Annotated in this window: 56 protein-coding genes (2 of these 56 running past the window's edge); 48 read left to right on the forward strand and 8 right to left on the reverse strand. The window is 35.2% G+C overall.

The window, feature by feature from the left end; all coding sequences use genetic code 11:
* The 21 genes from BR43_RS03280 to BR43_RS03380 all read left to right on the forward strand — a co-directional run.
* On the forward strand, positions 1-908 hold the 3' portion of the coding sequence (locus tag BR43_RS03280; RefSeq protein ID WP_034559455.1) for a V-type ATP synthase subunit B. The gene continues 469 nt to the left of window position 1, outside the view; only the last 908 of its 1,377 coding nucleotides appear in the window; the start codon falls outside the window, past its left edge; the stop codon is at positions 906-908.
* Positions 909-915: 7 nt separating this feature from the next.
* Positions 916-1,557 (forward strand): V-type ATP synthase subunit D, encoded by a 642-nt coding sequence (locus BR43_RS03285; RefSeq protein WP_034559456.1) that lies wholly within the window; start codon positions 916-918, stop codon positions 1,555-1,557.
* 174 nt (positions 1,558-1,731) lie between these two features.
* Positions 1,732-3,093 (forward strand): TrkH family potassium uptake protein, encoded by a 1,362-nt coding sequence (locus BR43_RS03290; RefSeq protein ID WP_245617813.1) that lies wholly within the window; start codon positions 1,732-1,734, stop codon positions 3,091-3,093.
* Positions 3,094-3,186: 93 nt separating this feature from the next.
* Positions 3,187-4,533 (forward strand): patatin-like phospholipase family protein, encoded by a 1,347-nt coding sequence (locus BR43_RS03295; RefSeq protein ID WP_034559458.1) that lies wholly within the window; start codon positions 3,187-3,189, stop codon positions 4,531-4,533.
* A 116-nt stretch (positions 4,534-4,649) separates the two neighbouring features.
* Positions 4,650-4,874: a YdbC family protein gene (locus tag BR43_RS03300; RefSeq protein ID WP_034559459.1), complete on the forward strand. Its 225-nt coding sequence runs from the start codon at positions 4,650-4,652 to the stop codon at positions 4,872-4,874.
* A 15-nt stretch (positions 4,875-4,889) separates the two neighbouring features.
* Positions 4,890-5,774 (forward strand): YicC/YloC family endoribonuclease, encoded by an 885-nt coding sequence (locus tag BR43_RS03305; protein WP_034559460.1) that lies wholly within the window; start codon positions 4,890-4,892, stop codon positions 5,772-5,774.
* 27 nt (positions 5,775-5,801) lie between these two features.
* Complete coding sequence (gmk, locus tag BR43_RS03310; protein ID WP_034559461.1) at positions 5,802-6,416, forward strand: guanylate kinase; 615 nt, start codon at positions 5,802-5,804, stop codon at positions 6,414-6,416.
* Between the two features lie 5 nt (positions 6,417-6,421).
* Positions 6,422-6,637, forward strand: coding sequence for a DNA-directed RNA polymerase subunit omega (gene rpoZ, locus BR43_RS03315; protein WP_034559463.1), 216 nt, complete (start codon positions 6,422-6,424; stop codon positions 6,635-6,637).
* 209 nt (positions 6,638-6,846) lie between these two features.
* Positions 6,847-7,284 (forward strand): NUDIX hydrolase, encoded by a 438-nt coding sequence (locus tag BR43_RS03320; protein ID WP_245617814.1) that lies wholly within the window; start codon positions 6,847-6,849, stop codon positions 7,282-7,284.
* A gap of 367 nt (positions 7,285-7,651) precedes the next feature.
* Entirely contained in the window at positions 7,652-8,863 is a 1,212-nt protein-coding gene (gene coaBC, locus BR43_RS03325; RefSeq protein ID WP_034559467.1) for a bifunctional phosphopantothenoylcysteine decarboxylase/phosphopantothenate--cysteine ligase CoaBC, read from the forward strand.
* Between the two features lie 24 nt (positions 8,864-8,887).
* The gene (gene priA / locus BR43_RS03330) at positions 8,888-11,302 is read left to right on the forward strand and encodes a primosomal protein N' (RefSeq protein ID WP_034559469.1); all 2,415 of its coding nucleotides are present in this window, start codon (positions 8,888-8,890) and stop codon (positions 11,300-11,302) included.
* 50 nt (positions 11,303-11,352) lie between these two features.
* Positions 11,353-11,847 carry a peptide deformylase gene (gene def / locus BR43_RS03335; RefSeq protein WP_034559471.1) on the forward strand — a complete coding sequence of 165 codons (495 nt, stop codon included), beginning with the start codon at positions 11,353-11,355 and terminating at the stop codon, positions 11,845-11,847.
* Complete coding sequence (gene fmt, locus BR43_RS03340) at positions 11,844-12,800, forward strand: methionyl-tRNA formyltransferase (protein ID WP_034559473.1); 957 nt, start codon at positions 11,844-11,846, stop codon at positions 12,798-12,800. Before def ends, fmt begins: the two co-directional genes overlap by 4 nt.
* The gene (rsmB, locus tag BR43_RS03345; protein WP_051933797.1) at positions 12,793-14,181 is read left to right on the forward strand and encodes a 16S rRNA (cytosine(967)-C(5))-methyltransferase RsmB; all 1,389 of its coding nucleotides are present in this window, start codon (positions 12,793-12,795) and stop codon (positions 14,179-14,181) included. Before fmt ends, rsmB begins: the two co-directional genes overlap by 8 nt.
* 30 nt (positions 14,182-14,211) lie before the next feature.
* Positions 14,212-14,955 carry a Stp1/IreP family PP2C-type Ser/Thr phosphatase gene (locus tag BR43_RS03350; RefSeq protein ID WP_034559475.1) on the forward strand — a complete coding sequence of 248 codons (744 nt, stop codon included), beginning with the start codon at positions 14,212-14,214 and terminating at the stop codon, positions 14,953-14,955.
* A 5-nt stretch (positions 14,956-14,960) separates the two neighbouring features.
* Positions 14,961-16,982 carry a Stk1 family PASTA domain-containing Ser/Thr kinase gene (gene pknB, locus BR43_RS03355; protein ID WP_034559477.1) on the forward strand — a complete coding sequence of 674 codons (2,022 nt, stop codon included), beginning with the start codon at positions 14,961-14,963 and terminating at the stop codon, positions 16,980-16,982.
* A gap of 135 nt (positions 16,983-17,117) precedes the next feature.
* Positions 17,118-17,534, forward strand: coding sequence for a hypothetical protein (locus tag BR43_RS03360; RefSeq protein ID WP_034559479.1), 417 nt, complete (start codon positions 17,118-17,120; stop codon positions 17,532-17,534).
* Positions 17,535-17,549: 15 nt separating this feature from the next.
* A complete protein-coding gene (locus tag BR43_RS03365) occupies positions 17,550-22,589 on the forward strand; it encodes a DUF4132 domain-containing protein (RefSeq protein ID WP_051933798.1) in 5,040 nt (1,679 codons plus the stop codon).
* Positions 22,590-22,833: 244 nt separating this feature from the next.
* Positions 22,834-23,730 (forward strand): ribosome small subunit-dependent GTPase A, encoded by an 897-nt coding sequence (rsgA, locus tag BR43_RS03370; RefSeq protein WP_034559481.1) that lies wholly within the window; start codon positions 22,834-22,836, stop codon positions 23,728-23,730.
* A gap of 31 nt (positions 23,731-23,761) precedes the next feature.
* Positions 23,762-24,412: a ribulose-phosphate 3-epimerase gene (rpe, locus tag BR43_RS03375; RefSeq protein WP_034559483.1), complete on the forward strand. Its 651-nt coding sequence runs from the start codon at positions 23,762-23,764 to the stop codon at positions 24,410-24,412.
* Positions 24,413-25,063 carry a thiamine diphosphokinase gene (locus BR43_RS03380; protein ID WP_034559485.1) on the forward strand — a complete coding sequence of 217 codons (651 nt, stop codon included), beginning with the start codon at positions 24,413-24,415 and terminating at the stop codon, positions 25,061-25,063. It abuts the gene before it with no gap.
* Positions 25,064-25,184: 121 nt separating this feature from the next.
* On the opposite strand, the gene rpmB is transcribed toward BR43_RS03380, so the two are convergent.
* Positions 25,185-25,373, reverse strand: a complete 189-nt coding sequence (gene rpmB / locus BR43_RS03385; RefSeq protein ID WP_034559488.1) for a 50S ribosomal protein L28 — start codon at positions 25,371-25,373, stop codon at positions 25,185-25,187.
* A 339-nt stretch (positions 25,374-25,712) separates the two neighbouring features.
* Between rpmB and BR43_RS03390 the strand changes: the two genes are divergently transcribed.
* The 23 genes from BR43_RS03390 (at position 25,713) to BR43_RS03500 (ending at position 48,292) form a co-directional block, all read left to right on the forward strand.
* Entirely contained in the window at positions 25,713-26,075 is a 363-nt protein-coding gene (locus BR43_RS03390) for an Asp23/Gls24 family envelope stress response protein (RefSeq protein ID WP_034559490.1), read from the forward strand.
* Between the two features lie 61 nt (positions 26,076-26,136).
* Positions 26,137-27,807, forward strand: coding sequence for a DAK2 domain-containing protein (locus BR43_RS03395; protein ID WP_034559491.1), 1,671 nt, complete (start codon positions 26,137-26,139; stop codon positions 27,805-27,807).
* Positions 27,808-27,842: 35 nt separating this feature from the next.
* Positions 27,843-28,508: an L-serine ammonia-lyase, iron-sulfur-dependent subunit beta gene (gene sdaAB, locus BR43_RS03400; protein WP_034559494.1), complete on the forward strand. Its 666-nt coding sequence runs from the start codon at positions 27,843-27,845 to the stop codon at positions 28,506-28,508.
* Between the two features lie 145 nt (positions 28,509-28,653).
* Complete coding sequence (gene sdaAA / locus BR43_RS03405) at positions 28,654-29,526, forward strand: L-serine ammonia-lyase, iron-sulfur-dependent, subunit alpha (protein ID WP_034559497.1); 873 nt, start codon at positions 28,654-28,656, stop codon at positions 29,524-29,526.
* 4 nt (positions 29,527-29,530) lie between these two features.
* Positions 29,531-31,585, forward strand: a complete 2,055-nt coding sequence (recG, locus tag BR43_RS03410; RefSeq protein WP_034559499.1) for an ATP-dependent DNA helicase RecG — start codon at positions 29,531-29,533, stop codon at positions 31,583-31,585.
* Between the two features lie 128 nt (positions 31,586-31,713).
* Positions 31,714-32,754, forward strand: a complete 1,041-nt coding sequence (gene plsX / locus BR43_RS03415) for a phosphate acyltransferase PlsX (RefSeq protein WP_034559502.1) — start codon at positions 31,714-31,716, stop codon at positions 32,752-32,754.
* A 135-nt stretch (positions 32,755-32,889) separates the two neighbouring features.
* The gene (locus BR43_RS03420; protein ID WP_034559505.1) at positions 32,890-33,132 is read left to right on the forward strand and encodes an acyl carrier protein; all 243 of its coding nucleotides are present in this window, start codon (positions 32,890-32,892) and stop codon (positions 33,130-33,132) included.
* A gap of 264 nt (positions 33,133-33,396) precedes the next feature.
* Positions 33,397-34,095, forward strand: coding sequence for a ribonuclease III (gene rnc, locus BR43_RS03425; RefSeq protein WP_034559510.1), 699 nt, complete (start codon positions 33,397-33,399; stop codon positions 34,093-34,095).
* A 20-nt stretch (positions 34,096-34,115) separates the two neighbouring features.
* Positions 34,116-37,688 (forward strand): chromosome segregation protein SMC, encoded by a 3,573-nt coding sequence (gene smc / locus BR43_RS03430; protein WP_034559513.1) that lies wholly within the window; start codon positions 34,116-34,118, stop codon positions 37,686-37,688.
* A gap of 215 nt (positions 37,689-37,903) precedes the next feature.
* Positions 37,904-38,725, forward strand: coding sequence for a sugar-phosphatase (yidA, locus tag BR43_RS03435; protein WP_034559516.1), 822 nt, complete (start codon positions 37,904-37,906; stop codon positions 38,723-38,725).
* 56 nt (positions 38,726-38,781) lie between these two features.
* Positions 38,782-39,780 carry a signal recognition particle-docking protein FtsY gene (ftsY, locus tag BR43_RS03440; protein WP_034559518.1) on the forward strand — a complete coding sequence of 333 codons (999 nt, stop codon included), beginning with the start codon at positions 38,782-38,784 and terminating at the stop codon, positions 39,778-39,780.
* Between the two features lie 174 nt (positions 39,781-39,954).
* The gene (locus BR43_RS03445; protein WP_034559520.1) at positions 39,955-40,299 is read left to right on the forward strand and encodes a putative DNA-binding protein; all 345 of its coding nucleotides are present in this window, start codon (positions 39,955-39,957) and stop codon (positions 40,297-40,299) included.
* A 16-nt stretch (positions 40,300-40,315) separates the two neighbouring features.
* Positions 40,316-41,740: a signal recognition particle protein gene (ffh, locus tag BR43_RS03450; protein WP_034559522.1), complete on the forward strand. Its 1,425-nt coding sequence runs from the start codon at positions 40,316-40,318 to the stop codon at positions 41,738-41,740.
* A gap of 183 nt (positions 41,741-41,923) precedes the next feature.
* Positions 41,924-42,196: a 30S ribosomal protein S16 gene (gene rpsP / locus BR43_RS03455; RefSeq protein ID WP_034559523.1), complete on the forward strand. Its 273-nt coding sequence runs from the start codon at positions 41,924-41,926 to the stop codon at positions 42,194-42,196.
* Between the two features lie 14 nt (positions 42,197-42,210).
* The gene (locus BR43_RS03460) at positions 42,211-42,453 is read left to right on the forward strand and encodes a KH domain-containing protein (protein WP_034559525.1); all 243 of its coding nucleotides are present in this window, start codon (positions 42,211-42,213) and stop codon (positions 42,451-42,453) included.
* A gap of 166 nt (positions 42,454-42,619) precedes the next feature.
* Positions 42,620-43,132: a ribosome maturation factor RimM gene (gene rimM / locus BR43_RS03465; protein WP_034559527.1), complete on the forward strand. Its 513-nt coding sequence runs from the start codon at positions 42,620-42,622 to the stop codon at positions 43,130-43,132.
* Positions 43,132-43,884, forward strand: coding sequence for a tRNA (guanosine(37)-N1)-methyltransferase TrmD (trmD, locus tag BR43_RS03470; protein ID WP_034559529.1), 753 nt, complete (start codon positions 43,132-43,134; stop codon positions 43,882-43,884). Before rimM ends, trmD begins: the two co-directional genes overlap by 1 nt.
* A 155-nt stretch (positions 43,885-44,039) precedes the next feature.
* Positions 44,040-44,387, forward strand: coding sequence for a 50S ribosomal protein L19 (gene rplS / locus BR43_RS03475; protein ID WP_034559531.1), 348 nt, complete (start codon positions 44,040-44,042; stop codon positions 44,385-44,387).
* Positions 44,388-44,624: 237 nt separating this feature from the next.
* On the forward strand, positions 44,625-45,413 hold the full coding sequence (locus tag BR43_RS03480; protein WP_034559533.1) for a DeoR/GlpR family DNA-binding transcription regulator: 789 nt from the start codon (positions 44,625-44,627) through the stop codon (positions 45,411-45,413).
* The gene (locus BR43_RS03485) at positions 45,403-46,791 is read left to right on the forward strand and encodes a M24 family metallopeptidase (protein ID WP_211252900.1); all 1,389 of its coding nucleotides are present in this window, start codon (positions 45,403-45,405) and stop codon (positions 46,789-46,791) included. Before BR43_RS03480 ends, BR43_RS03485 begins: the two co-directional genes overlap by 11 nt.
* Before the next feature lie 159 nt (positions 46,792-46,950).
* Positions 46,951-47,295 (forward strand): hypothetical protein, encoded by a 345-nt coding sequence (locus BR43_RS03490; protein WP_034559538.1) that lies wholly within the window; start codon positions 46,951-46,953, stop codon positions 47,293-47,295.
* 134 nt (positions 47,296-47,429) lie between these two features.
* The gene (locus BR43_RS03495; protein ID WP_034559541.1) at positions 47,430-47,852 is read left to right on the forward strand and encodes a hypothetical protein; all 423 of its coding nucleotides are present in this window, start codon (positions 47,430-47,432) and stop codon (positions 47,850-47,852) included.
* A gap of 32 nt (positions 47,853-47,884) precedes the next feature.
* Positions 47,885-48,292, forward strand: coding sequence for an OsmC family protein (locus tag BR43_RS03500; protein ID WP_034559545.1), 408 nt, complete (start codon positions 47,885-47,887; stop codon positions 48,290-48,292).
* Between the two features lie 55 nt (positions 48,293-48,347).
* On the opposite strand, the gene BR43_RS03505 is transcribed toward BR43_RS03500, so the two are convergent.
* Entirely contained in the window at positions 48,348-48,839 is a 492-nt protein-coding gene (locus BR43_RS03505; protein ID WP_034559548.1) for a YajQ family cyclic di-GMP-binding protein, read from the reverse strand.
* 172 nt (positions 48,840-49,011) lie between these two features.
* On the opposite strand from BR43_RS03505, the gene BR43_RS03510 reads away from it, so the two are divergent.
* On the forward strand, positions 49,012-49,917 hold the full coding sequence (locus tag BR43_RS03510; protein ID WP_245617815.1) for a YitT family protein: 906 nt from the start codon (positions 49,012-49,014) through the stop codon (positions 49,915-49,917).
* A 44-nt stretch (positions 49,918-49,961) separates the two neighbouring features.
* On the opposite strand, the gene BR43_RS03515 is transcribed toward BR43_RS03510, so the two are convergent.
* Positions 49,962-50,774, reverse strand: coding sequence for a Cof-type HAD-IIB family hydrolase (locus BR43_RS03515; RefSeq protein ID WP_034559549.1), 813 nt, complete (start codon positions 50,772-50,774; stop codon positions 49,962-49,964).
* A gap of 223 nt (positions 50,775-50,997) precedes the next feature.
* Here BR43_RS03515 and BR43_RS03520 point away from each other — a divergent pair, with 223 nt between their 5' ends.
* The 3 genes from BR43_RS03520 (at position 50,998) to BR43_RS03530 (ending at position 54,925) form a co-directional block, all read left to right on the forward strand.
* Positions 50,998-52,779 (forward strand): choline/carnitine O-acyltransferase, encoded by a 1,782-nt coding sequence (locus BR43_RS03520; protein ID WP_034559550.1) that lies wholly within the window; start codon positions 50,998-51,000, stop codon positions 52,777-52,779.
* A 92-nt stretch (positions 52,780-52,871) separates the two neighbouring features.
* Positions 52,872-53,213, forward strand: coding sequence for a metal-sulfur cluster assembly factor (locus BR43_RS03525; RefSeq protein ID WP_034559551.1), 342 nt, complete (start codon positions 52,872-52,874; stop codon positions 53,211-53,213).
* A 101-nt stretch (positions 53,214-53,314) separates the two neighbouring features.
* Positions 53,315-54,925: a HEAT repeat domain-containing protein gene (locus tag BR43_RS03530; protein WP_034559553.1), complete on the forward strand. Its 1,611-nt coding sequence runs from the start codon at positions 53,315-53,317 to the stop codon at positions 54,923-54,925.
* A gap of 33 nt (positions 54,926-54,958) precedes the next feature.
* On the opposite strand, the gene BR43_RS03535 is transcribed toward BR43_RS03530, so the two are convergent.
* The 5 genes from BR43_RS03535 to BR43_RS03550 all read right to left on the reverse strand — a co-directional run.
* Positions 54,959-55,840 (reverse strand): SPL family radical SAM protein, encoded by an 882-nt coding sequence (locus BR43_RS03535; protein ID WP_034559556.1) that lies wholly within the window; start codon positions 55,838-55,840, stop codon positions 54,959-54,961.
* Positions 55,841-56,108: 268 nt separating this feature from the next.
* On the reverse strand, positions 56,109-56,630 hold the full coding sequence (locus BR43_RS03540) for a hypothetical protein (protein WP_034559561.1): 522 nt from the start codon (positions 56,628-56,630) through the stop codon (positions 56,109-56,111).
* A gap of 21 nt (positions 56,631-56,651) precedes the next feature.
* On the reverse strand, positions 56,652-56,777 hold the full coding sequence (locus BR43_RS20565) for a hypothetical protein (RefSeq protein WP_281173949.1): 126 nt from the start codon (positions 56,775-56,777) through the stop codon (positions 56,652-56,654).
* 237 nt (positions 56,778-57,014) lie between these two features.
* Positions 57,015-57,515, reverse strand: coding sequence for a hypothetical protein (locus tag BR43_RS03545; RefSeq protein WP_034559563.1), 501 nt, complete (start codon positions 57,513-57,515; stop codon positions 57,015-57,017).
* Positions 57,516-57,671: the final stretch of a pre-toxin TG domain-containing protein gene (locus tag BR43_RS03550; protein ID WP_034559565.1), read on the reverse strand. The gene runs 798 nt beyond the window's last position; only the last 156 of its 954 coding nucleotides appear in the window; the start codon falls outside the window, past its right edge; the stop codon is at positions 57,516-57,518.

Here is a 57,671-nt window from a genome sequence, read left to right on the forward strand (position 1 = left end):
ATAAAGAATTAGCGGCACAGATTGCTCGTCAAGCAACGGTTTTAAATAGTGAAGATTCCTTTGCGGTTGTTTTTGCAGCTATCGGAATTACCTTTGAAGAAGCTGAATTTTTCATGGAAGATTTTCGGAAAACAGGAGCGATTGATCGTTCGGTTATGTTTGTGAATCTAGCTAATGATCCAGCGATTGAACGAATTGCGACCCCTAAAATGGCTTTAACAGCTGCGGAATATTTGGCTTATGAAAAAGGCATGCAAGTCTTAGTGATTATGACGGATATGACTAATTACTGTGAAGCGTTGCGTGAAATTTCAGCAGCTCGTCGTGAAGTTCCAGGTCGTCGTGGCTATCCAGGATATTTATATACAAATCTAGCGACTCTATATGAGCGCGCTGGACGCTTAAAAGGGAAGAAAGGTTCTGTTACACAAATTCCTATTTTAACGATGCCAGAGGACGATAAAACACACCCAATTCCTGATTTAACTGGATATATTACGGAAGGTCAGATTATTCTGTCTCGTGATTTGTATAAGAGTGGTATTCAGCCACCGATAGATGTATTGCCGTCACTTTCCCGTCTAAAAGACAAAGGAACGGGTGAAGGGAAAACACGTTACGATCATGCCGCAACAATGAATCAGCTTTTTGCTGCATATGCCGAGGGGAAACAAGCCAAGGAATTAGCCGTTGTATTAGGAGAATCTGCCCTTTCTAAAGTAGATAAACTCTATGCAATCTTTGCAGACCGGTTTGAAAAAGAGTACATTAACCAAGGTTTTACTACCAATCGGACAATTGAAGAAACGCTAGATTTAGGTTGGGAGCTGTTAAGCATCCTGCCAAGGACCGAATTAAAACGAATTAAAGACGATCTTTTGGATACATTTTTGCCAGAGGGAGAGTGAGTCATAAATGGTACGTTTAAATGTGAATCCTACCCGCATGGAGCTTTCTAAATTAAAGAAACGCTTAACAACTGCAACAAGGGGACATAAATTATTAAAAGATAAACAAGATGAATTGATGCGTCGTTTTATTTTGTTAATTCGTAAAAATAATGTGCTACGTTCTGAAGTAGAGGAACGTTTAACAGCAGGTATGCAATCTTTTGTCATGGCCAAAGCGCTTTTAAATGAAGCTTTTATTGAAGAATTAGTTGTGGTTCCACCAAAGAATGTCACGTTAGATATTTATGAAAAAAATATTATGAGTGTTGTTGTGCCAGTTATGAATTTTTCATATGAAGAAACGAAAATAGATGAAGAAGAGGAAAATCAGCTGCGTTATGGGTACTTAAATTCTAATAGCGAGCTGGATCAGTCTATTTCTGAAATGTCACAAGTAATGCCCAACTTATTAGAATTGTCAGAAATTGAAAAAACATGTCAGTTAATGGCAAATGAAATTGAAAAAACCAGAAGACGTGTAAATGCTTTAGAATATATGACTATTCCTCAATTAGAGGAAACGATCCGTTATATTCAAATGAAATTAGAAGAAAATGAACGAGCGAGCATTACTCGTTTAATGAAAGTTAAAGATATGGGTAAGTAATAGAAATGATGGATCCAATAATAAGGCTGCAATTCTCTCCTTATTGTTGGATTTATTTGTTTATAAAATAACTAGGAAAAACTAAGTGAAGAAGGTATAATCAAAGTTAAGATAAAACATATTAATAGATAAATAACTAAAATTTATTTAATATTGCCATAGGAGTGAGAAAAGGTGACGAGAAAAAGGCGCTTGAAGCAACGGTATTGGAAAGCTTCGCCAGTTCAAGTTTTAGCATTAGGTTTTTTAGGAACAATTTTATTAGGTGGGATTTTGTTATCTTTACCCTTTGCTTCACAGGCCAATGAAGCGACTAATTTTTTAGATGCATTATTTACGGCAACTTCAGCCGTCTGCGTAACAGGCTTGGTTACTTTGAATACTGCTGCTCATTGGAGTATTGCTGGGAAATTAATAATTATGCTTTTAATTGAAATCGGTGGTTTAGGCTTTATGTCCTTCACAATATTGATTTTTTTAATTTCAAGAAAAAAAGTCAATTTACGAATGCGGATTTTAATGAAAGAAGCATTGAATTTAGATCAATTATCTGGTGGGATTAAGCTAATTATTTATATTATTAAATTTGCAATTGGTGTGCAACTCATTGGTGCGATGATTTTAAGTATTGATTTTATTCCACGTTATGGTGTTTTAAAAGGATTGTTTTTTAGTGTGTTTCATTCAATTTCAGCGTTTTGTAATGCTGGTTTTGATTTATTCGGTAATAGTTTGGAATCGTTTCAAAGTAATCCATTGGTCATTGGTGTATTAAGCTTTTTAATTATTGCAGGTGGACTTGGATTTATTGTTTGGCGTGATTTGTTAACGTATCAAAAAAATAAACGTCTTTCTTTTCATACAAAGTTAACTTTGCGAGTGACGGGAGTGTTATTATTAGGTGGTTTTATTTTATTCCTAGTAACAGAAGCTAATTTAGGACAGATGGATAAATTATCATTTGGCAATCGTTTATTGAATACATTTTTCTTAACGGTGACGCCAAGAACAGCTGGCTTTAACAGTATTCCATATCATGATTTGTCACTTGCAGGTATTCTAATTACTTGTTTTCTAATGTATATTGGGGGCTCGTCAGGTTCAACAGCGGGAGGGTTAAAAACGTCAACTTTTGGAATTCTAGTGATGCATGCTTACTCCATTTTTAAAGGTCGTGAAACCACTCAATTCTTAGATCGTTCGATTAATATTAAAGTAATAAACCGTGCTTTTGTATTACTATTTATTACAATGACTACTATTACAACGGCGATTATTCTGCTTAGTATGACAGAAAAAATTCCGACTGGATTTGGGATTGAATATATTGTTTTTGAAGTTTTTTCGGCTTTTGGAACGGTAGGAGTTACATTGGGATTAACGCCAGATTTAACTAGTATTGGAAAAGTAGTTATTATGTCATTGATGTTCATGGGACGAGTTGGAATTTTCACTATTTTACTGGCATTGGTTAAACGTGACCATGAAACAAATGTGAAATTTAAATACCCGGAAGAAAATGCGATTATTGGCTAAACATTCATAGAAATAAGGGGTTAAACTAGCTTTTATGTAGTCGATTCGCTACTATTAATACTATAAACTGAAGAGGATAAAGTAGGTGACGAGATGACAGTAGAGGTTGAAAAGAAAAAGAAAACAGCATTGGTTTTAGGTGGTGGTGGTGCCAGAGGAGCCTATCAAATTGGTGTTTGGCAAGCTTTGATTGAACTAGGCATTAAGTTTGAGATTGTAACAGGAACATCTGTCGGGGCATTAAATGGTGGTTTAATCGTTCAAGGAGATTACGAAGCAGCATTAGAAATGTGGCAGCAGATTGAAACCAATCATGTTTTAGAATTTGAAACCCCTGTAAATGCGACTAGTTTTAGAGGCTATCAACAAACTGTTGGAGCATTTATTTTCAATGCTTTTCGTAAGAAAGGAATCAGTGCATCGCCTTTAAAAGAGACCATTATTGAAGGCTTATTAGATGAAGAACGAATGCGCAGTAAAAAAATTGATTTTGGAATTGCTTTGACTGAATTTCCATCGATGCGTCAAAAATTTATCTTTTTAGATGAAATTCCAAAAGGATTGGTTAGTTCGTATTTATTAGGAAGTGCTTCATTTTTCCCTGCAATGCAACCTACACGAATTGGTGAAAAATTATATGTAGATGGTGGATACCATGATAATATTCCGATTGATTTAGCGTTATCTAAAGGTGCGACTAATTTAATTGTGGTAGATGTTAAAGGTCCAGGCATTACCAAATCAATTTCTGTGCCAGCGGATTGCCAAGTGCAAGAAATCGTGAGTAAATGGCCATTAGGAGCCGTGTTGCTTTTTGATGGTGCTCGTTCTAAGGTGAATATCAATTTAGGCTATTTAGAGACCTTAAAAAGCTACCAACGTTTATCGGGTAGCTGGTATAGTTTTAAAAATGCAGATGTACAACAACATCAAAAGCATTTTTATCAAGCATTTCGGGAACTGTTAAATCAACAGCCGACAGACTTCGTTAGTCAGTTCGTGGGAAATGAAAAAAATCAAGAATATTTACTAAAACGATTAAGAAGCGCTTGGCGTGGTCGAATTGGAAAGCTTGAGCTAAGCTATGCCCTTCATGAGTTAACAGCTAAAATGTTACACATTGAACCAACTAAAATTTATCGTTTTCCTGAATTTAATCAGTTGATTTTGACAAAAATTCAACAACTTCAAGAAAAAAATAGTGTGACTGAGAATGAACTAGAGATGATCTATAGTGGTGAGGAATGGTTAGATCGCTATTCTCAAGAAATTCCGTTTATTTCAGATCAAAAAATGGTGCTTTATTTTGTCACCTTGTTGGAAAATAATCAAGAGCAGTTAAGCCAGTCACGCAATCTACAATGGCTGATTTATCGGAAACCAGTGGCATTTATGATGGCAGCTTATTTATATTATTTACGTGGGAAGTTAGATGAATAAATTTTCTCAGTAAAAAGTCTATAATCGAAGCGGATTTTATGGTACACTAACAAATGAATTTTTAAATGTTGAGTTTGCAAAATAAAAGGTGATTTTAGTCGATTGGATGGTGAAAAATGGCAAAAGAATTTTCATTTGAAATTATGGAAGAAATTGCAGTTCTTTCTGAGAATGCCAAAGGTTGGAAAAAAGAACTAAACTTAGTAAGCTGGAATGGCAATCCGCCCAAGTTTGATTTGCGTGATTGGGATTCTGAACATGAAAAAATGGGTAAAGGTTTGACGCTATCGAATGAAGAAGTCAAAGGGTTAAAACAAGCATTAGCCGCTATTGATATTTAAGGGAGATGGAAGCTTATGAAGAGTATGACTGGTTTTGGTCGAGCTTCTATTAGTCGTTTAGATTATCAAATTGATATTGAAATTAAGTCAATCAATCATCGCTTTTTAGAAATTGTTGCTCGGATGCCTAAAGAATTAAATTTTATGGAGCTACCGATCAAAAAACAATTAGGCAGTCAATTAAAACGTGGTCGAGTTGAAGTATATGTCAATTTTAAAAAGAGCGTTAGTGGTCAAAAAGAGTTAGTTGTAAATTGGTCATTGGTTGATGAAGCGGTTCATTTTGTAACGGAAGCAAAAGAACGTTATGCTGCTCAACCAGACATTGATTTTTCAGCTAGTTTGCCACAATTATTTGCTTCAGATGATTTTCTAATGATTCAAGAGCAAGATTTAGATGAAGCGACTATTGAGCCGTTAATTAGTGAAGCGGCTGAAGCGGCTTTAGCTGAATTGGTTTTAAATCGTGAAGCGGAAGGTTTGCGTTTAAAAGAACATTTGCTCAACCATGTTGCTGCTTTTAAAGAAGCAATTGGTCAGATTGTTGTGATGACGGATTTATTTGAAGCTCACTATCGAACGCGATTAGAAAATCGTTTAAATGAAGTCTTAGGGAATTTGGTGGATGAACCTCGTTTATTGACTGAACTAGCTGTCTTGTTAGAAAAAGCAGACATTCATGAAGAGTTAGAACGCTTAGATAGCCATGTGATTCATCTTACTAAACTGCTAGAAAAGCAAGAACCAGTGGGGCGTGAGTTGGATTTTCTTATTCAAGAAATGAATCGGGAAGTCAATACAATTGGGTCAAAAGCCAATCAGTTAAAATTATCAGATACAGTGATTCTAATGAAAACTGAGTTGGAAAAAATTAGAGAACAAGTTCAAAATATTGAATAAAGTACAGCATAGAGAGGGATTTAACTAATGGCAGAACGTGGGCTTTTAATAGTTCTTTCTGGACCGTCTGGTGTCGGTAAAGGAACTGTAAGACAAGCAATTTTTGAAAATGAAGACACGGATTTTGAATATTCAATTTCTATGACAACACGTAAACAACGAGTAGGAGAAACCGATAAAGTCGATTATTTCTTTAGTAACAAAAAAGAATTTGAAACTTTGATTGATAATGGTGGCCTATTAGAGTATGCTGAGTATGTAGGAAATTACTATGGCACACCGTTGGCTTATGTTGAGGAGACTTTACAGCGTGGCAAGGATGTCTTTTTAGAAATAGAAGTTCAAGGAGCTCTACAGGTTCGTGAAAAAATGCCTGAAGGAGTTTTTATTTTCCTAACGCCACCGGATTTGGTAGAATTAAAATCACGGATTGTTGGTCGTGGCACAGATGAGATGGCAGTTATTGAACAACGGATGGAAAAAGCTGTTGAAGAGATTGAGATGATGCGCCTCTATGATTATGCTGTGGTTAATGATGAAGTTGAGAATGCTGTTAGAAAGATTAAACAGATTATTGAAAGTGAACACTTACGCGTATCACGAGTGATTCACCGTTATAAAAAAATGATTGAGGAGCTGTAAATAATATGATGCTAGAACCGTCTATTGATAACTTGTTAGAAAAAATTGATTCAAAATATTCGTTGGTGATTATTGCTAGTAAACGCGCGCACCAATTACATGCTAAAGATATGCCTTTATTGGAAAAATATGATTCTCATAAAAATGTTGGAAAAGCGTTAGAAGAAGTTAACGCTGGCGATTTAGTGATTGATCCAACAACTGTTGGACCAGAAGAGTAGACTGATCGTTGTACGACTCCTAAAGTTAGCGCTGAAAAGCCTAACTTTTTTTTGTCTAGTTTCTTTTGAATAAAACCGACTTATATAAACTTATGAAACAGGCAAAGAACTAGATTTCTCATTCCAATTAGGTTTGAGAGTTTTTTTATTTTTAGCTCTCATAAAATTTGAATCAAAATAGGCAGCTCGCTAATGATAGAGTTGAAAGGATGTCGATAGAAATGGGAGAATACAGTACGCACTTTGGTATTTATGGAGTCAGTTTTAAAGAAGAAAAACTATTATGTATTCAGAAAGCAACTGGACCTTATCAAAATCGTTTTGATTTGCCAGGAGGAAGTCAAAAGCCCTTTGAAAGTCTTGTCGATACACTAAAAAGAGAAGTGAGGGAAGAAACGAGCTATTTTGTTGTTAACTATGAAAATGTTCGTTGTTACGATACTTTTGTTCAACAATCAGGAAATCAGAACCTTGTGCATCATGTTTTTGTTCTATATGATATTGAAGTGAAAGAACAAGAGCATCGGTTCGAGGTGGTAGAAGAAAATGATTCCTTAGGTAGTTTATGGATAGAGCTAGATAGTCTAACAATCGCCAATTCATCACCAGTTATTTTAAAATTAATTGAAGAATTTAAAAGCAAGTAAACATGTTCATTGGTTAGTAAAAGAATAGGCAAATCATAGGAATTTTGTAGAATGTAGTAGAAAGTTAGCTAAGCTAACAGATATTCTAAAGTTTGGAATTCTTATTGGAAAGATCTAGTGAAGATTAGTTGTTAGTTTTAAGACAAGTTAGTGTAAGGAAGTTTCCTAAAAATAGAATAATTGCTTAAAACAAATACTAAATTAGCTGTTTTTCAAGACAAATGTGGTATTTTCTAGTAGAATAGACAAGATAGTTAAAATAGTGAATAAAAAAGTATGAGAATCAAAGAGAGTGCTTATTTTTCATAGACAACTAAAAAATAAAATTTAAACGAAAAATTTCCGTATGTGAAGGGAGAATTTGACCATGTTAGCAGGTAAGAAAGTCGCTTTATATGTAACTGGTGGAATTGCCGTTTATAAAGTTTGTGATTTAACCCGAAAATTAATTAAAGCTGGTGCTGAAGTGAAAGTTGCAATGACTGAATCAGCAACGCAATTTGTAGCGCCATTAACCTTTCAAGTATTAAGTAAAAATGATGTTTATTTAGATACCTTTGATGAAAAAATTAGTAGTGAAGTTGCACATATTCATTTGGCTGATTGGTCTGATTTAGCGATTATTGCTCCGGCAACGGCTAATAGTATCGCCAAACTTGCGAATGGAATTGCAGATGATTTTGTCTCGACAGCGCTATTAGCCACAACAGCCCCAATATATATTGTTCCAGCAATGAATCAGCATATGTTAGAAAATCCAGCAACGGTTCGTAATTTAAAAACAATTGCATTAGATGGAAGACGTGTGATTGAACCGGCAACTGGTTTTTTAGCAGAAGGTTATGAAGGGCGTGGACGTTTGCCTGAACCAGCAGATATTATAACTGAAATTGAATTAGATTTAACCCAAAGACAAGCTGATTTGCCTTTGAAAGGAAGAAAAATGATTGTCACAGCTGGTGGTACAAAAGAACGAATTGATCCTGTTCGCTTCATTACCAATGATTCTTCTGGAAAAATGGGCTATAGTTTAGCAATTGCGGCACGTGATTTAGGAGCAGAGGTTTATTTGATTTCTGCAAGTCAGCTATTGCCAAATCCAGTAGGAATAACTGTAATTCCTGTTGAAACTTCTAGTGAAATGGAGACAGCTATTTTAACGGAGTTTGATACAACAGATATTGTCATTATGGCAGCTGCAGTTTCAGATTATAAACCAGCAAATGAAGTCAAAGAAAAAATTAAAAAATCAGATGCTAAAATGACCATAGAATTATTAAAAACAACTGATATTTTGGCTGAACTAGGTCAGAAGAAAAAGCAACAGTTTTTAGTTGGATTTGCAGCTGAAACAACCAATATTGCAACATATGCAATGGGAAAATTAGAAAAGAAAAAGGCAGATATGATTGTTGCAAATGATGTATCACAACCTCATGCAGGCTTTAATAAAGATACGAATGAAGTGACTATTTATAGCAAATTAGCAGAGCCGATTGCATTATCAGTTAGAAGTAAAGCTGAGATTGCTAAAGGTATTTTAGCAGTTGTTTTAGAACAGCTCAATCGTAAAAATTAGCAGATGAAGAGGGTGTGAATGTAAATGGTGTCAATTGCAAAGGTTATTGTAGATGTCCCAACAATGCAAACCAATCAGCCCTATGATTATGGTGTTCCAAGTGAATTTGAGAAGCAACTGACTAGAGGAATGCGTGTTGAAGTTCCTTTTGGTAAAGGTGGTCGACGTGTTCAAGGTTTTGTGGTTGCGATTGTTCACTCAACAGATTACACAGGTGAATTAAAATATATTGCAAATCTAATGGATTTGAATCCAGTTTTAAATGATGAAATGTTAGCACTAGGACAAGAAATGGCGCGGACTACATTTGCCTTCCAAATTACTTGTCTGCAAACGATGTTGCCTAGTGTTATGCGTGCCAAATATGAAAAGAAAATTCGGTTGATTGATGAAATTCCAGAGGAACTTTTTTTTAGTTTGTTTAAAGGACAAGCTGAAATTAGTTGGATAGAAGCTGAAGAACGTGAGATATTGCCTCAATTAATGGAATTGAAAAAAACGGATATGGTTGAAGTGATTTATGAAGTCCGAAATCAAGCTAGAGCAAAAAAACAACGGATGGTTAAAAGTTTACTTTCTTTTCAACAGGTAGAAGAAGAGCTAAATGCGTTAGGCAAGCGAGGCCCTAAACAGCAAGTCTTATTAAGTTATCTTCAATCATTGGGAGAAGAAGTGAAAAGTGTTGCAGAAATAAAAGCCACAACTTCCTTGACTGCTGCTAATTTAAAAGAGGCGGAAGTAAAAGGGTGGTTAGCTTTTTATGAAGAAGAAATTTACCGAGATCCTTTTAAAGAACGTGAATTTAAGCAAACAGAAGCCTTTATCTTAAATGCTAGTCAGCAAGCGGCTATTACGCCAATATTAGCTGCTATGTCAGAAAATCGTGCTGAAACCTTTCTATTAAAAGGCGTTACAGGAAGCGGAAAAACAGAAGTCTACCTACAAACTATTGCTGAAACATTGCAACAAGGAAAAAGCGCCTTGATGTTAGTGCCAGAAATTGCTTTAACTCCTCAAATGGTGAATCATTTTAAAGGGCGTTTTGGTGATGAAGTTGCTGTGCTTCATAGTGGATTATCAGTAGGTGAAAAATACGATGAGTGGCGCAAAATTGAGCGTGGTGAGGCAAAAGTTGTTGTCGGGGCTCGTTCGTCAATTTTTGCACCTGTAACGAATATTGGAGTTATTATTATTGATGAAGAACATGAGGGTTCTTATAAACAAGACGAAAGCCCTCGTTATCATGCCCGTGATATTGCTTTGTGGCGGAGTCAATTCCATCATTGTCCAGTCATATTAGGTAGTGCTACGCCTTCATTGGAATCTCGTGCTAGGGCACAGAAAAATGTGTATACGTTATTAGAATTAACTGAAAGAGCCAACAAGAAGGCTCTGCCTGAAGTTGAGATTATTGATATGCGAGATGAATTAAAATTACAGAATCGTAGTAGTTTTTCATTGGTATTACAAGAAAAAATTCGTGATCGCATTGCCAAAAGAGAGCAAATCGTGTTATTGTTGAACAGGCGTGGCTATTCTTCATTTGTTATGTGCCGCGATTGTGGGTTTGTTTTACCTTGCCCAAACTGTGATATCTCATTAACGTTACACATGGATACAAAAACAATGAAATGTCACTATTGTGGACATGAAGAGGGAATCCCTCATACGTGTCCAAGCTGTAAAGGTCATAAAATTCGCTACTATGGAACTGGGACACAAAAAATTGAAGAAGAGTTACAAAGCTTAATTCCAGAAGCTTCGATTATTCGGATGGATGTAGATACAACTCGGAAAAAAGGCGCTCATGAAAAGTTATTAACAGCTTTTGGAAATGGAGAAGCCGATATTTTATTAGGGACACAAATGATTGCCAAAGGCTTGGATTTTCCCAATATTACACTGGTTGGAGTTCTAAATGCTGATACAGCATTAGGGTTGCCTGATTTTCGTGCAAGTGAACGCACTTTTCAATTACTGACTCAAGTCAGTGGCCGTGCAGGACGTGCGGAATTAACTGGTGAAGTCATTGTGCAGACCTACAATCCAGAGCATTATGCGATTGTTTTAGCTCAAAAACATGATTACGATCATTTTTATCAGCATGAGATGATGTTACGGCATCGTGGTAGTTATCCACCTTATTATTACACAATTTTAATTACAACGAGCCATGAAGAAGAAGTTGTGGCGGCTAAAAAAATGCAAGAAATTGTTCAGTTTATTCGTCCAGAGATGCAGCCAGAAACGATTATTTTAGGACCAACTCCTAAAGCTGTAGCACGAGTCAATAATCGCTACTATTATCAAACTATTATCAAATACAAACAGGAACCACAACTGTTTCCAAAATTACATGAGCTTTTAAACAACTCACAGAGAGAAATGGCCCGTGGTTTGCATGTATCAATCGATTCGGAACCAATGCATTTTATTTAAAAAATAAAGTCTGAACTAAATAAATTATAAAAAAGAGAGAAGGCGACTAAATGGCATTATTACCAATAGTCAAATATCCAGATGACATTCTTGAAAGCCCAACAGCTAAAGTCACTGAAATTACAGATGAAATTTTACAACTATTAAGTGATATGTACGACACAATGATTGAAAATGATGGAATTGGAATTGCTGCGCCACAAGTTAATCAAAGTTTGCGTATTGCACTAGTTGAATTAGATGAAGAAACGGGTTTGTTTGAAATGATTAACCCTGAAATTATCGAAAAGGAAGGCTCAAGTATTGATGTAGAAGGCTGCCTTAGCTTTCCAGATGTATATGGTACTGTTGAACGAGCTGAGTATATTGTTGTTCGCTTTACCGATCGTTTTGGTGATGAATATGAGGTTGAAGCAGATGGCTATTTAGCTAGAGCTTTTCAGCATGAATTAGAGCATTTAGATGGCCAACTATTTACTGACAAAATTATCGATCATATTGATCCTGAAGCCTTAGATGCGTATATGGAGGAACATGAAGAATGACAAAAATTGTATTTATGGGAACCCCAGCATTTTCAGTGCCAATTTTAGAAGCATTGATTGCACATGAGGAATACGAAGTAGTAGCTGTTGTTACACAACCAGATCGACCAGTTGGGCGTAAGAAAGTACTTACTCCAACACCGGTTAAAGAAGCAGCTGTAAAACAAGGAATCATGGTGTTACAACCTGAAAAAATTAGTGGTTCAGCCGAGATGCAAGCAATCGTTGAATTGCAACCAGATTTAATCGTCACTGCAGCTTTTGGTCAATTTTTGCCACAAAGCTTATTAGATGTACCTAGACTAGGTGCGGTTAACGTTCATGCTTCGTTGTTACCGAAATACCGTGGTGGCGCACCTATTCATTATGCATTAATCAACGGTGAAACAGAAACCGGCGTAACGATTATGTATATGGAAAAGAAAATGGATGCCGGTGATATTTTAGGGCAACGGACATTAAGTATTACATCAAAAGACGATGTTGGAAGTTTGTTTGAGCGATTAAGTATTGTTGGTCGTGATTTATTACTAGAAACGTTGCCACATCTAATCGCAGGAACGATTCAACCCATCAAACAAGATGAAGCTCTAGTCACGTATTCACCAAATATTTCACGAGAAGAAGAAGTTGTGGATTGGGGAAAAACGGCGACAGAGATTGATTGGAAAGTCCGTGGCATGCGTCCGTGGCCAGTAGCTTATACTATGTTACAAGGCAATCGTTTAAAGATATGGGATGTTACTCCTATGGTAGATGAGAAAACAATAGAAAAACCTGGGACGATTATTGCTCTTGAAAAAGAAGCTATTCTAGTGGCTTGTGGAGCTGGAACGGTTTTACGATTAAATCAAATTCAACCAGCTGGAAAAGGCAAATTAACTGCTGGTGAGTTTTTACGAGGCGTTGGTAGTCAATTAACTGTTGGAGAAATGGTGGGACAAGATGCCTAAACAAGAAAATGAAAAGAAACCTGAAATTCAAAAACGCAATACAAAAAAAACAAGTCGTTATTTAGCAATGGAAATTTTAGATAAAACTGAAAAAAATGGGGCATACTCAAACTTACTTTTAAACGAGTCTATTCAAAAAAATAAATTAAGTTCAGCAGATGCTGGTTTATTGACTGAATTAGTATATGGCGTGTTGCAACGTCGCTTAACACTTGATTTTTATTTAGCTGATTTTTTAAATGAAGATAAAAAAATTGATTCATGGGTCCGTAATTTATTGCGTTTATCCATTTATCAAATGATTTATTTAGACAAAATTCCACAACATGCAATCCTTTTTGAAGCTGCAGAAATTGCGAAGAAAAAAGGACATGTAGGCGTTAGTAAATTTGTAAATGGTGTGTTGCGTAATGCAGAGCGTCGTGGTTTTAAAGACTTAGATAAGATTGAAAATGATGCTGAACGTTTAAGTTTAGAAATTAGTATGCCGTTATGGTTAGTTGAAAAATTCATTCAACAAATTGGTTTTGACGAAACTCGAGAGTTGGGAGAATCCTTATTAATTCCAAGTCGTGCTAGTGCTAGAGTTAATCAACGTTATTTAACGGTTGATGAAGCATTGGAGGCCCTTGAAGAAGAAGGCTTTGCCGTTCGCAAAAGTGAAATTACGCCTGATGCTGTCATTAGTGATGGTGGTCATTTTGCCTCTTCTCCTCTATTTACATCAGGTCAGTTGACAATTCAAGACGAAACATCAATGCTTGTAGCACCAGCTATGCAAATCGAATCTCACCATCAAGTATTAGATGCTTGTGCTGCTCCCGGTGGGAAAACAACACATATTGCTTCGTTCTTATCTAAGGAAGCTGGCGGAAAAGTTACAGCGCTAGACTTGCATAAGCATAAAATAAAATTAATCAACGAAAATGCTGCTCGTTTACATGTAGATGATGTTGTAGAAGGCGTTGTTTTAGATGCTAGAAAAGTCGATGAATTATTTGAAAATGAAACATTTGATCGGATTTTAGTAGATGCTCCTTGTTCAGGTTTAGGTCTAATGCGTCGGAAACCAGATATTAAATATACGAAAAAAGAACGGGATTTGCTTAACTTACAGAAGATTCAATTAGAAATTTTGGAAAGTGTTGCACCAAAATTGAAAAAATACGGTATAATGGTCTATAGCACATGTACAATTACAGAAGAAGAGAATAGTCAAACAGTTGAACAATTTTTAGCCTTACATCCTGAATTTGAAAAGACAACGATTTTAGTTGATGATACGCTTAAGCCTTGTCTGGATGATGAGCTGCTACAAATTTATCCTCATGATTTTGATACAGATGGATTTTTTATCAGCTGTCTAAAAAAAGTAAACTAGAAATTATGAAGATTTGAATGAGGTGGAGAAATGCACGTTGTATTTCATAGTGATGTCGGAAAAATAAGAAAAAATAATCAAGATTTTGCTGGACAATTTGACAATCAAGTTGGCTTAAAGCTAGTTGTTGTTTGTGATGGAATGGGTGGTCATAAAGCTGGTGATGTTGCTAGTGAAATGGCTGTTTCACATCTGGGTCATGCTTGGGAAGAAACCAATTTTACAACTGCTGAAGAAGTGACTCAGTGGATGTTAAAACAAATTAGTCTTGAGAATGAAAGAATTGTTGGAAAATCAAATCAATTTTCTGATTTAGATGGAATGGGAACAACATTAGTTGCAGCGGTTTTATTTGAACATGAATTGGTGATTGCTAATATTGGGGATAGCCGCGGTTATTTATATTCCAATCAAAAATTAATTCAGTTAACGGAAGACCATTCTCTTGTAAATGAGTTGGTGAAAAGTGGCGAGATTACGTCAGAAGCAGCCGCAAACCATCCTCGAAAAAATGTATTAACTAGATCATTAGGCGTTTCTTCTGAAATCGATATTGATATTACCATATTCCAAATTTTACCAGAAGATATTTTATTACTTTGTTCTGATGGTTTAACCAATATGGTGACAGATGATACTATTTTAAACATTTTAAGTGAGAAAATTTTACTAGAAGATAAAGTGGAATCGCTAGTAACGCTAGCTAATGAACAAGGTGGAGCTGATAATATTACGGTTTTATTAGCTGATTTTGCCATGAGAGAGGAGCAATAACGTCTATGGAAATAGGTACAAAATTAAGTGGACGCTATAAGATCATTGGTACTGTCGGTGGCGGTGGTATGGCAAATGTCTATTTAGCCCACGATTTAATCTTAGATCGAGATGTAGCAGTCAAAGTACTGCGATATGACTTTAGAGAAGATAAAGATATTATTAGACGTTTTCAAAGGGAAGCTCTTTCTGCAACAGAATTAGTTCATCCGAATATTGTCAGTGTTTACGATGTTGGTGAGGAGGATAATTTCCAATATATTGTCATGGAATATGTACCGGGTACAGATTTAAAAAAATATATTGTGCATCATTTTCCGATTCCATACCAAAAGGTCATTGATATTATGGAGCAAATCCTTTCAGCCGTATCGGATGCCCATAGAAATCGGATTATTCATCGTGATTTAAAGCCACAGAATGTGTTGATTGATGAAGCGGGAGTAGTAAAAATTACTGATTTTGGAATTGCCGTTGCATTATCAGAAACATCAATTACTCAAACCAATTCACTACTAGGTTCGGTACATTATTTATCACCAGAACAAGCTCGTGGCAGTATGGCAACAAAACAATCAGATATTTATGCGTTGGGAATTATTCTCTATGAATTGTTGACAGGGAATGTACCTTTTGAAGGAGAATCGGCAGTATCTATTGCCTTAAAACATTTCCAAGAAACGGTTCCGTCGGTCAAAGCTTTTGATGGACGCATTCCGCAAGCTTTAGAGAATGTTGTGTTAAAAGCAACTGCTAAAGAAGCCAGCGATCGCTATCAATCAGCAGAAGAAATGTCAGCCGATTTAACGACAGCTTTATCTCCACAACGAGCGTCTGAACCTAAGTTTGAGCCAGCAAGTATGATGGAAGATACAAAAATTTTGACGCCGATTCCTGTAGTTGAAGAGGAAGAAGCTTCGATAGTTGAGTCTGAGACACCAAATGAGAATGAAAAAGTATCCAAAACGAAAAAATCTAAAAATAAGAAAATCGTTATTTTTTCTATATTAGCGGTCGTTTTATTACTCGTTGGTGGATTCTTCGCCATTGCTATGAGTGGTCCTAAAGATGTGAAAATTCCAAATGTAACAGGATTAACCGAGGATCAGGCAACTTCAAAACTAACAGAGGCAAAACTAAAAGTTGGTGAAACTTCTCAAGAAGCTAATTCAGATGTTGAAGAAGGCAAAATCATTCGTACAAATCCTAAGGGTGATCGTACGGTTAAAGAAAACACAAAAATTGATCTAATTGTGAGTACTGGGAAAGCAACTGAAAAATTCGGCAACTACGTTGGGGAAGATTTCCAAGTTGTCAAAGCCAAACTAACAAATGCAAAGTATGATATCAAAACGCCTGTAGAAGTCTTTAGTGACAGTCCAAAAGGTCAAATTATCGAGCAAAATATACAAAGTGGTCAGGAAGTTGTTCCTAGTGAAACTCAGATTATCTTTACAATCAGTAAAGGGGAGCAAGGTTATGTAATGCCAGACATGTCTACGTATAGTAAAAAAGATGTGGATGATATTGCATCAGCGCAAGGTTTAAAAGCTACGTATAATTATGACTACTCCAATACTGTAGCGGCTGGTTTAGTAATGGCGCAAACTCCACAAGCTGGTGAGACGGTTTTCCGTGGAGACTCGATTTCGGTTACATTATCTAATGGACCAAAAGAAGTTCTAGTTAATTCTGTAACTAAAAAATTAACATTAACGTATGTTGCGAAGAAAACAAGTTCAGCGACAGCTGAAAATAGTCAAACAACTACTGATTCTACTAGTGATAGTGGAAATAGCAGTTCAAGTAGCAGTAGCTCTTCTAGTGTAGCTCCAGTCAATGAACCAAGTAAATTTGAGGTTTACATTGAAGATGAAGAAAATAACTTTAATTCGCCAGTGATTACAAAAACAATTACAGCGACTGAAGTAATTGATGTAACGTTTAAGATTAAAGAAGGTGGAACAGCACGTTATAAGATTTTACGTGACGGTGTTGAGATTGAATCTAATACAGTGACACAATAGAGATAAGTGTCAGAAGTTTCTTTTGAAGGGTGGGGTATACCCACTTTTTAGGAGAAGCTTTTTTTATTTAGCTTTAACAGATATATGGACTATGATAAAATATAAAATCAATGAACTAAAGAAAGGATTGAAAAAGTGAAACTTTATACGCAAGTAAAAGCATTAGGCAAACGGCGTCCAGTCTTAGAATTACAAACAACTGAATTAACTAAAATAAGAACGTTAGAAGAAATTTTAACAGAACTAGTCACTCAAAACGTAACGGAGTTCAATCAAAAGCCGGTAGATCAACTGGTTTTTCACTATTTGATTGATAATGATCTAGAAGAGGCAGCCGGAAATGGAAAAATTGGTTTTGGTAGAAAGCAAAGTGAGAAACAACAAGACGTTCAGCTAGCGATTGAGAACGCTTTACAAAGTTTTAAAGATGGAATTTATTTAGTCTTAATCAATGATCAAGAAATTACAGATTTAACAACGCCTTTAAGTTTAAAAGAAGAAGATGTTTTCACGTTTATAAAATTAACCATGCTATCAGGACGCATGTGGTAGAGAGTAGGAAGTAAGATGGAAACAGTAGCAGAATATCAGGAACGATTAGAGCAGAAAACAGCAGATTTAACTGGATTTGCCCAAGAATTAGCGAAACAATATATTTGGTTAGAAACAAAAAATTACGATGGATATATATATACTAAAACGATTGAAGAATTTAAACGATTAATTCAGACATCTAAAGCAAAAACAATCACTGAATTATTTGACTTAGGCTTATTTAAATTAGTAGTTGCCATTGTTGGAAAAGAAAAAGCGCCAGAAATACAAGAGATGTGTGAAGCGTTAAAAGATCAACAATTTCAATATGGAATTTATCGTCGTTCCTATCATACATTAGATCCTATTCGTCATCATGCAGAATCGATTATTTACTTACTTTATAAAATGGAATTAAATGTCCAACAAGACATACTTAAAATTGGTAGAAACTTACATCAATATGATATAAACGGCTACTGTTATACGGTCTGTACAGACAAAAAAACGAAAGAAGTAAAAACAACGACTGTTTATTTAGAAGCTAAGCTAGCGTTAGAACTAACTAAAAATAATCCTCAAGCACTAGAATTAATCGACGATTATTTATTTAGTGAAAATAATACTATGCTAAATCGCTCGATTCTTATAGCGATTATTAAAAGTGGCAATCCTGTCTGCTTAGAATCTCCAAGCAAGCTTTTGTTAGCAGCACAACGTCAAGAAGGTTTACGCCAAAGTATTCTTGAAGCAGCCGATTCAGGATCCGTTGAAACGTTGCTCTTCTTCATGAAACTCATTCGTGAAAATGATTTAATTCGTTTCTCAGCAGTTCAAAGAGCCGTAAGCACTTGGACGGGCTTAGGTTATAACGTTGAGGATAAAAAAGTAATCGTTAAATTATTGGACTTATCCTATGAAGCATTAGTGAATCCAGAGTTAATTGATTCATATATTGCTAGTGAAGATATGATTCAAAACTATGCCGGACTTTGGGCAGCTGCGACACGTAATCATGAAGAAACAGTTCCGTATATTGAAAAATTAGTAACGCAGAAAAAGCATCAACAGTTAAGCGCTCTTTATTTCTTAATGGGTTTTGATCAATCAGAATTTCAATTTCAATTAGTTGAACAATTAATTCTAACAACTGATGATTTAGATGTACTAACCTTTGCTATGCAACATGTTGTTAGTCAAAGGGTCTATTTAAATCAAAATTCTGATAGTAATCAAAGGTTTACTAAATTTTTAGAAAATAATAACTATGTGAAAACTATTTCTCCAGAATTTTATCAGCGTTTAGAGAGCCTTCTAGAAGCAACAAATGGAAAAACCTATGAAGTTGTAGGAAAACCTTTTCCATGGATTGCCATTGCGTTAACGCAAGAATCTATTTACGAACGCTTGATTTTAATTGCTAAGGCACAAGAAAATCAAATTTGGCTGGAACATTTAATGAACCAAGGAAGTAAAATGACTCCTGAAAATCGGAGCTATCTATTATTTTTAGAATGCTCGCCGCCGAAAACAGTGAGAAGTCGAGAGTTCCTTTTTGAAGCATTAAAAGATCGTAGTAGTAGCAATCGCGACACAGCTTTAAAAATTATTAAAGAGTTACAACTGACACCAGAAGAACTAGTTAAAATTGAAGATATGTTAGCGTTAAAATCTGGAGTGATTCGTCAAGCTTCGCTAGAGATTCTTCAAAAAAGTTCGGCTCATCAAATAAACGAAATAATAGAGCGTTTGTTAACAGATAAAAAGCAAGAAAAGCGTTTAGGCGGGCTTGATCTAATTTTACAGTTAAAAAATAATCAACAACTAACTTCTGAGGAAATTCCACAACTCATAAGTTATATTCAAAAACCAACGGCGAAAGAGTTAAAACTGATAGATGGATTTCAAATACAGGAAGCATTTCGCTATAGTCGCAGTAATGGCTTTGGTTTGTATCAAGCAGAGTATCCAACTCCTAATATTCCAGCGCTAGCAACGGATGCTAATGGAACGCTGAAACAATTTTTTGCTTTTGATGTAAAAAAATTAAGCGCCAAGCTAAAAAGTTTATCTGATTTGATTCATCAACATCGAGAATATGAGTATGAATCAATTATTATAAGGACAAAAGAAAAAATCAGCGAAATTCTTGGTAGCGATGATGGTATCGGTATCTTGTATGAAAAATACGATGAACATGCAGCGACTAAATCTATCTTAAATTATCCCTTAGGCGAAATTTGGTTAGAATGGATGAAAGCAGAAAATATCACCTTGCTTGAGCTAGTTCAACTTGATTTTTGTGATGGTGATAATTATTATCGTTTTTTATCTTGGAAAGAAGGACTAACGAAAGAAGCGCTTAAAGAAGTTGGTTTATTTTTTGATTTAGATAAGATGGAAGCCATCAATATACTTGCGGCTGATTTACCTTATATCAATACTATTCGAAAGATTCTAGATTCAATCTATTTAGAGCTAAAAGCAACAGATATTCAACTAAATAGCAAGACTATATCACCCTTTGAGTTATTTTATAGATTAAAATGCGAAGTACTAGCGAGTATCCCAGTTGAAAAATGGATTCATAATCCTTGTGTTTTTCGTGAAAATCATTATAGAAATGAAATTTACGACTATAGCAATATTTCATTTATTAGGAACTTATCTTATTATTTAAAAAATTCTGTTGAAACAGCTAAAGATTTTGCTAATTTAGTCGCAATCAGGCAAGAAGAAACGTTTCGCGCGCAAGTAAAATTAGATCAAGAAGGTAAGCAAGAACAGACTGGATTTGTTGGAATGACACTTGCTGATTTTGGACGAGCGTTAGATGAAAATCTGTTACCAAAAGATGCTCTTTTTAAAGAACTATTTCTGCCGAAAAGACGTGTAACGATTGTATCAGATTTACTTAATCCTCGTTGGAATAAAGAGGCATTTAAGAATTATCCGGCTTTAAAAGAATTTAAGACAATCTTTAGCGAGCGTGTTCTTGAAATTGAGTTAACACGAGGTGACTCTAAAACAGAAGTCAGTTATCTAGCGAATCAGGTGAAGGAAGTCTATGGTGTGGATCATTTTATTGATATTATTGCTAGTTTAGAAGGTGAAAAGTTAGTTAGAGGTTATATTTCGGGACATAGCTATACGAAACGTGAGATTTTCTCTAGTCTTTTAAAAAGCACTAGACCAAAAGAAACGGATACTGTTGCTGATCTAAAAGCCAATCTAAAACGGTATAAGATTACAGAGCAACAGCTGATCGAAGCCATGCTTTATAATCCAAGATGGATTGAGCTAGTGAGTGATTATCTTGGCTGGAAAGGTCTAAAAAGCACAGCTTGGTATTTTACTGCCCACAGCTCAGACTATCGAAGTCAATTTGAACTGGATCAGATTGGACGTTATTCTGAAATTGAAAATGATGATTTCCAAGAAGGAGCCTTTGATGTTCGCTGGTTTAATGAGGCTTATCGTGAGATTGGCAAGAAACGTTTTGAACAAATTTATGATAGCGCCAAATATACATCTGATGGCAGCAAACATCGTCGCTCTCAGCTATATGCAGATGCTTCGCTAGGAAAGTTAAAATTAAAACCATTATTAGCGGAAGTTGCAGATAAACGTAACAAGGATAAATTACGCAGCTTAGGATTGATTCCTTTAAATAAACGTAATCCAGTCAAAGATGCATGGCAACGTTATAATTATTTACAAAAATTCCTTAAAGAAAGCAAACAATTTGGTGCACAACGTCGGGCAAGTGAAGGGAAGGCCAGTCAGATTGCCTTAGAAAACTTAGCACGTAATGCAGGGGACGGGGATGTCACACGTTTTAGCTGGCGAATGGAAATTTTCGATTTACACGAACTGCAAAATTATTTTATACCAAAAGAAATTGAAGACGCTAAAGTTCATTTAGAAATCGACGATCAAGGTTCAGCTTCTATTCAAGTTGAAAAAGCAGAGAAAAAACTAAAAAGTATCCCAGCCAATTTAAAAAAAGTACCTTATATTGTTGAGCTACAAGAAATTCGTAAAAAGCTTAAAGAGCAATATCGTCGTTCACGTAAATCATTAGAGCAAGCGATGGAAAAAGGAATTGAATTTGAAGCTGGGGAATTAACCGCTTTGTTACAACATCCAGTTATTCAACCAATGTTAGATAAATTAGTAATTCTTGGTGGCAAAAATGACTATGTTGGTTTCTTAAGTTCAGAAGGAATTCGCAATGTTGAAAAAGAGCTAGTCGAATTGCCAGCTGATACTCTTGTGCGAATCGCTCATCCGTATGATTTATATCAAAGTGGCAAATGGCGACAAATTCAGCATATCTTATTTGAAGAGGAGATTGTCCAACCCTTTAAACAAGTCTTTAGAGAACTGTATTTGCCTAATGAAGATGAAAAAGCAACAAAAGAATCTAAACGTTATGCAGGTCATCAGATTCAGCCACAAAAAACAGTTGCCCTTTTGAAGAATCGTGATTGGGTTGTGAGTTATGAAGATGGTTTAAGAAAAGTTTATTATGAAGAGGATATCATTGCAACATTGTATGCAATGGCAGATTGGTTTTCCCCAGCAGATATTGAAGCACCAACAATTGAAGGGGTACTTTTCTATCACCGTAAAACGGGCAAACGTTTATTTATGGAAGAGGTGCCACCGCTTATTTTTTCTGAAGTGATGCGGGATATGGACTTAGTAGTCAGCGTGGCTCATGTAGGCGGTGTTGATCCAGAAACAAGTTTCTCAACAATCGAAACTAGAGCAGTTCTAGTAGAAGAATTAAGTAATTTACTGAAATTGGATAATGTACATGTTAAAAAACATCATGCGCTTATCAAAGGTCAACTAGCTGAATATTCACTACATCTAGGAAGTGGAGTCGTACATCAAATAGGTGGACGGATGATTCCAATTCTAGCTGTTCAATCGCAACATCGAGGTCGTTTGTTCTTACCTTTTGTAGACGAAGATCCACGGACAGCAGAAATTATGTCAAAATTGATTCTGTTAAGCGCCGATCAAAAGATTAAAGATCCAATGATTTTAGAGGCAATTCAATAAAAGAGAGTGCATGAACTAAAATTGGAAAACAATTTTGTTTCATGCGCTCTCTTTGTTATAGTGGTTGATAGAAAATAGAGATTAGTTTGTATCTATTTATCTGTAACAAGTAATTCTAAAATTTCTGCTTATACTGAGAGGGGACTCTCTTTTATTTTAAAAATTTAACGAAAATAGTTGCAATATTGGAAGGCATTAAGTAGAGTAAAGGGGAGCGAGTTTAAACGAAAGAGGAGTGGATTTTTTGCCAAGAGGTCAAATAAGAAAAGCCTTAAGTGGATTTTATTATGTCTATCATGATGGAGTAACTTATCAAACAAGAGGTAGAGGGAATTTTCGTAATCGATCTTTGACTCCTTTAGTTGGAGATGAAGTTATTTTTGAAAGTGGCAATCAAGATGAAGGTATTTTAAAAGATTTATTGCCGCGAAAAAATGAATTAATTCGTCCAACTGTGGCTAATGTTGATTTAGGCGTTGTTGTGATGTCAGCAATTGAACCTAATTTTTCAACGAATTTACTAGATCGTTTTCTAGTAACCTTAGAAAGCAAACAAATTAAAGCGTTGATTTATATAACAAAGATTGATTTGTTGACTGTAGAGCAGTACCAAGAAATGCAGCAAATGAAGGCAGCTTATGAAAAAATTGGGTATTCAGTGATTTTGCCTGAAACGGAATTAAATCAAGCCCCAATTGCAGAATTAACGCCTTATTTTAAGAATCAATTAACGGTGTTTATGGGGCAATCTGGAGCAGGAAAGTCAACTTTGTTAAATCAGATTGCACCAGAGTTAGCATTGAAAACTGGTGAGATTTCTAATGCATTGGGACGTGGAAAACATACGACTAGACATGTGGAATTAGTACCTTTGTATGACGGTTTAGTAGCCGATACTCCTGGGTTTAGTTCGATTGATTTTTTAGAAGTAGAAGTCGATGAGTTACCAGAATTATTTCCTGAATTTGTAGCGGTCCAACATGATTGCCGCTTTAGAGGGTGTAAGCATCGAAATGAACCAGGCTGTCAAGTTAAAACTGAAGTAGAGTCAGGTGAGATTTTGGAATCACGCTACAAACATTATTTGCAATTTTTAGAAGAAATTGAAAATCGTAAACCTAAATATGGTAAAAAAAATTAACTAAACTAAAATGAGAAGTGAGGAAACTATAATGAAGATTGCACCATCAATTTTAAGCGCAGATTTTGCTAATTTAGAAAGAGATATTCAACTTGTTGAAAAAGGCGGAGCAGATTATATTCATGTGGATGTAATGGACGGGCATTTTGTGCCAAATATTACTTTAGGGCCAAATATTGTTTCGGCAATTCGCCCAGCAACAAAATTACCGTTAGACTGTCATTTAATGATTGAAAATCCAGAAAAATATATTGAAGATTTTGCCAAAGCTGGCGCAGATATTATTACGGTTCATGTGGAAAGCACACCTCATATTCATCGTGCCATTCAAATGATTAAAAATGCAGGTGTCAAAGCTGGAGTAGTTTTAAATCCTGGAACACCTGTTGAAGCAGTGAAACATGTACTTGCTGAATGCGATATGGTTTTAGTTATGACGGTTAATCCTGGTTTTGGTGGTCAAAGTTTTATTGAAGAAATGTTAGCAAAAATTACTACATTAAAAGAATTGAGAGAAGGAAAGAACTATCATTATGAAATTGAAGTTGATGGTGGAATTTCACCTGAAACAGCTAAAAAATGTAAATTAGCTGGAGCAGATGTTTTCGTAGCAGGTTCTTATATTTATAATGCTGAAAATCCAAATGAACAAATTCAGAATTTAAAGGATGCGTTGATTTAAATGAAAAAAAGAGTAGCTCTTTTAGTTGGTGGACCAGAAAAGATGATTCCTGACTTTAGTCAGATTGAAGCGATAGAAACAGAATGGATAGGTGTTGATCGAGGCACATTACGTCTTCTAGCTAAAGGAATCAAACCAGTAATCTCCTTAGGCGATTTTGACTCCATTACTTCAGAAGAACTACGCTCTATTCAAGAACAAATTCATGATGTGCGGATTTCAAAAGCTGAAAAAGATGAAACAGATACAGAAATGGCAGTTGCTGTTGCGTTAAATGAGTTAAAGGCAGATGAGGTTATCATTTATGGAGCGACTGCTGGGAGAGTCGATCATCTTTTAGCAAATTTATGGATGGTGTTACAACCACGCTTCAAACCACATGCTAGTAAGATTAAATTAGTGGATACTCAAAATACGATTACGTTTTATTTGCCAGGTGAGTATGAAATTTCCAAAGAAGCAAATAAAAAATATTTAGCATTTGTTGGATTAACTGCCATTAAAAAATTAACGCTGTATGATGAAAAATATCAATTGACGGAAGCTAATTTTGATTATCCTATTTCGTTAGCTAGTAATGAGTTTGTTGGGGAAACGGGACGTTTTTCGTTTGTGGAAGGTGTTTTAGCTGTTATTCAAAGTAAAGACTAAGAATGAAGTGAAAAAGGTTGAAATTCGATAGCGTAATGCTGATCTGATTCCAACTTTTTTTATTTTTTGATACAAAAAAAGAACCTAGCTTATAAAAAACAAGGTTCCTCATTTATTTAGATTAAACACGTTCAACTTTACCTGATTTAAGTGCGCGAGTAGAAACCCAAACTTTTTTAGGTTTACCGTCAACTAAAATACGAACTTTTTGTAAGTTAGCTTTCCAAGTACGTTTGTTAGCGTTCATTGCATGCGAGCGGCGATTTCCGCTTTTAGTCTTACGACCAGTAATAAAACATTCTTTTGCCATTATTCTTACCTCCTTTGCCGATATCTCGAAGCAAAGCTTCAATACTCATACTTCAATAATTTATCATAATTACATTCATTTTGCAATAGTTTTCTTTCAAGTATTTTTACTTGACAGGTTTTATTTAACGAGAGTAAGAAGACGTGTTGCATTTTAATTTGTTCCTTTAAGCCGAAAGCTTCTGATAATCACATGAAAAAAATAATAAATGTACTCTAAAATGACAAAAAGATAAGATAGACAGATAGTTTCATCAATTATCCTTTTAAAAAGGCAGTAGCTATGATAAAATATAGAATAGTAATTTATGGCTTAAAAGCCAAAAGGAGGACTTTCAAAATGGCAGTTAAGATCAAAACACAATTTGGTACAATCGATATTACAAATGATGTGATTGCAACAGTAGTAGGTGGGGCAGCTACAGATATATACGGTATTGTAGGCATGGCTAGTAAAAATCAAATTCGTGATAACTTAAATGATATTCTAAAAAAAGAAAACTATTCTCGTGGCGTTGTGGTCAGACAAGAAGAAAATGGAGTTGCTGTTGATGTATTTACAATTGTCAGCTATGGAACAAAAATTTCAGAAGTTTGTCGTAATGTACAAGAAAAAGTAAAATACAATTTAGAAACAATGCTAGGTGTTTCTGCTAATGCAGTTAACGTTTATGTTCAAGGCGTTCGCGTCATGCAAGACTAATTTCAAATAATAGTCATTGTCACTTATTTAATGAAACGAGTGACTAAGGAGGATAATATCGGTGGAAGTAACAAAATTAGAAGGTAAACAATTTCAAGCAATGGTAGCCATTGGTGCCAAACGCTTAAATAAAAATGCTGAATTTGTGAATTCATTAAATGTTTTCCCAGTGCCAGATGGCGATACTGGAACAAATATGAATTTATCAATGACAAGTGGAGCAAAATCAGTTAATTCATCAACTTCAGATGAGATTGGTGAATTAGCAAATGCCTTATCAAAAGGCTTATTAATGGGCGCTCGTGGTAATTCAGGCGTAATTTTGTCACAATTATTTAGAGGATTCTCTAAGTCAATTACTGGAAAACAAACAATTAATGCGAAAGAATTTGCAGCTGCATTTACAAGTGGTGTGGAGACAGCTTATAAAGCAGTTATGAAACCAGTTGAAGGAACAATTTTAACTGTTGCTCGTGAATCAGCTAAAGCAGGCGAAAAGAAAGCTAAAGATACAGATAACTTAGTTACTGTAATGGAAGCTGTTGTTCGTGGTGCAAAAAAATCATTAGCTAAAACACCAGATTTACTTCCAGTACTTAAAGAAGTGGGCGTTGTCGATAGTGGTGGACAAGGACTGTTATTTGTCTACGAAGGATTCCTTGAAGCACTAACTGGAAATGTTGTTGCAGAAGATTATTATCAGCCAAATGAAAAAGAAATGACAGAGATGGTGAATGCTGAGCATCACCGTAGCGTTTCTAACCATATTGCGACAGAAGATATTAAATATGGCTACTGTACAGAAATTATGGTTCACATTGGTGAGGGCGAAACTGTGGATAGTGAATTTGACTATGAAACATTCCGTAATCATTTAGATGGCATTGGTGATTCTTTACTAGTTGTTGCAGATGATGAAATCATTAAAGTCCATGTTCATACAGAACATCCAGGTGAAGTCATGAACTATGGTCAAAAATTCGGTTCATTAATGAAAATTAAAGTAGACAATATGCGTTTACAACATGAAACAATTTTAGACCATGAAAAAGAAGCTCCAGCACCTGCTGCTAAAGCACCATACGGTATTATTGCGATTGCTGCTGGTGAAGGCGTGCAAGAATTATTCAAGAGCTTAGGCGCCAACTACATCATTAGTGGTGGTCAAACAATGAACCCAAGCACAGAAGATATCTTAAAAGCTGTTGCAGAAGTTCATGCTGAAAAAGTCATTATTTTACCAAACAACAAAAATATCTTTATGGCTGCAGATCAAGCAGCAGAAGTTAGCGATACGCCTGTTGTTGTTGTTCCAAGTAAAACAATTTCACAAGGAATGACTGCTATGTTGGCCTTTAATGATGCCAATGATTTGGAAACAAATAAAGCAGACATGACGGCTGAATTAGAAAATGTTGTTAGTGGTCAAGTAACCGTTGCTGTTCGTGATACGACGATTGATGGTGTTGCCATTAAGAAAAATGATTTCATGGGAATTATTGAAGGGAAGATTAAAATCTCTCAACCAAATCGCCAAGAAGTTACAATTGCAACGTTAAAAGAAATGATTACAGATGATAGTGAAATTGTTACAATTATTTTAGGTGAAGATGGCAGCATGAGTGAAGCAGAAGAGGTTGTTGCGGCAATCGAAGCTGAATATAGCGATGTTGAAGTTGAACTTCACAAAGGGAATCAGCCGGTTTATCCTTATATTTTATCTGTTGAATAGTCTTTATTTGGCACAATAGAAAAGAGGAAATGAAAATGGCACAACGTTATCATAGTGTTTTTGATATTATTGGCCCAGTGATGGTGGGTCCTAGTAGTTCACATACTGCAGGTGCCGCTCGAATTGGGAAAGTAGTTCAAAATATTTTTGGGAGTACGCCAAAAAAAGTTGATATTTATTTGTATGAATCTTTTGCCAAAACCTATCGTGGGCATGGAACGGATATTGCTTTAGTTGGTGGTTTATTAGGGATGGATCCTGCAGATGAACGCTTAGCTGATTCAATTGAAATAGCTAAAGAAGTGGGAATGGATGTCCGATTTATTCCAACTGACGAAAAAGCTGAGCATCCTAATTCAGTCAGAATGATTGTGTCTAATGACGAAAAATCATTATCAGTCTTAGGAATTTCAATTGGTGGTGGGAAAATTCAAATCTCTGAGGTAAATGGTTTTAAAATCCAATTGGAAGAGAATCAACCTACATTTTTAATTGTTCATCAAGATGTTCCAGGAATCATTGCTCAAGTTTCTAATATTTTAGCTGACAAAGGGATAAATATTGGCACCATGACGGTCTCTCGTGAATCGAAAGGTCAACAGGCGATTATGATGATTGAAATTGATCAATATGAAGTTGGAGAAACATTGACGGAATTAAGACAAGTCGATCATATCAAACAAGCAAGTTTCTTTAAATAAACGGATTTTAAAAGCTGGACAAAGACTCTTTGTTCAGCTTTTTGCCATGATTCTTGCGTAGCAATAATCTTAGAAGTATAATGGATTAATTAGCAAGCTGGCAAGTAAGTGTTGGCTAGAAATTATGATTAGGGAGTAATGAAGAATGTTTCAATCAATTAAAGAATTAGTGGAAGAAGCCAATAAAGTCGGTAGTATTGCCGAAGTGATGATTCAATTAGAATCAGTTACTACAAGAATGCCTCGTGAAGAAGTTATTAGTAAAATGGAGCAACAGCTAGCCGTTATGGAAAGTGCTGCTAAAAAAGGCAATGCGGGTGTAAAATCAGCAACTGGATTAACAGGCGGCGATGCAACTAAATTAGAAGCCTATTTAGCTGCTGGAAACTTTTTAAGCGGAGAAACCATTTTAATCGCTGTTCAAAATGCGATTGCTACCAATGAAGTAAATGCGGCAATGGGTTTGATTTGTGCTACGCCAACGGCAGGTAGTGCAGGCGTTGTTCCTGGCGTTTTATTTGCTGCAAAAGATCGATTAACTATGGATCGTGATGCCATGGTACGCTTTTTATTTGTTGCAGGAGCATTTGGATTAGTCATTGCTAATAATGCTTCAATTAGTGGAGCAGAAGGTGGTTGTCAAGCAGAAATCGGCAGTGCTAGTGCGATTGCTAGTGCCGCGTTAGTCGATGCAGCAGGGGGAACACCTGAAATGTGTAGCGCGGCAATTGCGATGGTTTTGAAAAATATGATGGGGTTAATCTGTGATCCAGTAGCGGGTTTAGTGGAAGTACCTTGTGTCAAACGTAATGCTCTAGGTGCCTCACAAGCAATGATATCAGCAGATATGGCTTTAGCGGGGATTACTAGTGTCATTCCAACAGATGAAGTGGTTGAAGCGATGTACAAAGTCGGAAGACAAATGCCGGCAATCTTTAAAGAAACAGCAGAAGGAGGGTTGGCAGATACGCCAACAGGACGTGAAATCAAAATGCGTATCTTTGGTCAGTCTGTATAATTAAATGGAGAAATCAATTTATGATCCTGTTGAGCTTTTGCCGCAGGTTGGACCAAAACGCTTAGAGGCGCTTCATCAATTGGGTATTTATACGATCCTAGATGTTTTGTCTCATTATCCTTTTCGTTATGAAGATATTCAGGTCAAGGATTTAGCTGAAATTGAAGATCAAGAAAAAGTAACTTTAAAAGGTAATGTAGTCTCTGAAGCGGTTTTAACACGTTTTGGACCTAAAAAAAATCGTTTGGTTTTTCGTTTGGCGATTGATCATGCGGTGATTGCTGTTTCTTTTTTTAATCAGCCTTATTTGAAAAGTAAAATTATAGCCGGGGAAGAACTGGCGGTATTTGGCAAATGGGATGGCAAACGTAAAAGTTTAACTGGAATGAAAATTCTAGGTGTTGCTGCGAATGATGAAGAATCATCAAATTATGAATCCATTTACAGTACAAATAAAGGCATCAAGCAAAAGACGATTTTTCAATTAGTAGAGAACGCTTATGAACGCTATCAAGATGTGATTCCAGAAATTATTCCGACTTATTTAAGAGAAAAATATCGTTTAATTCGTCACTGCGAAGCGATTTATGGAATGCACTTTCCGACAGAAGAAGAACAAACAAAGCAAGCGAGACGTGAAGTTGTTTTTGAAGAGTTCTTAGTTTTTCAGATGAAGATGCAAGTTTTACGAAAACAGGAAAAAGCTGTTGGACGCGGTACAGCTATATTATACGATGTTGCTGCATTACGACAGTTTATTACCTCGTTACCATTTGAATTAACGAAGGCTCAGAAAAGAGTAGTAAATGAAATTTGTGGTGATTTAAGACAGTCCTTACATATGCATCGTTTGTTACAAGGTGATGTAGGGAGTGGTAAGACAATTGTTGCGGCAATTGCTTTATTTGCCACGGCTGATGCAGGTTTTCAAGGTGCATTAATGGTACCAACGGAAATTTTAGCTGAGCAGCATATGGAAAGTCTATCCCAGCTGTTTGAAGCTACAAATGTCAAAGTTGCTTTGCTAACGGGTTCAACAAAAACTAAAGAGCGACGGGAGATTTTAGCGGGGCTTGCGACTGGAGAATTGGATGTTATTGTTGGAACGCATGCCTTAATTCAAGAAGATGTGCAATTTGCTCGATTAGGTTTGGTTATTACGGATGAGCAGCATCGTTTTGGTGTAAATCAACGTCGAATTTTAAGAGAAAAAGGTGAACATCCAGATGTGTTATTTATGACAGCGACACCAATTCCTAGAACGTTGGCAATTACAGCATATGGTGAAATGGATGTATCCGTCATCGATGAATTACCTGCTGGACGGATTCCGATTGAAACAACATGGACAAGACCGAAAAACTTTGAACTCACATTGGAGTTTATTGAACGTCAGCTAAGAAAAGGCTCTCAAGCATATGTTATTTGTCCGTTAATTGAAGAGTCTGAAAGTTTAGATGTGAAAAATGCAACAGATATTTATGAAAAACTTTGTTACTATTATGAACCAAAACAGTTTAATGTTGGCTTGCTTCACGGGAAGATGAAACCGGCAGAAAAAGAAGCAATTATGGATGCATTTAAAAATAACAAAATTCAAGTTCTTGTTTCAACGACGGTCATTGAAGTTGGTGTAAATGTCCCTAACGCTACGACGATGGTAATTTATGATGCAGATCGTTTTGGTTTATCACAATTGCATCAACTTAGAGGTCGAGTTGGACGGGGAACAAAAGAATCTTATTGTATTTTAGTTGCGAATCCTAAAAATGAAACTGGGATTGAACGAATGAAAATTATGACAGAAACTACGGATGGGTTTGTATTAAGTGAAAAGGATTTGGAGTTAAGAGGTCCGGGTGATTTGTTTGGCAATAAACAATCCGGTGTTCCAGAGTTTAAAGTAGGTGATATTGTTGGTGATTTCGGTGCTTTAGAGGCTGCGAGACAAGAAGCAGCAGCATTAATTAACCAAGAAAACTTTTTTGACAATCCAGACTATGCACCTTTAAGACGTGAAGTAGGTTTAGAAAATATCAGTGCGTTAGATTTTGATTAATAGATAAAAACTCTTTTTTGTGAAAAAAACAAAAAGTGACAGAGGTTTTTTTACTTTCAAGTAATTGATAAATATGCGATAATAAAGTAGTAAATGAATGATACTCATGTCAGTAGGAGGCAACTAAATTGAAAATTGCAGTAGACGCAATGGGTGGCGATAACGCACCTCAAGTGATTGTAGAGGGCGTTATGTTAGCCGCAAAAGAATTTAATGATATTGAATTTATATTATATGGTAAGGAAGAGGCAATCCGGACCTATCTAACCGATGAAAAAAATATAAAAATTGTACACACGGATGAAAAAATCAATAGTGATGATGATCCTGTTCGTGCAGTGCGTCGTAAAAAGAATGCATCTATGATTTTAGCTGCTCAAGCAGTAAAAAATAAAGAAGCTGATGCGTTGTTCTCAGCGGGAAATACAGGAGCGTTATTAACGGCGGGCTTACTAATTATTGGTCGAATTAAAGGAATTGATCGCCCAGGATTAATGCCAACCTTACCTGTTGTGACGGGTGAGGATCAAGTCTTTAATTTAATGGATGTTGGGGCAAATGCCGATACAAAACCTGAAAATATTTTACAGTATGCAATTTTAGCCAGTTATTATGCTAAATTTGTTCGTGGAATAGATAACCCAACAGTTGGACTATTAAATAACGGAACAGAAGAGAACAAAGGAAACGATGTTACCAAACGTGCATATGCGTTATTAAATGCTGAAAAAGAAATTAATTTCATTGGGAATGTTGAAGCTAGAGAATTATTAAATGGTGTAGCCGACGTAGTTGTGACAGATGGATTTACTGGAAATGCAGTACTGAAAACTGTTGAGGGTACAGCAATGTCAATGATGAAACTATTGAAAAATGCAATTTATGGTAGTGGGATTAAAGGAAAAATTGGCGGAGCTTTATTAAAAACGAGTTTAACTGAAATGAAAGATAAGTTAGATTATTCACGTTATGGTGGAGCGGTTTTATTTGGAGTGAAGGCACCTGTTGTGAAAACCCATGGCTCAACAGAAAAAGAATCAGTTTACTTTACCATTCGTCAAATTCATGAAATGTTGAATTCTCATGTTATTGATGATTTAGTTACGTATTTTGATCAAAAGGCTTTAGAAGAGGCTGAAGCTGCTAAAGCGGAAGATGTTGAAGGATAAAGGTTTGTTTAGCGTCTAGTAAAAAAAGGTGGACAAATCCGTCACTTATCAGTAAAATAATGATGATACGGACTATTCAATCTGAAAATTGACTGAATGAATTTAAAATGAGAATTTGATAATGGAGGTGTAACTGTGTCTCAAAATGAAACTTTTGATAAAGTAGCTAAAATTATTGTAGAACGTTTCGGCGTAGATGAAGAAAAAGTAACAAGTGAACTAACTTTTAAAGATGATTTAGGAGCAGATTCATTGGATATTGTTGAGCTTGTAATGGAGCTTGAAGATGTTTTTGGAACGGAAATTTCTGATGAGGATGCTGAGCAAATCGCAACGGTTGGCGATGCTGTTAAGTATATTGATGCTCACCTTAGTTAATAAAAACAAATGACATGCTAGATAGACATCTGTGTAATTAGGTGGCTATCTAGCTTCTTTTAACTTCCAGAATAGTTGGAGTCAAAATTTTCTTTATGATATAATTAGGAGATTTAAAAGCTAGAATTTACTTGATTTATTAGAATGAAATTTTAAGTTTCTACTCGATTTATGAGAAATAGCTTTTTTTTAGTGGAAAAATTTTATTTTTAAGGGAAAACCAAGTATAATAAAGAAGTTCTGATTGATGGAAGGAGTGTTACAATGAATGAAGAATTTTTAAAAGAACTAAAAACTAAATTTGGGATTACATTTCAAAATTTAGCCTATTTACAAGAAGCTTTTACCCATTCATCATATGTGAATGAGCACAGGGATTGTCACATTCAAGACAACGAACGTATTGAATTTTTAGGAGATGCTGTTTTAGAACTTACAGTTTCTCGTTATTTATTCGATCATTATCCAACATTACCAGAAGGCAAACTAACCAAATTTCGTGCACGTATTGTTTGTGAGGCGAGTTTAAGTCAATTTGCAAAGGAATATGGTTTTGATCAATACATCCGTTTAGGTCGTGGTGAAGAACGAATGAACGGTAGAAATCGTCCAGCGTTGTTATGTGATTTATTTGAATCGTTTATTGGTGCCTTGTATTTAGATCAAGGTGTTGAAGCTGTTTTAGAATTTCTAAAACAAACGATTTTTCCTAAAATTGATGCCGGTGCTTTCTCCCATGTGATGGATCATAAAACGAATTTACAAGAATGGTTGCAACAAAATGGTGAAATTGTGATTGAATATACATTACTTGAAGAAGTCGGACCTGCACATGAGAAAGAATTTATTGTGGAAGTTGGAGCTGAAGGGAAAGTATTAGGTAAGGGGCAAGGAAAAACTAAAAAAGCTGCGGAACAAGCGGCTGCCGAAAATGCGTTATATATTATTCAAACAAGTAAATAATGGAAGGAGCCACGTCAACAGTGCATTTAAAGAAAATTGAAATTGCTGGATTTAAATCTTTTGCAGATAAAACGACAATTGAATTTGTGAATGGAGTTACTGCTGTTGTAGGACCTAACGGAAGTGGTAAAAGTAATATTACCGAAGCTATCCGTTGGGTGCTAGGAGAACAGTCTGCAAAAAGTTTGCGTGGTGGTCGAATGAACGATGTCATTTTTGCTGGTTCAGAGTCTAGAAAGCCGCTTAATTTGGCAGAAGTTACTTTGATACTAGAAAATGAAGATCACTTTTTGCCGTTAGATTTTAGTGAAATTAGTATTACTAGAAGACTGCATCGCAATGGCGATAGTGAGTTTTATTTAAATAAACAAGCTTGTCGTTTAAAAGATATTGTTGATTTATTTATGGACTCTGGTTTAGGAAAAGAATCTTTTTCAATTATCTCCCAAGGGAAAGTTGAAGCGATTTTTAATAGTAAACCTGAAGATCGTCGTGCTATTTTTGAAGAAGCAGCTGGCGTATTAAAATACAAAACGCGTAAAAAGAAAGCGGAACAGAAGTTATTTGAAACAGAAGATAATTTGAACCGCGTGCAAGATATTGTCTATGAACTAGAAGACCAAATTGAACCTTTACGTGAGCAAAGCAGCATTGCAAAAGATTATGTGATGCAAAAAGAAGAGCTTAGTGAAGTTGAAATTGCTTTGACAGCTGTAGAAGTAGAGTTGCTAAAAGAAAAATGGCTAGCGAATAAAGAGCAAGCTGAAAAATTAAGTATTGAGATTAGCGAAGCTCGTCAAGAATTGCAGACGGCTGAAGAAACAGTAGCTCATTTGCGCGAAAAACGTCAATTAATCGATAACCAACTAGATGAAAATCAATCGAAGTTAGTTTCAATGGTTCAAGTTTATGAACAGACAGAAGCTCAGAAAAAAGTTTTATCAGAACGTAGTAAAAACACACAAGAAAATCGCCAACAATTAGAAGAAGCTAAGTTAAAAATTGAAGCTAAAATTCATCAAGTTACACAAGAATTAGCTGAATTACAACGTGCTTTAGCTGAAAAACAAGAAAAAGAAAAAGAATTACGGCAAGAATTGCAAGAAGCTGAAAAAGAACGAAATCTATTGACGGAAGATAGTTCTATTACAATTGAAACACTACGTGATGATTATGTCGAATGGATGCAAAAGCAAACTACCTTACGTAATGAGCAAGGTTATTTGGAAAAAAGTTTTTTACAAGTTTCACAGAAAAATATGAAATCAGATGTAACGGTTCGGACATTGGAAGAGGATATTGCGGAAGCAACGAAACTTTATGAAGCCAATCAAGCGCAGTTAACGACGGTTCAAAAGAATTTAGCAAGCAAATTATTAAGTCATCAAGAGATTCAAGTAGACTTACAAAAAAATCGTTTTGATTTAGAAAATCATGAACAAAAAATGTATGAAGCCATGCGTTTAATGCAACAAGCTAAAGCAAAACGAGATAGTTTAGCTGATCTGAATGAAGATTATGCAGGATTTTATCAAGGGGTTAAAGAAATATTACGACGTAAGCAAGAAATTGGTGGAATTGTCGGAGCTGTTGCTGAATTAATCGAGGTTCCCAAACAAACAGAATTAGCCATTGATATTGCCTTAGGAGCTGCTAGTCAAAATGTAATTGTTAAAGATGAGGAAAGTGGCCGTAAAGGGATTACTTACTTAAAACAAAAACGTTTAGGTCGCGCAACATTTTTACCATTAACTACGATCAAACCTAGACATTTACCTAGTTCGATTGAAGCCACAGTTAAAAATAATCCAGGCTATTTAGGTATTGCTAGTCAACTTATTCATTATCCAGCATCAATTGAAAATGTGATGCACAATTTATTAGGAACGACAATTGTGGCACAAGATTTAAATTCAGCAAACCAGATCGCTCGTAGTATTCAATTTAAATACCGTGTAGTCACTTTAGAGGGCGATGTTATGAATGCTGGTGGGTCTATGACCGGTGGTGCGAGTAAAAAAGGCAATCAAGGAAGTATCTTTGCTCGTAAAAATGAATTAACTAATTTAAATCAACAAATTACAGCGATGGAAACGACTTTAGAAGCTAAAGAAATTGAAGTTCGTACACTAAAACAGACAGTCAAAAAACAAGAACTAGAATTAGAGGAATTAAGAGTTATTGGTGAGAAAGAACGATTAAACGAACAACAGCTAAAAAATGATGTTCAATTATTTTCTGAAAAAGTCAATCGCTATACCCGTGAGTTAAAAGCTTACACATATGAATCTCAAGAGGCCCAAGAAGAAACTGAGCATTATCATCAACGGACTGCTGAAATTGCAACAGAAATGACCGAGATTCAAACTGAAATGGATAAGATTAATTATCAGATTGAACTGATTTCCTCTGAAAATGAAAAACGCTCACAACTTCAAGAGTCGGCTAACCAACGAGTTCATGAAATGACGGCTAGTTTAGCTGTTGCAAAAGAGCAAGTAACAGGTTTAATCAAAGAAGAGCAACGCTTAAAAGAAGCGCTACAAGTTGAAGAAGATACATTAGCGACTAGTACGTTGCAATTAGAAATGATGATTAATAGTGATGGCAGCCATCAACTTTCTCAAGAAGAACTAGTTGAAAAATTAACTCAAATTCAAACGGAAAAAACGGCCTTTGAAACAGCTATCAATCAAATGAAAGAAGAACGTTCTCAATTAGAACTGGAAATTGATGAATACGATCGCACCGTTGCTGCGAAAAATAATCAGCAACATCATTTGTTGGAGCAACGTTCAAAAGCTGAAGTAGCCATGAATCGTCATGATGTCGAGATTGAGAATCGTTTAGCTCATTTAAGTGAAGAGTATGGCTTAAGTTTTGAATTTGCCAAGCAGAATCATCAGTTAACACTATCAATTGAGGATGCACGACAAAAAGTTAAATTATTAAAACGCAGTATTGAAGAACTAGGCTCTGTTAATATTGGTGCTATTGAGGAATTTGACCGTGTGAATGAACGTTTTACTTTCTTAACAGAACAACGAGATGATTTGTTAACAGCAAAAGCAAGCTTGTTTGAAACAATGGATGAAATGGATGAAGAAGTAAAAAAACGCTTTTCAGAAGTCTTTGATGCGATTCGTGATAAATTCGCCATTGTCTTTCCGAAGATGTTTGGTGGTGGTTATGCTGAGTTGCGTTTAAGTAACCCAGAAGATCTATTGAACACAGGAATTGAGATTATCGCCCAACCGCCAGGGAAAAAATTACAAAATTTAAGTTTACTTTCTGGTGGTGAGCGTGCCTTTACAGCAATTGCATTATTATTCGCAATTATACAAGTTCGTCCGGTGCCATTCTGTATCTTGGATGAAGTTGAGGCTGCTTTAGATGAAGCCAATGTGGCACGATTTGGACGTTATTTAAACCAATTTGAAGGAGATACCCAGTTTATTGTAATTACTCACCGCAAAGGTACAATGGAAGAAGCCGATGTTTTATACGGTGTTACTATGCAAGAATCTGGAATATCAAAAATTGTTTCAGTTCGTTTAGAAGAAGTTGAAGAAAAAGGGTTAGTCAGTAGCTAATGAAGTAGATAGATGTTAATGAGAAATCATTAACATCTATTTTGGTTATCCATAAAAATTCAAAATCAGTCTCACGGCGGATGGCAATAGTTTTTAAAAAAGGTACACTAAATAGGGATTTATTATAGAAAAAGTCCCTACTTTCGCAATTAATAGTTCACAATTGTAGGAATAAAACGTATACTGAATAGGATGAAACTATTAGGAGGACTTACATGATTAAACTAATTGCAATTGACTTAGACGGAACGCTATTAAATGAACATAAAGAGATTACACCAGCAACAAAAAAAGCCTTAACACAAGCTAAAAACATAGGTGTCAAAGTCGTTCTCTGTACAGGGCGCCCATTATTAGGGATGGCACATTATTTAGATGAATTAAATTTAAAAGAAGCTGGTGATTACGGAATTACCTATAATGGTGGATTAGTTCAACGAACAAATACCGGTGAAGTCTTATCACAAAAAACCTTAACAAAAACACAAATTAAAGAGTTGTACCAGTTAACTCAAGAATTGCAAGTTCCGCTTAATTTTATTGATCTCAAACAAGTTTACGCACCACCTTATCCAGAAAATCGTGACTCTCTATACGGCGGGATTATGAAAGCTTTACCGATGGTTTCTACAACCATTGAGGAGCTGCCAGAGGATTTGGAGTACAATAAAGCTGTTATTTGTATTGACCAGGAAATACTAGATGAAGCGATTGCTAAAATTCCAGTCGAGTTTACAGAAAATTACACAATGATGAAATCACGTCCAGTCTTATTGGAGGTTCTAAATAAAGAAGTCGACAAAGGGCGAGGACTAGCTGTTTTATGTGAGTTGTTAGACATTCATCCAGATGAAGTGATGGCACTTGGTGATGAAGAAAATGATATGGCCATGATTGAGTTTGCAGGTTTAGGTGTAGCGATGGGGAATGCAACGGATGAAGTCAAAGCAGCAGCTCAATTTGTTACAAAAAGCAATCTTGAAAATGGTGTAGCTTATGCTGTTGAGAAGTTTGTATTGAATAATGAAACTTATTAAATCTATGGTACAATAAAAATAGAAGTAGAAACAGAGGATGAGAAAGAGGTTACGTCATGGGATTTTTTGATAAAATAAAAAAAGCATTTACAGGTGAAGAAGTTGAAAAAACAGAAGTCACTGAAAAATATGAAAAAGGCTTAGAGAAAACGCGAAAATCATTTTCAGAACGTATGAATGAACTTTTTGCTAATTTCCGCACAGTAGATGAAGATTTCTTTGATGAATTGGAAGAAGTTTTAATTGGATCTGATGTTGGTTTTGAAACAACAATGGAGATTACAGATGCGTTGCGTCAAGAAGTAAAATTGCGAAATGCCAAGAACCAAAATGAAGTTCAAGAAGCGATTATTGAGAAATTAGTTGAACTTTATGAACGTGGTGAAACTGAAAATCCTGAAATCAAATTAAATCCTGATGGTTTAACTGTTATTTTATTTGTTGGAGTGAATGGTGTTGGGAAAACAACGACAATTGGGAAAATGGCTCATCAATATCAAGTAGCTGGTAAAAAGGTTTTATTGGCTGCTGGAGATACGTTTAGAGCAGGAGCGATTGATCAATTAAAAGTTTGGGGAGAACGTGTCAACGTGGACGTTGTTAGCGGAGCGGCTGGTGGTGATCCAGCAGCGGTTGTTTTTGATGCGGTGAAACAAGCGAAAGAACAAAATGCAGATATTTTAATGGTGGATACAGCTGGACGTTTACAAAATAAGGTCAATTTAATGAATGAACTAGAGAAGATGAAACGAGTAATTGATCGTGAGTTACCAAATACACCATTGGAAGTTCTATTAGTGTTGGATGCAACGACTGGTCAAAATGCAATGATTCAAGCGAAACAATTTAAAGAAACAACGGATGTAACAGGATTAGTTCTAACGAAATTAGATGGAACAGCTAAAGGTGGAATTGTTTTAGCGATTCGTAATGAGTTGCACATTCCTGTTAAATACGTTGGTTTGGGTGAAGGAATGGATGATTTACAAGTTTTTGATCCAAATGAATATGTCTTTGGTTTATTTAGTCAATTAATTAATAAAAAAGCTGAGTGAGTTTAGCATTTGGTTAACTAGTTGCCATGATTTGTGGTAACTGGTTTTTTTATCCAAAAAATTTCTCATTTATCCAAATTATCTATTGACTAAAGAGGCAAAAATAGGTACGCTAAACGAGTATGTAAACGAAAATCACTTGACAGCGAGTCAAAGCGGAAAGAAGGATTTAAAATGGAGTTAGAAAAAACGAATCAAATGAATGCTTTATTTGAATTTTATGAATCCCTATTGACTGAAAAACAACAGAGTTACATGCAGTTGTATTATGCAGATGATTTTTCGTTGGGCGAAATTGCAGAAGAATTCGGTGTCAGCCGTCAAGCGGTATATGACAATATTAAGCGGACAGAACATATTCTGAAAGAATACGAGCGTAAACTGCATAATGTAGCGGATTTTCTGCATGGCGAAGAGATTATTAATGAATTATCAGCATATGTCAGTGAAAAATATCCAGCAGATGAAAAATTAATTGACTTAATTAACGGGTTACAAGCAGAAAAAGAAGAAGAATAAGGATAGGTGAAAATAAATGGCATTTGAGGGATTATCAGAACGTCTTCAAGCAGCAATGAACAAAATGCGTCGTAAAGGGAAAGTTTCCGAAGCTGATGTAAAAGAAATGATGCGCGAAGTCCGTTTGGCTTTATTAGAAGCCGATGTAAACTTTAAAGTAGTAAAAGAATTTGTTAAAACAGTCAGTGATCGTGCAATTGGTGTAGAAGTGTTAGAAAGCTTATCACCAGCACAACAAATCGTTAAGATCGTTGATGAAGAACTGACGGCTTTAATGGGTGGCGAGCAGTCTGGCATTCAAGCATCAGCAAAATCACCAACTGTTATTATGATGGTGGGGCTACAAGGAGCAGGTAAAACAACGACAGCTGGTAAATTGGCGAACTTTTTACGTAAAAAACAAAATCGTAGACCGTTATTAGTTGCTGCCGATATTTATCGTCCAGCAGCCATTCAACAATTGCAAACATTGGGAGAACAATTGGACATTCCTGTATTTGCAATGGGAGATCAAGTAAGTCCTGTTGAGATTGCGAAAAAAGCAATTGAAAAAGCAAAAGAAGAACATCATGACTTTGTTATTATTGATACTGCAGGACGTTTGCATATTGATGAAACATTAATGACGGAGTTAACTGATATTAAAGCGATGACGAATCCAACTGAGATTTTCTTAGTAGTAGATGCGATGACTGGGCAAGATGCAGTTAATGTAGCGGAATCGTTTAACGCACAATTAGATATTACTGGGGTCATTTTAACGAAATTAGATGGGGATACTCGTGGTGGGGCAGCTCTTTCAATTCGCTCTGTGACCGGAAAACCCATTAAATTTACTGGTCAAGGGGAAAAACTAGAAGATTTAGAGCCTTTCTATCCAGATCGTATGGCAAGCCGTATCTTAGGTATGGGGGATATGTTAACCCTAATCGAAAAAGCTCAAACAGATTTCGATGAGAAAAAAGCCGAAGAAATGACGAAAAAAATGCAAGACAACAGTTTTGATTTTAACGATTTTATTGAGCAAATGGACCAGTTAAATAACATGGGACCGCTTGAAGATATCTTGAAGATGATTCCGGGAATGAACAATGTTCCAGGACTGGATAAAATGCAGATTGATCCTAAAGATACTGCACGGATGAAGGCTATTGTCTTATCCATGACACCTAAAGAGCGTGAAAATCCAGATTTATTATCACAAAGTCGTCGCCGCCGGATTGCTCGCGGTTCAGGTCGCCCAATTGCTGAAGTAAATCGGATGATCAAACAATTTAATGAATCGAAGAAAATGATGGGGCAAATGTCTAAAGGAAACTTTAATGGCATGGATGGAATGTTTGGTAGTGGCGTTGGTGGTAAATTAGGAAAAATGGCGATGAATTCAATGGTTCGCAAAAATAAAAAGAAACTTAGAAAGAAAAATAAAAAGAAAAAATAAAGTGAACTTAGTTGATTTTTTTAGTGCAGTTGTTTAGAAATCAGGAATGTAAACCTTATTAAATCAGTCTTTTAAAGAAATTATCTAAAAAAAATAGCCCTGTAAAGAAAAAACACTTTACAGGGGGGCAAAAGACTGGTAATATATGTAAATGTGAGATAGTTATTGGAGGTGTAAATAAAGATGGCAGTAAAAATCCGTTTAAAACGTATGGGCTCTAAAAAGAATCCATTTTACCGTATGGTAGTTGCAGATTCACGTTCTCCTCGTGATGGACGTTATATCGAAGTTGTTGGAACATACAATCCAGTTGTTCAACCAGCAGCAGTTAAAGTGGAAGAAGAAAAAGTACTTGGCTGGTTAGCTAATGGTGCACAACCTTCTGATACAGTTCGTAACATCCTTTCAAAAGAAGGTATTATGAAAAAATTCCATGAATCAAAAAACGTTAAATAAAAAGGATGTTTTCTATGGCTGACGTTAAAGAATTAATTCTTACCATTGTTCGTCCTCTGGTTACTCATCCAGAAGAGTTGGATATTGTAATCGAGGAAACTAACGAGTATCTTGATTATCAATTGTCGGTTCATCCGGATGATATTGGACGGGTGATTGGAAAACAAGGTCGCGTAGCAAAAGCAATTCGTACAATTGTGTACAGCGTGAGGGTCAAAGGACCGAAGCGTGTACGTCTATCAATTGTCGATAGTTAATCCCATTTAATAACGAAAAAACCATTTTCATTTTAGAATGAAGATGGTTTTTTATATTGTCTAAAAAGAAAAAATGAATTTCTGAGAATATTCCTGCTTTTAGCAGAGTTCATAGCCATTTTATGGTACAATAGTGACGACAAACTAATAGAGAATGAGGGATATTGTGACTGAATTATTTAATGTAGGTAAAATTGTAAACACACAAGGTTTAAAAGGAGAAGTACGAGTTATTTCTAGAACGGATTTTCCAGATGAACGCTATAAAAAAGGCAATAAACTCTTATTACAACAAGAGGGTAAGCCGACAATCGAACTAACCGTAACCAATCACCGCAAGCACAAAAACTTTGATATTCTAACCTTTAAAGATCATCCATCAATTAATGATGTTGAAAAATATCGTGATGGAATGCTTCAGATTACTTCTGAACAAATGCATGAGTTACCTGAAAATGAATTTTATTTGCATGAAATTATCGGGCTAAATGTGATTGATGAAGATGGGGAAGAAATCGGGAAAATCAAAGAAGTTTTATCGCCAGGTGCGAATGATGTTTGGGTGATTCAACGAGTACAACAGAAAGATTTATTAATTCCTTATATTGAAGAAGTTGTGAAAAAAGTTGATATTGCTAACGGTGTTGTGACTATCCATATTATGGAAGGGTTAGACTAATGAGAATTGATGTTTTAACGTTATTTCCTCGAATGTTTGAGGGACCAATGAAGGAATCAATTATCGGGAAAGCTATTGAAAAAAAGTTGCTTGAGTTAAATGTAACGAATTTTCGTGAGTTTTCTGATCATCGTCATCAAAATGTTGATGATTATCCTTATGGAGGTGGAGCAGGCATGTTGTTAATGGCTCAGCCAATATTTGGAGCAGTTGAAGCCATTGAAGCAGAGACACCTGAAACAAAGAAACGAGTTATTTTATTAGATCCTGCAGGAGTTCCTTTTACTCAATCAGTGGCAGAAGAATTAGCTGAAGAAGAACACCTAATTTTTATTTGCGGTCATTATGAAGGATACGATGAACGAATTCGTGAATTGGTAACTGATGAGATTTCTTTAGGAGATTATGTCCTAACTGGTGGTGAATTAGGTGCTATGGTGATTGTAGACGCCACTGTTCGTCTTTTGCCTGATGTTTTAGGTAATCAATCTTCAGCGTTAACAGACTCTCATTCTACTGGTCTTTTAGAGCATCCTCAATACACGCGACCTGCAGATTTTCGTGGGATGGAAGTGCCGGCAGTTCTAACCAATGGCAACCACAAATTAATTCGTGAATGGCAAGAAAAGGAATCCTTACGTCGTACGTATCAAAGACGTCCAGATATGTTAGAGGAAGTAAAACTAACAAAAGAGCAAAAACTTTGGTTAAAAGAGATTCGCGCAGAAGAGTCAGATTCAAATGCCGATTAAAAGAAAATTTCTTTAGATATCAAGGAAAAGACCTTTACAGCTGTTTTAAGTTATGGTAAACTATTTTAGGTGAGTGGAGAAAATCCGCTCGATTAACGATGTTCCGCTATGCCCGATTGGAGGCGTATGAATGTTTGTTGGAAGGAGAAAAAATAATGAGTCAATTAATGGAATCAATCACAAATGAACAATTACGTTCTGATATCCCAGCTTTCCGCCCAGGAGATACAGTTCGTGTTCACGCACGCGTAGTCGAAGGTACTAGAGAACGTATCCAACTTTTTGAAGGTGTTGTAATCAAACGCCGTGGAGCTGGAATTAGCGAAACTTATACTGTTCGTAAATTATCAGGTGGTGTTGGTGTTGAACGTACGTTCCCAATCCACACTCCTCGTGTTGCACAAATCGAAGTTATCCGTCATGGTAAAGTACGTCGTGCTAAATTGTACTACTTACGTGCATTACATGGTAAAGCTGCTCGTATTAAAGAAGCTCGTCGTTAAGACAAGCATTAAAACCCTTGAGTATTCAAGGGTTTTTTCTTTTGTTTTGATAAATGTTTATTCGGGAAAAGTAAAAAATGATAGAACTAATTTAATTTTTTTGAATGCTTCTTACTAAAAAATATCCTTCTAGTATTTAATTAGAGGAATATTTTTTATTTTCTAGTATTTTGAAAAATGCGAAAAGTTGCAAAATAATGCAAAAACATGTAGACTAAAAATAAGGAGTGAGGAATCATGTTAATTGAGGAACGTTTAGAAAAAATAAAAACAATTATTGAAGAAAATAAAAGTGCCACAGTTGACTACTTATCTGATTTTTTACGAGTATCCAAAGATACAATTCGGCGTGATTTAATTAAGTTAGAACAACAAAATAGTATTCGTCGAACCCATGGTGGTGCAATTTTAGTAAATCGAGAAGCTTTAATTTTTGATTACCAGCAACGTTCAACTCAATTTAGCTCAATTAAAACAGAAATTGCGCAAAAAGTTGCAGAAATCCTTAAAGATAATTCTAGTATATTATTTGATTCCTCAACAACCGTAGAGGCCGCCATTCGTTCTTTAGAAAATAAAACCTTTCATGGAATTACCAATTCATTGAGCCACGCAATGTTACTGGCGACTTATGATAAAGTTGAAGTGACAGTCTTACCTGGAAAACTTCATAAAGAGCAGCTATTTTTATATGGAACAGATACGGTCAAAAAAATTGAACAATATCGCACAGATTATACAGTGCTAGGTGTTTTTGCTATATCGGAGGCAGGACTTTTCATTCACACAGAAGAAGAAGGCTTAGTTAAACGTCAAATGATAGCCCAAGGGAATACTGTGATTGCATTGGCCGATCATACGAAAATTGAGACAACAGGCTTTTTTAAAATATGTTCTTTAGCTGCACTGGATATTTTAATTACCAATGAACAGCCTAATTCTGAGTTTATGAGGCATTTAATTGAGAATCATGTTGAACTTATCCTAACAAAAGAATCAAAGGAGAGAATAAATCATGACAACTAAAAAAATTGAATTGGGCTTAGTCAAAGAACCAATTATTTTCCCAAACGTAGCACCAACGATGCTGACGGATGAAACAATCAATGAACGAAAAGCAAAGCTATTATCAGCGATGAAAAAAGCAGGCTTTAACACATTAGCTATTTATGCAGATAAAGAGCATGGTAGTAATTTTGAGTACTTAACGGGATTTATTCCTCGATTTGAAGAAGGGTTATTGATTATTGAAGATTCTGGCAGTTGCACCGTTATTTTAGGTAATGAAAATCTGAAAATGGCGCAATTCTCACGTGTGCCAGTCACGTTAAAGCATAGTCCGCTATTTTCTTTACCTAATCAACCAATGGACAATGAAGGACCTTTAGAGGATATTTTGATTGAACTAGGTTTGAATAAAAAACAAAAAATTGGTCTAGTGGGTTGGAAACTATTTACATCTAAGAATAGCAAAGTTGCATCTTACTTTGATTTGCCTTATTTTATAGTGGAGGCTTTTATCAATAGTAAACATCCAGAAACAGAATTAGTGAATGCGGCAGCCTTATTTATTGGAAATTCAGGCGTTCGTACAGTCAATAATGCCAATGAAATTGCTCATTATGAATATGGTGCAAATCTGGCTTCAACGAGTATTTTAACTGCAATGAATGCCGTTGAAGTGGGGATTAGTGAGGCTGAATTAGGTAATTTGTTAACAGCTGAAGGACAATTCAACTCCGTTGTAACGATTGCAGCGACGGGGAAGCGATTTGAAAAAGCAAATCTATATCCAACACATAAAAAAGTTCAGTTAGGTGATCCATTATCATTGACGACAGCTTTCAAAGGTGGTTTATCTAGTCGAACTGGTTTTGTGATTGCTTCAAAACAACAATTGCCAGAAAATCAAAAAGATTATATTGAGCGGGTAGCACAACCGTATTTCAATACCGTTGTTAGTTGGTTGGAAACGATTAGGGTTGGAATGACTGGAGAAGAGCTGTATCATTTAGTGGAAACCGTTTTTCCTAAGGAGAATTACCATTGGCACTTGAATCCTGGGCATTTAGTGGCAGATGAGGAATGGATGGCATCCCCTGTTTATGGAGGATCTACAGAAATCTTGCAAAGTGGGATGATTTTTCAACTAGATATTATTCCTTCGATTGGAGGCTATACAGGTGTCAGTGCAGAAGAATGTGTGGCGCTTGCAGATGAAAAATTGCAAACTACTATCAAAAAAGAGTATCCAGCGTTATGGGAACGAATTGTAATTAGAAGAAGGTATTTAGAGGAAGATTTAAACATTAAATTAAGCAAAGATATCGTGCCTTTGTCTAATACCGTTGCCTATTTACGTCCTTTCTATTTAGCTAAAGATCAGGCTTTTCACTGCAAATAATTTGTTCTTATTTTACTAGTTTTTGTTTGCTGAAAAACTTAAATGTGTCACTGTAAATTAGTTGTTCTAAAGACTAGTTTTTTCCTGTAGAGGGTGTTATAATGGGAAGAAATTCTTTAAGTTATGTTTAATAGGCTAGTAAAAAGGGAGATAATGAAAGTGAGAAACTATTATTTTTTAGAATATGGCAGTGACAAGTGTTTGGCAGTAGTTGAAAATGATTTGCGTGAACGTTATTCATTGGATTTTGATAAACACGGAGATTGTATTGTAGGTGACTGTATCCATTATTCTGGGAATTATGCAGATCAAATGTTAATCAAAGAGAATTTCTTTGGTAAAGAATGGCAATATCCTCAACATAAGGAATATGAAACCATTGTAGCGATTAGTTTTACTGAAGGAAAAAATAAAAATAAAATCAATAAATGCAACACCATTAAATCTTGGTTTGATCAGTTAGATCATTTGCATTTGCTTAAAGAAGAAACGGTTGAAAATTAATAAATGATAACTAGAAGAAGGAGCTCTCGTAGCTACTTCTTTTTATTTTGGACAAGTAAAGTTACTATTTTTTCAATGGAAAGTAGTTTATACTTAAGAAGTAGATAATTAAAAAAGGTAGGGGTTTAATTTAAATGGAAACGATTGTAGAAAATTTTGAAGAAATATTACGTGAAAAACAAATTCCATTAGCAAAATCAGTTGCTGAAACGGGAGAAACTTTTTATACTGGGAATTTTCAAGTAACTACAGAAAAGGTCGTTCCTTTTAGCGTTGCTTTTCAAACAAAAGAAAGCATTAGCGATGTTCAAATTCTTTACTCAAAATTAAGCTATGTGAAGGATTTTCAAAAAAAGGCAGAAGTATTAGCACTTATCAACCAGTTAAATGAAGATGAAAGTAGTTATTATCGTGTTTGTTTAGCGGAGGATGGCGAGGTTTATTTGCGTTTATTAACTAGGATCACCAATGCGGTACAACCAATTTATGAAATGTTGATTACGGGTTCGAGTGTAGTTAAAAAAGTCCTTGATCAATTAGTTTTAATTGGGCATTAATCAAAATCTAAAATAGAGTGAGTTGAGAAAAAATGTCCCTTGAAAAAAGTCTTTTTCATACAGAAGTAATAAACTCAGATGGTGTGGCGGGAAAAGCCTATGTAAAAAATGGTGGTTTATCTGTGACCGTTTCTAGTCCGTTGAGTTCAGATACAGGAACCAATCCAGAGGAATTGTTAGGATTAGCCTATAGTACGTGTTTGAACGCCACCGTGCAAACTATCTTAAAAGAACAGGGTACGATAAATAAAAGTACAGTACAAATCAATGTTGATTTAATTCCAGAAGCGGTGGGGTATCATTTTGATGTTCAAGCTTTTGTATGGATCGAAGATTTTTCATTAGCAGAGAGTACGATTATTGTGGCGGCGGCAGAATTACGTTGTCCCATTTCTAAATTATTGGTAAACAGTAAAACTGTGACTGTTCAAGCCGTTTAAAGTAATCTTAATAAAAAAAAGTCCTTTCAATCAAAATTGAAAGGACTTTTTAAAATTAACGATAATTAGAAAATTGTAAATCAACGTCCAAATTAGCACCACGCAATAAGGCGATGACTTGTTGTAAATCATCACGGCTTTTACCTGTTACTCGAATTTGATCATCTTGGATGGTGCTTTTTACTTTAATCCCAGATTGTTTAATCAAGTTATTAATCTTTTTTGCATTTTCTTTATCAATTCCACTAATTAAATCGGCATGTTGGCGAACGTTTCCACCGAAGGCTTTTTCACTTTCACCATAATGAATATTTTTAGTTGGAACCCCACGTTTAATTAACTTACTTGTTAAAACATCTTTTACTTGTCCAATTTTGTATTCATCTTCAGAAATCAACACCAATTGATTTTTTTCAAATTTAATATCACTAATTGAACCTTTAAAATCAAAGCGATTTTTGATTTCTTTTAATGCAAGTGCGAGTGCATTTTTCACTTCCTCTTGATTCAGTTCAGAAACAATATCAAAGCTAGCTTCTTTCGCCATTAGAGTCACTTCCTTATCTTATAAATTAATTCATTAACGCTTTCATTCTATCATAAATTCAGGCTAAATGTGTAAAAGATGAGAAAATAATCGGTATTGACTAGTTATGCTTTCTTTATTTATTAAAACTTGTTATTCTTTATTCTGTATCAATAAAAAAGGAGGATCTATAGTGGCAAAATTAAAGATGCCTAATGTTTGGGCAGAGCTGTGTAAGAAAATATTTTTTGTATTTTTTGCAGCTATTACAAATGCAATTGCATTGAATAACTTTTTGATTCCAGCAAAAGTTTATGGAGCAGGATTAAATGGGGTTTCGCAATTATTATCTTCTTTTCTCTATGACTTCAATCATATTAGGATTAGTACTGGTATGTTGATTATGTTATTTAACATTCCAATTGCATTATTAGGATGGTATAAAGTTGGACGTGATTTTACGTTATTTAGTTTTTTAACCGTAGCCTTAATGTCTTTCTTTTCAATTGTTTTACCTGTTCAGGAAGTCACGAATGATCCGATTATGAATGCAATTGTTGGTGGAGTTATTAGTGGTGTGGGTGTTGGATTTGCACTGAAATATGGTTTTTCTACTGGTGGAATGGATATTGTCTCAATGGTATTAGCAAAAACAACTGGTCGTTCAATTGGAAGTTTAATGTTTGGGATTAATTTCATTATTATTTCTGCAGCTGGTTTTATTTATGGCTGGGAATATGCACTGTATACACTGTTATCGATTTATGTATTAACTAAAGTTGTAGATACGATTCACACAAGTCATCAAAAGGTAACCGCAATGATCGTAACACAGCATGCACCAGCAATGACTGCAGCTATTCGTGAAAAATTAATTCGTGGTATCACATTATTACCAGCAAAAGGCGGCTATACAGGTAGTGATAGTACAGTTTTAATGGTAGTTGTGACGCGTTATGAATTATATGATTTAGAACAAGCTGTTCGTGAAACCGATCCAACCGCATTTGTAAATATTTTACAAACAAATCGAGTAATTGGGGAATTCTGGGATAGCGATCGTCAAAAAATTCATCGTGAAGAAAGTAAAAAAATTTAAAATCAAAAACTCCAGTTCACACACTGGAGTTTTTGATTTTTTTATTAAGCTAAGTTCAAATAATTTTCAAGATAAACAGCTAATCCATCTTGGTCATTTGTCAATGGCGTAATATCATCCGAAATTTTCTTTAAAGCATCAATTCCGTTTTGCATAACAACTCCATGACCAGCATATTGAATCATTTCATAGTCATTATCTTCATCACCAAATGCAACAATATCTTTTTGACTAAAGCCATAAACATCCGCAATTCGTTCCACTCCAAGTGCTTTTTGAACTCCGGCAGAAACGACTTCTAAACAAGGCGTTTCTCCACCCCAAGTCCGAACTTCGATATCATTACCATAGCGAGTAATTAACTCTTGGGTAATGAGTTGTTGATTTTCTTTAGGCGTGAATAAACAGACAGAAGTTGGATTATCTTTTAACGTGTCTGAATTTAATGTCATGAAACTATCTTTGCCATTGGGGAAAAAATTTTGATTCGGTTCATAGAATTTATCCGCATAAAAAGCATCTTTAACCTCAGCACAAATCATATGAATATCAAGATTTTTCTTAAGAGATAACATATCTAAAGCAATATCACGTTCTAAGGTTAAATGATATTGTGATTTCCAGTTTTGATCAGCAGGCATATGACACAAGGCACCATTAAAGTTGACAATCGGCGTATCTAAACCTAATTGTTGGTAAAACTGTTTACTAATTCGATAAGGTCGTCCAGTAACGATTGAAATCGTATGACCGGCTTCACGGGTTTTCTTAAAGACTGATTTTGTCTTTTCTGAAATTTCTGATTGATTATTTAAAGTTGTACCATCTAAATCGATAGCAATTAGTTTTTTATTCATAAGTCCCTCCAAATAAGTTGCCTTTTAGGCTATGTTTATAGTGTACCATAAAATGAAGAACTGTGTGACCGAAAATACTAGAAAATTATTCAGCTTCTGTTATTCTCGGAAATAAATGAATAAAGTTATAAAATAAAAGATGTACTATTTTAGACAGTACAGTATACTTAGAATAAAAGATCATACATATTGAATTTTAATAAAGAAAAAAGGGGGAGTTAGTATGGATAAATATACGTCTAAAAGTATCCCATTATTAAAAAAGTTACCAGTTCCAACCTTAGCTCAAACGATGGCAGAATTAGTTTTATGGGTGGAGCCTTTAGTGACAACAACTGAATTAGCAGATTTAAAAAGTGAAATTGCTCAGTTTAGTCAAGACGATGGAATAGGTGAATTTCTCCAACAGAAACTTGAAAATGAAGCGGAAGCAACAACTGGTAGTTGGCTGAATAAAATGTGGCAAGAAAGTTATTTAGCTGGAAGAGGAAGCCTTCAAACAGAATCAAATTTTGCAGTAGTAATGGACACTCGGGCTTTTAAAAAGCAGGAAACTAGTCAGCTTATTGCGAACGTTTGTTTCAGTTTGACGGAAATTTATCATAGTTTTGTTGAAGAAACCTTCGCTATAGAGCAAACAAAATTTGGCACATATGAAGAGGCATCTGCTTATTTAAATTTCTTTAGAAGCTGCCGAATTCCTGGTAAAGATCAGGATACTTTTTATGTAGCTCCATTGACTAAGGTTAGCAATCACGTTATTTTCATTCTAGATAATCATTTTTATGTGCTACCTGTAACAGATGAAAAGGGACAGCTCTATTCTAATCGATGGCTACAGCGAGAAATAGCTCAGCTAATTCAGATGAAAAAAGCAAGTGGTCCTAATGTGACAGCTTTTACAGGTCTAGATCGGAATGCTTCATTTGAAGTCTATCAAGAACTGTGTGGTTCACCACAAAATAAGAAGAACTTCGACATCATTCATGATGCGTTAGTTGTGATTTCATTAGATCAAGAGCAAGCTAATGAAAAAGTAGATTTGATTGAGGCAGCACTTTATCAACCAGAGCAACACTATTTTTCAAAAACAATTCAAATTAAACTGGATAGAGAACAAAACATGAGCTTTAATTTTGAGCATACTGGAATTGATGGTTTGCCAACCTTTCAGATAGCGAAACGATTTTATCAACAATTAGAACAAGCTATAGAAGAAACTGGAATTATTCCTCTTGAATCGATCAATAGCCTATCTTGGGAACTGAATGAATCCCAAATTATTCTTTTGCAAAATGCTGAAAAAAAGACAATTCATCAAGGCAATCAACTAGTGATTATAACGAATCATTTTACAGAATACGGCAAAGAACAATTAAAAAAATTAAACTATAGCCCAGATGGATTCTTTCATATGGCATTGCAGTTGGCACAGTATCGACTTTTTGGTGAATTGCAATCCGTTTATGAACCAGTAGGAATGCGCCAATTCTATCAAGGACGAACAGAATGCGCTCGTAGTGTAAGCAATGAAAAACTAGCATTTATTCAAGCTTACGAAGCGGATTCCTTAACCGTAGAAAAAGAATCACTAGTAGAACTATTTAGTCAGGCAGTTACAGCCCATGTGATCCGCTTAAAAATGTGCCAAAATGGCTTTGGAGTGGAACGTCATTTATTTGGCTTAAAAAACATGGCACAAAAATGGCACAAAGAAGTACCTGATTTATTTTCAACAAAAGCTTTTCAAAAATTAAGTACCGATTTTATTTCAACTAGCGGTGTGGCAGCGGATTTTATGACGAGTATGGCCTTTGCGCCAGTTACAAAAGACGGTTTTGGGCTTTACTATGGAATTTTGGCAGATGAAATTCGACTAACCGTTTCCACAAATCGAGAAAATCAAAAAACTGCTGAAACACTAGCACTTTTCTTGCATCAAGCATTAAATGAGTTAGCGACGTTTGTAGAAATAGCTCCTGAACTAGAGGAAATCACTAACTGATTTCTACCAATAAAAGGAAGTTGCAAGGATTTACTTTTCCTTGAAAAAAAGGTATGATACTATGGAAGTTTAAAGTGGAGGTGTTACACAATATGGCAGATAATGAAACCGTTTGGACACAAGAAGAAATTGATGGCATCAAAGAACACATCGTAGCAGCTTTAGAACAAGTCATCGATCCAGAATTAGGGATTGATATTGTAAACTTAGGCTTAGTCTATGAAGTTGAATTATATGACGGTGGAAAATGCATCATCAAAATGACCTTAACAACAATGGGTTGCCCATTGGCAGATGTAATTACGGAACAAATTATCCAAGCACTAAAAGAAGTCCCAGAAGTAACCGACTCAGAAGTACAATTGGTTTGGTATCCTGCATGGACAACAGATAGAATGTCTAGATACGCTAGGATTGCTTTGGGGATTAGATAAGATATACAGGTATGAAAGGTGAAGTGGCCATTTAACTAGAAATAGTTAGATTGTTCTTCACTATTTTTTTAGTATTTATTCAAAAGGGGGGAGAACGTAAAATGAAAGAAATTAGTTGGAAAAAAATTATTAGAAAAATGATACATAAAACAGAGCGTCTTCCTAGTAAAGGCGAGTATATCAGAACGCAGATTTATTTAGAGGAAAGTCCAACTATTGATAGTATACCTTCTTTGCTTTCTGATCTATTAACAACGAAAGATGCGGATTACATACGTGTTCAAAGTGAATTAGAGGAGATCTTAAAAAAGCAAGTATTTCAAAAATTAGAACAAACAAAAGTTGTTATTCATTCAATGAGTAATCCGTTGTCAGCATATTATTTAGAACAATGGGAAAAACTAAGAAAAGAAGATATTCAAACCCTTACTTTGGCAAAGTGTGCTATTTTTCATCGAAATGGGCGGATTCGTCAAGCAGCTTGTCACTATTTGGCAGAACAAGATTTAGCTGGGCATTTAGATTTTTTATTGATTTTATTAAGTGATTATATACCAGAAATTAGACAAGAAGTCAGTATTTATATGACCAAATATATAACAATAGATCAACTTTATTTATTGTTACCAGTTCTATCTACCATAGTTTATTTAGAACAACGAAAAAGAGCAAATTATCAAGAGCTTCATCAAAAAATTGAGGAGCTTTATATTACTTATTTAAAAATGAATACATTTAAAGGATATGCTCATTCGGATTATCGCGTTGTGCGCATGATTTATCAAATTGCTTTAATGAACAGTCCGGATCAAGAGCAGGTACTTTCTTTAAGTGTGGGGCATACGGATAGGGTTATTCGTAATCGAGCAGCTGAATATATTTGTCGAGAAATGATAGAAGAGAACTATCTTAATTGGTTGCCAACCTTATTGAAGAGCAAAGATAGTCAAGTTCGCCAAAAAGCTCTAACTAAGTTAGTGCAAATGAATTCCACTGAATATACAGAAATCTTTAAAGGTACTTTATCTGACAGTAGCAGACGAAATCGTGAAATTGCTCAATTTTATTTTAGGACAACTATTCCTGAATTTGATTTAACCCTGTTTTATAGCAAACAATTATCTGAAGCCAATCAAAGTCGAATACTAGAAACTTTGATCATGGGAGTTGGAGAGGTTGGTGGGAAATTAGATGCGTTAAAAATTAGTGATTACTGTCAACATCCTAAAAGTAAAATTCGTCTTGCCGCATTTCAAACAGTGGGTCATTTAAATCTGGCTGAAAATCAATCAATTTTTTTAACTGGGTTACAAGATCATTCTAAAAAGGTGAGTTATTGGTCAATGCTTTATCTTGGTCAAATAAGTGAAATATCTACTTTTCGAAAAGTAGAAAAAATTTGTTATAAGACTACAGAACTACATGTTTTTTACAATGGTTTAATGATGTTAAAAAATAATTCTAAAAAGAATTATTTGTTTTATTTATTAGATTTACTTACAGAAGTAGATGTTGCAAAACAAACGATTATAATTAAACTTATTGGTAGTTGGTGCGTAGCTGCTAATCGTTATTTTTTTGTACAGTTGAATTCTTTTGAAGAAATTCGTTTTACTCAATTGATTAAGAAAAATTCTTTATTATTAAACGAAGAGTTAATTAAAAAATTAAAACAAGCTGTTAATTTTAATGACTACTATTTTCTAGTTTAACATAATAAAATTATGGTAAACTTCTGAATCATCTCAAAATAAATTAATTTGCTCCATATGGTAATCTTTCTGATATTCGGTAATAATTTTTTTCATTTGATAGGTAATGCCTAGTTTCGTGCATTCGTTTTTAAATAAATAGCTTAACTCTTGCTCATTTGGGATAGGACAAGAATAGCTATTATGGTAAGTTTGGATGTATTTTTGTTTAATATCAGGGAAGAGATGATCTAGCCATTGATAATAGTGGATTTGTTGGTTTTCTCGTAAGGTCATACCAAACCAAGGGTAGATAAAGTTAACACCAGCTTCAAAAGCTTGATGGACAATGCTTAAAATATTTTCTTTTGAATCTGTAATGAAGGGCAGAACGGGCATTAGTAGTACGCCACTGTAAATTCCAGCATCTGTTAGTTTTTTTAGAGCATGAAAACGTTTGGAACTGGAACTTACATTTCGTTCGATTTTTTTTGCTAAGCTATCATCTGCCGCTGTGATGGAAATGCCAGCAATGACAGGGGAATGTTGCTTGATAGCAGTTAATAAATCGATATCACGTGTAATTAAATCGCTTTTTGTAGTAATACCAATGCCAAATCCTGCTTGATTAATTTGTTCAAGTGCCAGCCGAGTAAGCTTGTATTTTTTTTCGTCATGATTGTAAGGATCACTCATTGCACCCGTTCCGATGATGCCTTTTTGACGTTTACTTGTTAGGTTTTGGAAAAGTAAATTTGTACTATTTTCTTTGGCACGCACTCGATCGAAATCTTCAACTTGATAACAAGAGCTACGAGAATCACAATAGATACAACCATGATGACAGCCACGATAAATATTCATATTGTATTCATAGCCAAACCAATTGGTTGTTTTATTTTTAGTTAATAATGTTTTAGCGGGGATAAAATCCATCGTTTAGTTACTCCTTATAGAACGTACGTTTGTTTTAGTGTAACACAAATTGAATAAATTGTCTTTCAAAAAAACAATGCAACTATCTTAGATAATCTAGAATGGATTGAAGATAAGCGCTATTATAGCTACAAATTTCATTTTTGACATTTTGAAATCTCAGAACATGCCTTTAAAATTTTGGCAAAAGGAATGCAAGTATTAGACAGTCTAATTTCTTGAAATTAGTAGTAAGAGAGGAGTGCTTATTATGATTCCTTATCACCCGTTAGTGGATCTTTTCCAGTGAATAGACGTAAACATCATACGCACCGGTTAATTCGCCAGTCATTGTGACAGCGGTCATACCCATTTCCTTCAAATAATCTTGCGATTGAGCATACATGAGATTATCCGAAGCTTGCTTGCTATAATGTCCATCGATATAAACTTTCAATCCATAGCCATAGTCATCCGTTTGAACAATCTCAATCCGCTGAGTAGGGGAGGAGTCATTATAGTCAGAAATCTTTTTATACCAATCTTTTCCAGAACAATCGACATACGTGTAAGTTCCAGTTTTCTTATCAAAACTCTTACTTTTTCCTAAATCATCCATTGCTTGTTCTAATTCATTTCCAAGTGCCACAAGTTCAGTAAAATCATTGGCATGATTGGCTTCAAAGGTTTCGTATTTTTCCAATAAATCGACTTTTTTCTGGGTTTGTCCAATCTGGAAATCTTTGTAAAAAACACCAATTCCAGCTACATCCATCATTCCACTTAAAATATTAGTGGCAATCGTCTCCATTAAATCAGCTTTTTCTTGTCGCTATAAGTAATGCCAATAATCCTGATACTCTTCCCATAGAGTCTTCTTTTTTGACAATTCAACTTTTTCATCGTCAACTTGTTGGAGCTGTTTTGAAATCGTATACGAGTCTAATTTGTCCTTCATTTAGAGAATACCTGCTTTACTTCTGCATCGGTTTCTCATAGGAATCACTCATTACTAGAATGTTTTTCCATGGAAGTTATGAAGATAATTGCCATAAAACAATTTCTAAAAGAAGCAGAATAAAAAGAGAAAGATAAGAATGACTCTTCTAATCCGTAAAATACTATAAAGAAAGTCAATAGACCGCTAAGCTCTCCTAACGTCGCTATTGACTTTCTTTATTGGGGCATGTGCTTTTTATTCTGCCCTTCCTGACTCTAGAGAAAATGTTGTTTTATCACCATCATCACATTCAATAACAATGGATTCTGTTCCCTCTAAGTAGTAATCTTCGATTACATTTCTAAATCCCATACTCCATAATAAAGAACCGCCATTTTCATAAACAAATACATCTAATTCACAAATGAATACAATATATTTAGAATCTGAATCTATCATTATTTCATATAACAGAGAAGGCAATTTTTCTTCAAACAATACAGTCTTAGTGGTATAGTCTAGACAAGCATAAATGCTGTTTATTCCTACGAATATATTATTTGATAAAGTTAACAACTTTATCTGGGGCTCCAAACCTACATCATAGTAAATAAATCCTATGTCAATCAAATTATTCCTGAATTTTATGAATTTATTACTTTCAGAAATTTCTTCACTGAATAAAAAAGAATTTTCATCTAAGCTTTGTTCTAGTTCAACCGCTGATTCATAAGATTTTTTCTCAAAAGAATTCATTTATTTCCCACCTTTAACAATTATCGTTAGTAGTCTATCTCCATCCCAAACAGATTCTATTTTTACGCCTCCGTTAGGACCTTTTAAAAAGCTCTCTCTTACAGTAGCTGTATAATTTACTGTTGGTGTACCAGGTAACTCCTTAGCTATATAGCT

The sequence above is a fragment of the Carnobacterium gallinarum DSM 4847 genome (genome assembly GCF_000744375.1).
In the GTDB taxonomy this organism is placed as follows: Bacteria; Bacillota; Bacilli; order Lactobacillales; family Carnobacteriaceae; genus Carnobacterium; species Carnobacterium gallinarum.

What these genes read in the sequence shown, in the direction of transcription:
- fmt (WP_034559473.1), top strand. Translation starts at nt 11,844, where the DNA reads ATGACAAAAATTGTATTTATGGGAACCCCAGCATTTTCAGTGCCAATT.
- ffh (WP_034559522.1), top strand. Translation starts at nt 40,316, where the DNA reads ATGGCATTTGAGGGATTATCAGAACGTCTTCAAGCAGCAATGAACAAA.
- BR43_RS03460 (WP_034559525.1), top strand. Translation starts at nt 42,211, where the DNA reads ATGGCTGACGTTAAAGAATTAATTCTTACCATTGTTCGTCCTCTGGTT.
- rpe (WP_034559483.1), top strand. Translation starts at nt 23,762, where the DNA reads ATGAAGATTGCACCATCAATTTTAAGCGCAGATTTTGCTAATTTAGAA.
- BR43_RS03295 (WP_034559458.1), top strand. Translation starts at nt 3,187, where the DNA reads ATGACAGTAGAGGTTGAAAAGAAAAAGAAAACAGCATTGGTTTTAGGT.
- BR43_RS03380 (WP_034559485.1), top strand. Translation starts at nt 24,413, where the DNA reads ATGAAAAAAAGAGTAGCTCTTTTAGTTGGTGGACCAGAAAAGATGATT.
- rpmB (WP_034559488.1), bottom strand. Translation starts at nt 25,373, where the DNA reads ATGGCAAAAGAATGTTTTATTACTGGTCGTAAGACTAAAAGCGGAAAT.
- priA (WP_034559469.1), top strand. Translation starts at nt 8,888, where the DNA reads ATGGTGTCAATTGCAAAGGTTATTGTAGATGTCCCAACAATGCAAACC.
- BR43_RS03480 (WP_034559533.1), top strand. Translation starts at nt 44,625, where the DNA reads ATGTTAATTGAGGAACGTTTAGAAAAAATAAAAACAATTATTGAAGAA.
- BR43_RS03365 (WP_051933798.1), top strand. Translation starts at nt 17,550, where the DNA reads ATGGAAACAGTAGCAGAATATCAGGAACGATTAGAGCAGAAAACAGCA.
- BR43_RS03445 (WP_034559520.1), top strand. Translation starts at nt 39,955, where the DNA reads ATGGAGTTAGAAAAAACGAATCAAATGAATGCTTTATTTGAATTTTAT.
- BR43_RS03350 (WP_034559475.1), top strand. Translation starts at nt 14,212, where the DNA reads ATGCACGTTGTATTTCATAGTGATGTCGGAAAAATAAGAAAAAATAAT.
- coaBC (WP_034559467.1), top strand. Translation starts at nt 7,652, where the DNA reads ATGTTAGCAGGTAAGAAAGTCGCTTTATATGTAACTGGTGGAATTGCC.
- BR43_RS03545 (WP_034559563.1), bottom strand. Translation starts at nt 57,515, where the DNA reads ATGAATTCTTTTGAGAAAAAATCTTATGAATCAGCGGTTGAACTAGAA.
- trmD (WP_034559529.1), top strand. Translation starts at nt 43,132, where the DNA reads ATGAGAATTGATGTTTTAACGTTATTTCCTCGAATGTTTGAGGGACCA.
- BR43_RS03390 (WP_034559490.1), top strand. Translation starts at nt 25,713, where the DNA reads ATGGCAGTTAAGATCAAAACACAATTTGGTACAATCGATATTACAAAT.
- ftsY (WP_034559518.1), top strand. Translation starts at nt 38,782, where the DNA reads ATGGGATTTTTTGATAAAATAAAAAAAGCATTTACAGGTGAAGAAGTT.
- BR43_RS03495 (WP_034559541.1), top strand. Translation starts at nt 47,430, where the DNA reads ATGGAAACGATTGTAGAAAATTTTGAAGAAATATTACGTGAAAAACAA.
- rpoZ (WP_034559463.1), top strand. Translation starts at nt 6,422, where the DNA reads ATGATGCTAGAACCGTCTATTGATAACTTGTTAGAAAAAATTGATTCA.
- rsmB (WP_051933797.1), top strand. Translation starts at nt 12,793, where the DNA reads ATGCCTAAACAAGAAAATGAAAAGAAACCTGAAATTCAAAAACGCAAT.
- BR43_RS03530 (WP_034559553.1), top strand. Translation starts at nt 53,315, where the DNA reads ATGAAAGAAATTAGTTGGAAAAAAATTATTAGAAAAATGATACATAAA.
- rnc (WP_034559510.1), top strand. Translation starts at nt 33,397, where the DNA reads ATGAATGAAGAATTTTTAAAAGAACTAAAAACTAAATTTGGGATTACA.
- BR43_RS03320 (WP_245617814.1), top strand. Translation starts at nt 6,847, where the DNA reads ATGTCGATAGAAATGGGAGAATACAGTACGCACTTTGGTATTTATGGA.
- BR43_RS03485 (WP_211252900.1), top strand. Translation starts at nt 45,403, where the DNA reads ATGACAACTAAAAAAATTGAATTGGGCTTAGTCAAAGAACCAATTATT.
- gmk (WP_034559461.1), top strand. Translation starts at nt 5,802, where the DNA reads ATGGCAGAACGTGGGCTTTTAATAGTTCTTTCTGGACCGTCTGGTGTC.
- rplS (WP_034559531.1), top strand. Translation starts at nt 44,040, where the DNA reads ATGAGTCAATTAATGGAATCAATCACAAATGAACAATTACGTTCTGAT.
- sdaAB (WP_034559494.1), top strand. Translation starts at nt 27,843, where the DNA reads ATGGCACAACGTTATCATAGTGTTTTTGATATTATTGGCCCAGTGATG.
- BR43_RS03305 (WP_034559460.1), top strand. Translation starts at nt 4,890, where the DNA reads ATGAAGAGTATGACTGGTTTTGGTCGAGCTTCTATTAGTCGTTTAGAT.
- BR43_RS03500 (WP_034559545.1), top strand. Translation starts at nt 47,885, where the DNA reads ATGTCCCTTGAAAAAAGTCTTTTTCATACAGAAGTAATAAACTCAGAT.
- rpsP (WP_034559523.1), top strand. Translation starts at nt 41,924, where the DNA reads ATGGCAGTAAAAATCCGTTTAAAACGTATGGGCTCTAAAAAGAATCCA.
- BR43_RS03520 (WP_034559550.1), top strand. Translation starts at nt 50,998, where the DNA reads ATGGATAAATATACGTCTAAAAGTATCCCATTATTAAAAAAGTTACCA.
- pknB (WP_034559477.1), top strand. Translation starts at nt 14,961, where the DNA reads ATGGAAATAGGTACAAAATTAAGTGGACGCTATAAGATCATTGGTACT.
- BR43_RS03300 (WP_034559459.1), top strand. Translation starts at nt 4,650, where the DNA reads ATGGCAAAAGAATTTTCATTTGAAATTATGGAAGAAATTGCAGTTCTT.
- BR43_RS03505 (WP_034559548.1), bottom strand. Translation starts at nt 48,839, where the DNA reads ATGGCGAAAGAAGCTAGCTTTGATATTGTTTCTGAACTGAATCAAGAG.
- BR43_RS03515 (WP_034559549.1), bottom strand. Translation starts at nt 50,774, where the DNA reads ATGAATAAAAAACTAATTGCTATCGATTTAGATGGTACAACTTTAAAT.
- sdaAA (WP_034559497.1), top strand. Translation starts at nt 28,654, where the DNA reads ATGTTTCAATCAATTAAAGAATTAGTGGAAGAAGCCAATAAAGTCGGT.
- BR43_RS20565 (WP_281173949.1), bottom strand. Translation starts at nt 56,777, where the DNA reads ATGAAGGACAAATTAGACTCGTATACGATTTCAAAACAGCTCCAACAA.
- yidA (WP_034559516.1), top strand. Translation starts at nt 37,904, where the DNA reads ATGATTAAACTAATTGCAATTGACTTAGACGGAACGCTATTAAATGAA.
- recG (WP_034559499.1), top strand. Translation starts at nt 29,531, where the DNA reads ATGGAGAAATCAATTTATGATCCTGTTGAGCTTTTGCCGCAGGTTGGA.
- BR43_RS03535 (WP_034559556.1), bottom strand. Translation starts at nt 55,840, where the DNA reads ATGGATTTTATCCCCGCTAAAACATTATTAACTAAAAATAAAACAACC.
- BR43_RS03525 (WP_034559551.1), top strand. Translation starts at nt 52,872, where the DNA reads ATGGCAGATAATGAAACCGTTTGGACACAAGAAGAAATTGATGGCATC.
- BR43_RS03285 (WP_034559456.1), top strand. Translation starts at nt 916, where the DNA reads ATGGTACGTTTAAATGTGAATCCTACCCGCATGGAGCTTTCTAAATTA.
- def (WP_034559471.1), top strand. Translation starts at nt 11,353, where the DNA reads ATGGCATTATTACCAATAGTCAAATATCCAGATGACATTCTTGAAAGC.
- BR43_RS03540 (WP_034559561.1), bottom strand. Translation starts at nt 56,630, where the DNA reads ATGGAGACGATTGCCACTAATATTTTAAGTGGAATGATGGATGTAGCT.